Genomic DNA, 57671 nt, shown 5'->3' on the forward strand with positions numbered 1-57671 from the left:
CCATGAACGCCTAATGGATTGCAAGTACTTTTTTAAAGTTTTTTTGCTAAAACATGATTATTCTCTTTTACATCTCATATTTAAGCTGAAAATCCTTATTAATCAACTGTTGTATACAATAGATTTTCTATCTAATAAACAAATAAAGATCTCGCCTGATTCCAAGGCAAGATCTTTATTGTTAACCCATAACTTCTTTTATATGCAGATGTCTTTCGATTGTCAGGTTGATTATCGTACCGCCAACAGAGACCCATGGTCTTGTCGGATGCACGGAATCGCTAAACACAATCTCTCCAACGCGATCATCGCTAAGCTTCACGATATTGCCGTTATGGAATTGCGTTACCTTCTCTACGAATATCCTGACGTAAGAAGGCTCCAGCTTTCCGAAGGAATCGCTCTGGATCTGTTCCAGAACGAAATACGGGGAAGCTGCCTTGCGGTAGAATCGATTTAAAGTCATCGCATGATAAATATCCGCAATGGCAACGATTTTGGCGTACGGATGGATCTTGGACGAATCAATGGCAAGCGGATAGCCGCTACCGTCAATGCGCTCATGATGCTGTAGCGCGGCCAGCTTCACTCCCTCGTTTAAAGAGGCAATGTTCTTGAGCAGCTGATACCCAAATACCGTGTGACGCTTCATCTCTTCGTTTTCTTCGGCCGTTAAGGCTGTCGGCTTGGCTAATATAGCCGGGTCAATCTTAACGTTCCCGATATCGTGCAGCAGACCGGCGAGAGCGACCGGCATCCAATCCTTACGAGGCAGTCCGCACCATTGGGCAATACGATAGGAGGTTAAGCTCACCAGTATGCTGTTGTGCAGCAAATAGTCACGCTCCGAAAAATGTCTCGGCATAAACGTAAGCACCTGGTAGCTGTCCTCATACTGCATCATCTTCTCCAACTGATTCCGGATATCCATTACCGGTATCGGCTGACCGGACCGGATCTCGTTGATAACCCGCTTCAGTACAACGATCATCTGGTCGTATTCATCATGCAGCGGAGTAGCAGAGACAACAGGAGCTGCTGTCTGCGGCTCCTGCTTTGCGTTGTCCTGCGTTTTATCTGTCTGATTAGCCGGCTGTTCAATCTGAACTTTGGGAACCAGAAAGGCCTGCATGATATCTAATTCTCTAGGTGTGACGATGCGCCCCTTCTGAAATAGCACTCCGCCAAGCGGGGTGAGGACATCTTCGCTGATTTTGTCGCCTAACTTCACCTGTGATAAAGCCACTGTTGCCACAACGGTCCCCTCCCGATGTATGCCAATCCTCTATTGTCTGTTTTTACTCTTCTGCCGGCTCGGTGCCTGCATCCGGAGCTGTATTTTCGAATTCTTCGCCCTCTTCGAGCGATTCGTCAGCATCTTCGCTGCGCGCGACACGGGTTACGGTTGATACCGTATCATCCTCACGCGTATTGATCAGCTTCACGCCTTGCGTATTACGTCCCATCGTCGAGATACCTTCCATGCTCGTACGGATAAGCGTACCAAGAGCGGTCATAATCATCAGGTCCTCGTCATTCAGAACGACCTTCAGGCTGACAATCGGTCCATTCTTGTCCGTAACGTTAAGAGTCTTGATCCCTTTACCGCCACGGTTCTGGATCCGGTACTCGCTCATTGGCGTACGTTTGCCGTAGCCTTTGGCCGTTACAATAAGCACATCATTCTCCGGATTAACTACATCCATGTCAATGACGGTATCGTCATCATCCAGTTGAATGCCTTTTACGCCTGTGGCGGAACGTCCCATTGAACGAACATCCTGCTCGGAGAAGCGGATCGACATGCCTTGCGCTGTACCCATTACGATCTCCTGGTTGCCGTCTGTCAGCTTCACGCCAATCAATTCGTCATCCTCGCGGATCGAAATCGCAATCAGACCAACCTTGCGGATATTCATATAATCGTCAAGAGGTGTCTTCTTAACAATACCTTGACGGGTAGCAAAGAACAGATAGCTGTCCGAATCGAAGCTTTCTACCGGAATAACCGCATTGATCGTCTCGCCCTGTTCAATTTGGATCAGGTTGATGATCGGCGTTCCCCGGGCTGTCCGGCTGAGATCTGGAATCTCGTAAGCCTTCAGGCGGTATACCTTGCCTTTGTTCGTAAAGAACAGCAAGTAATGGTGCGTGTTGGATACGAACAAATGCTCGACGAAATCATGCTCTTTCGTATCCATGCCAACGACGCCTTTGCCGCCCCGCTTCTGGCTGCGGTAAGTGGTTACCGGCAGACGCTTGATATAACCGGTATGCGTGATGGAGATGATAACATCCTCGCGAGGGATCAGGTCCTCGTCCAGAATTTCTTCATCGCTGACGGTAATTTCGGTACGGCGTTCGTCGCCGAAGCGCTCCTTGATCTCGTTAAGCTCTTCGCTGATGATGTTGAGCACAAGCTGCTCATCGGCCAAGATCGCCTTATACTCGGCAATCTTCTTCATCAGTTCCGCATACTCAGCTTCGATCTTGTCGCGTTCCAGACCGGTGAGCCTTTGGAGACGCATATCGAGAATCGCTTGCGCCTGCTCATAGCTAAGCGCAAAACGCTCGATCAAGCCTTCGCGGGCAATATCCGCCGTTTGCGAAGCACGGATCAAAGCGATAACTTCGTCCAAATGATCAAGAGCGATACGCAAGCCTTCGAGAATATGGGCTCTCGCTTCCGCTTTTTTCAGATCGTATTCGGTACGACGGCGAATAACTTCGATCTGATGCTGCAAATAGTAATACAGCATTTCGCGAATATTCAGCGTCTTAGGTTCACCGTTAACTAGCGCGAGCATGTTAATACCGAAGTTGGATTGCATTTGCGTCTGCTTATACAGATTGTTCAGCACCACGCTTGGCGTTACATCGCGGCGAAGCTCAATAACGACCCGCATTCCGTTACGGTCGGACTCATCGCGGAGGTCGGTAATTCCCTCTATTTTTTTCTCGCGGACGAGCTCTGCGATTTTTTCTACCAGTCGTGCTTTGTTAACCTGGTATGGCAGCTCGTAGACGATAATCCGGGCTTTGTTGCCGTTCTCTTCAATCGTCGCACGTGCTCGCATCGTTACCGTGCCGCGTCCCGTCAGATAAGCCTGACGGATGCCGCTAAGTCCCATAACGATACCCGCAGTAGGGAAATCGGGGCCTTTTACATAATCAATCAGCTCAACAGGCGTAATTTCCGGATTACGGATCAGCGCCTGAATACCGTCAATAACCTCGGTCAGGTTATGCGGCGGAATATTCGTAGCCATACCTACCGCGATACCTGTAACCCCGTTTACGAGCAGGTTCGGGAAGCGCGATGGCAGAACGGCCGGCTCTTTCTCCTCGCCGTCATAGTTCGGAACGAAATCAACGGTCTCTTTATTTAAATCGCGGAGCATCTCCATGGCGATTTTCGACAGACGCGCCTCGGTATACCGCATCGCCGCCGCCATATCTCCGTCAATCGAGCCGAAGTTGCCATGTCCGTCCACAAGCATGTACCGCATGGAGAAATCCTGCGCCATCCGTACCATTGCTTCATAAACCGACGAATCGCCGTGCGGATGGTACTTACCGATTACTTCCCCTACGATCCTCGCAGACTTCTTATATGGCTTGTCCGAAGACATGCCCAGCTCCGACATTGCGTACAAAATACGACGATGCACCGGCTTAAGACCGTCCCTTACATCCGGCAATGCGCGGCTTACGATAATACTCATCGCATAGTCCATGAATGAATCGCGCATTTCCGTACCAATGTCGCGGTCTTTAATTTGCGAATGCTGTTGTTCTTCCGCCATGTTTTACCTCCCTGACGTCATCAATCTGCAAACCTTGTCAAACATGATAACCATTATATTACTTTCACAAAAAAGGCACGGCTAAACGCCCTGCATCCGTTTCATCTATGAAACCGGCAAATTGCCTAAAAAATAATGAAAAATAGGCAAATAACTCGTATCTTTTCGTGCCCGATCCGCCATAAAATAAACAGACCCAAATTACATTATACCACTCATTCCAAAGTCTGTCTTCTGCTTGATACGCAATCTTCATCGCTTAATACCTGTTCCCAAGGGAAAGGAGCAACAAAATTGTCTATTCAATTGGTATACAGCAAATGGGAGAAAACCAACGTACTTCTACACTCGCCAGCTCTCCGTGAATATATACCTCTAACAAAGCTTTTCAACAAGGAAAACCTGCAGTTGATGCTTGACGAATACGGGATGGTCTACGTCAAACCCGTAAACGGCACCTTTGGCAAAGGCGTTATGCGCGTAGAACAGCTCAAGCCGGCTGCCAAAGGCTATAAGTATCAACTGAACACCTCAATCCGGACCTTTCCTACCCTCGAACTGCTGCACCAGAGCCTCGTGAAAAAAATTAAAAGCAGGCGCTATCTGGTTCAACGAGGCATCCATCTGCTCCGCCATAATAAACGGCGCTTCGATATTAGGGTAATGGTGCAGCGCAATGAAAACAACCACTGGGAGGCTACCGGCATTATCGGACGCCTTGCCCATCCCGGGAAAGTGGTTACCAATTACCACAACGGCGGCACTCCGATGTCCTTCGAACGCTTGATGTCTAACCATCAATCCCCGACCCAGAAGATGATATACGCGATGCGCCTCAAGCAAATCAGCCTGGATATCGCAAAAGAGCTGGAGAAGCATTATCCGGGCATCAAGGAGCTTGGGATCGACATCGCTATTGACCAACAGCAGAGACCTTGGATTCTTGAGGTAAACACGAAGCCTGATGCCTTTATCTTCCGGAAGCTCGAAGATAAAACGATATTCCGCAAAATCTATAAGTACGCCGTTTCTTACGGTCGCTACAAAAAGAAATAGCCGTCCGAAAGGACGGCTATTTTTTTGTTAAATATCCAAGTTCTTAACGTCTTTCGCAAACTGTTGAATGAAATCGCGACGCGGTTCAACGTTATCGCCCATAAGCGTGTCGAATATAACGTCTGCTTCAATCGCATCTTCGATCGATACCTGAAGCATGGTCCGGCTCTCCGGATCCATCGTTGTTTCCCACAGCTGCGTGGCGTTCATCTCGCCGAGACCTTTATAACGCTGTACGTTTACTTTGGCGCCTTCACCGAATTCCGCGATAATCTCATCGCGTTCCTTCTCGGACTGCGCATAACGGATAACCTTGTTACGCTCGATCTTGAACAGCGGCGGCTGTGCGATATAAATATAGCCTGCTTCGATAATCTTCCGCATGTAACGGAAGAAGAAGGTCAGCATCAAAGTCCGGATATGCGCGCCGTCGACGTCGGCATCGGTCATAATGATGACCTTATGGTAACGTGCTTTCGCCAGATCGAAATCATCGCCAATGCCCGTTCCAAGCGCCGTGATAATCGCGCGGATCTCGGCATTTCCGAGAATGCGGTCCAGTCTGGCACGCTCAACGTTCAGGATTTTACCGCGCAGCGGCAAAATCGCCTGGAAATGACGGTCGCGGCCTTGCTTCGCCGAACCACCGGCGGAGTCGCCTTCGACGATATACAGCTCGCTGATCGAGGCGTCCTTGGAGGAGCAGTCAGCCAGTTTACCTGGCAGGGAGCTCACTTCAAGCGCGCTCTTGCGGCGTGTTAACTCGCGTGCCTTGCGTGCCGCTTCGCGGGCTCTTGCCGCTTGCAGGCCTTTTTCAACGATTTTGCGGGAAACCGAAGGATTCTCATCCAGGAACTCCTGCAGCTTCTCGGCAAAGAACGATTCGACAATACCGCGCACTTCGCTGTTGCCAAGCTTCGTCTTTGTTTGTCCTTCGAACTGCGGCTCGGGAATTTTCACCGAAATAATCGCCGTCAAGCCCTCGCGGACGTCATCGCCGGAGAAGTTGGAATCATTGTCTTTGATTAATCCCGTCTTACGGGCATAGTCGTTAATAATACGCGTTAACGCGCTCTTGAAGCCGGATTCGTGCGTACCGCCCTCATGCGTATTGATGTTATTGGCGAACGAATGGATATTCTCGCTGTAACCGTCATTGTACTGCAGCGATACCTCAACTTGGATATGGTCCTTCGAGCCCTCTACATAGATTGGCTCATCGTGCATAACTTCCTTGTTGCGGTTCAAATGTTTGACGAACTCGATAATGCCGCCTTCATACTTGAACGAATTCGATGTGCCCGTACGCTCATCAACCAGTTCAATCTCGAGGCCTTTATTGAGGAACGCCAGCTCGCGAATCCGCGATTGGAGCGTCTCATATTCGTAAACGGTGGTGTCGGTAAAAATCTCCGGATCCGGCTTGAACTTAACCGTCGTACCGGTTTCATTGGACTCCCCGACAATCTTGACGTCATATTGCGGCACGCCGCGGCGGTATTCTTGTTGATAGATATGTCCGTGAAGCTTAACCGTAACCGTTACATGTTCCGACAACGCATTAACGACGGATACACCAACACCGTGCAACCCGCCCGATACTTTATAGCCTTCGCCGCCAAACTTGCCGCCTGCGTGAAGAACAGTCATTACGACTTCGAGAGTCGACTTCTTCAGCTTTGCGTTCTCACCTACCGGAATACCGCGGCCATTATCGATAACCGTAATACTGTTGTCCTCGTGGACGCGAACCTGGATCTTCGTACAATACCCGGCCAGCGCTTCGTCGATACTGTTATCGACAACCTCCCATACGAGATGGTGGAGGCCCTTGCCGCTGGTAGAGCCGATGTACATCCCCGGACGCTTCCGTACCGCTTCTAAGCCTTCGAGGACCTGTATCTGACTTTCATCATACGTATTCTGCTGACTCAACTGCTCACTACTCCTCTCATACCTGTTCGCCTAGGCTGCTTCTAGCCATTCGCCGCAAAATGATGGGCCCGTTTCTTCAAAGTAGAGGATGAAATCGGCGAATAATAGATTTTCTGCTTCGTCACGACAATGGATTTGGGCTCTTCCTCACCAATGGTCTCGACATCTTTGCGTTTACGGGCTCCTGCTACAAATTGCTTGGAAAGCTTGGAGGATTGCTCTATCGATATATCAAAAATGGCTACCAGCTCGGCAGCCCGGATAATTTTCTCGCCGCCCAAATGGATATACATGTCCTCCGCCTCCCGTGTAAATGTCCGTTATCAGCGCGTCACTCGGCCTTCCCGCACATCGTAGATCCCGGCATCGCGGAGCTTGCTCACATTTACGCTCTCGAGTCCGGTCGTTGTAATAAACGTCTGAACCTTGCTCTGAAACGTCTCGATGAGCTGCGTCTGCCGGTTCTGATCCAGCTCAGACAAGACATCATCAAGCAATAGCAGCGGGTATTCCCCAATTTCCTCGCAGATCAGCTCTATTTCGGCGAGCTTGAGAGACAGGGCAGTCGTACGCTGCTGTCCCTGCGACCCGTATACAGCCGCTTCCTTGCCGTTGATAAAGAAAGCCATGTCGTCGCGATGAGGCCCTACGAGCGACATTCCTCTGCGAATCTCCTGATCTTTCACCTGTGATAACTTTAACATAAATTGCTCAAATAAAACAGTTTCATCTTCGGAGGCGCCGCCGTCAAAGGACGGGCGGTACTCAATGGTGAGGCGCTCGCCGCCCGCCGTGATGCCGGAGTGAATGTGCTCCGCCCACCGTTGTAATTTATGAATAAAGTGTTTCCTTTTTTTCATGATTTTAACACCGTGCTCGGCAAGCTGCATATTCCAGATGTCCAGCATGGCGAGCTGGGAGCTCCCCGGAGATGCCGTTTTCAGAAAATTGTTCCGCTGTGCAAGCACCTTGGTGTACTGCGTCAGCGTATGCAAATAACCGGGCTGTACTTGGCCGATTTCCATATCGAGAAACCGTCTTCGTATGCCCGGCGTTCCTTTTACAATCTCCAGATCTTCAGGAGCAAACATGACGACGTTCAGCGATCCGATGAAATCGCTGAGCTTCCGCTGCTCAAGTCCGTTGATCTTCGCTTTCTTGCCCTGCGTCGAATACATCAAATCTAGCTTTAACGTGCCGTAGCGCTTCTCCACCTCGCCGTGGATCCGGGCTGTATCGGCTTCCCAGCCGATCAGCTCCTTATCCTTCGACGTGCGGTGCGATTTAGTGAGGGCGAGCGCAAAGATCGCCTCAAGCAAGTTCGTTTTCCCCTGCGCATTGGGCCCGACAAACAAATTGACCTTATTATCCGTCACGAGCTCAAGCTCTTTGTAGTTCCGATAGTTTTGCAATTGAATGCTTTTTAAAAACACGTTCGTTTGTCCTCCCGGCCTGGCTGCTTCTTAAGCACTTATGCCCCGGTCACCGTAAAGACGCCGCAGCCTTCCACTTCAACGCGGTCACCGACGTACAGCTTTCTGCCGCGACGGTTATCCACAACCCCGTTTATGTGAACTTCGTTTTCCTGCAAGAAAAATTTCGCGTGTCCACCTGTGGATATACAATCAGCCAGTTTTAAAAACTGTCCAAGCGTAATGTATTCGTCGCGAATCGAGATCTCTTTCATCCCTTGCTCACCTGCCTTTCACCGTTATTGCCCAAGCTTGCATAACCCTAGTTTGTCGTCCGATAAGGCAAGATAACATACGTGTTGTAGGAATGATCGGTTGGGCGAATAACGATTGGACTCATTGCTCCCGTAAAACCGATAAAGATCTGCTCGCTGTCGATGACTTTAAGCACGTCCAGCATATATTTGGAGTTGAACGCAATCTTAAGCGGCTCGCCGTCGAACTGCTTCGGTTCCAGCTGCTCGGTAACGCGGCCAAGCTCTGTCGAGCTCGAGGAAATTTCGATCGAACCGTCATCCATCGTTGTCAGGCGAACGATGTTGGTCTTCTCTTCTCTCGACATCAGATACGCGCGGTCGATGGCATCCGTCAATTTTTTTGTATCAAGAACGAGTTCTGTTTTGAACGCGCTCGGAATAATTTTAGAAGTATCCGGGTAAGTTCCGTCCAGCACGCGGGTGTAGAACAATACGTTGCCGATTTTGAACAGCACCTGGTTATCGGCTACGACAATATCAACGAGACCGTGTTGATCCGGAACCAGCTTAGACAGCTCGACCAACGTTTTTGCCGCGATTACGACATTGTTAAACCGGTAGTCGGCAGCGGTCTCCGCTTGCGCGATACGGCTGGCCAGACGGTGGCGGTCAGTCGCCACGAATTTCAGCTGCTTATCCTGCAGGCTCCAGAGCACGCCGGTCAGAATAGGCGTCTGCTCATTAACGGAGGCGGCCAGAACAGTCTGGCGAATCATCGCCTTCAGAAGATCGCCGGGCATTTGGAACAGCTCGTTTTGCTCGATGGAAGGAAGTACGGGGAACTCCTCCGGATCCAGGCCAACCATCTGAATATCCGTCGAACCGGAACGAATCAGGGTTTGGAAATGGGCGCCTACTTCAATTTCAACATTGTCAGACGGAAGCTTCTTAACGATTTCGACAAAAAATTTAGCGGGCAGCACCACATTGCCCGGTTTATCCACATTCGCAATAACGAGATCATCCCGTTCTACAGGAATAAAGCTTTGAATAGATATATCGGTATCACTTGCCGTTAAGGTAACCCCTTGGTGGGTAACTTCAATCTTGATGCCGCCGAGAATAGGAATTGTCGGACGGGAAGAAGCCGCTTTTGCAACCTGTTGGATGGCTTCGTTCAGTTCATGTTTGGAAATTGAAAGTTTCATGGTTTCACTCCTAAGTCCGTTTCGGATCGATGGTTTCTTGGGCTTTTAAAATCGGCGAAGCCGTAATGGGCGTTTTCGCCCTATTTTGATGATGTTTTTTTTAAAAAAAATAGTAGTCGTAGTAGTAGGCGGCGTTAATATGTGGATAACCGTCTAAAACACGGATAAAGCAAGCCTATCCACATGTGTATAGCTTGTGCATAGGCTTGCTTGGTTGTTCATATAGAAGTGAATAACTTTTACGTGTGATTTTTGATCTTCTCGGTCAGGTTCTGCAAAATCTTGTACAAGTCCTGGTCTTGCTTCAGCTGCTGCGAAATTTTCTCATGCGCATGGATGACTGTCGTATGATCACGCCCGCCGAATGCCTCGCCGATCTTCGGAAGCGAGTAATCGGTCAGCTCACGCGAGAGATACATGGCGATTTGCCGCGGGTAGGCGACGGCTTTGGTCCGTTTCCGCGCTTTGAACTCCTCGAGACGCAGTCCGTAGAATTCGCCAACCTTTTGCTGAATATCGTTTATCGTGATCATCTTCGGACGGCTGGACGGAATAATGTCCTTTAACGCTTCGGCAGCCAGATGGGATGAGATATCCTGATTAATAAGCGAGGAGTATGCGACTACGCGGATGAGGGCGCCTTCCAGCTCACGAATATTCGTGTCGATCTGGTTCGCAATGTAGACCATCGCTTCATTCGGAATATCAAGGTTTTCCGCTTTCGCCTTTTTGCGCAAAATCGCGATCCTTGTCTCCAAATCCGGTGCCTGAATATCCGTGATTAATCCCCACTCGAACCGCGAACGCAGCCTTTCCTCCAAAGTCGGAATTTCCTTCGGCGTACGGTCACTGGAGATGACGATTTGCTTCCGCTCTTCATGCAAGGCATTAAAGGTATGGAAGAACTCCTCCTGCGTACCGTCTTTACCGGCCAGGAACTGAATATCGTCAATTAGCAGCACGTCAATATTGCGATATTTGTTGCGGAAGCTCTCGCCCCTGTTATCCCGGATCGCATTAATGAACTCGTTCGTGAATTTCTCGGACGAGATGTACATGATCTTCGTGCTTGGATTGTGATCCATGATGTAGTGGCCGATAGCATGCATCAAGTGGGTCTTGCCGAGTCCTACGCCGCCGTATAAAAACAGCGGATTATAAGCTTTCGCCGGCGCTTCCGCCACGGCAAGCGATGCCGCATGCGCAAAGCGGTTGTTGGCCCCGATGACAAACGTATCAAACGTATATTTCGGGTTAAGCATATGATTGAAGGTCTCTTCTTGAATGATCGGCGCTTCCGCAGCCTTAATCACAGCGGGAGGCGCGGGTTCCGCCGGCTTCGCCTCTTCGATCGAAAAGCGTACGTCTACCTGTCTGCCGAGAAACTCAAACAAGGTGTTGCGAATTAATTTGGTATACCGGCCTTCCAGCCATTCAGCCGCAAATGTTGTCGGCGCCGTCACTTCCAGAAGCGAATCGTTCACGAAGGAAGCTTTGGTCGCTTTAAACCAGGTATCGAAACTGGGTTTGCTTAGTTTCGTCTGAATGATTGACAACACTTGCTGCCATAAATCATAGGTATGGCTGTCCACAGACGTCACTCCTTATCAAAAATCGCCGAATAGGCGCAATTAAGCCAAATCATGTCGAATGAATGGTGATTATTACGAAATACCCACAATATGAAGAATAATAGGAACATGAGTTATGAATAGGGGATGAGTTTGTTCACATTGTTATCCACAGGCTGTTGATAAAAGATGCTAAATCGATGAGGTATTCACACCGAAAACATATTAATCATAGCAAAAGATCCCTTGTATTTCAACGAGTTGTGAGATTTTATCCACAAATTCAATAGCTTGTGCATAAAAGTTATCTACACCACTACATATTGTTAATATCTTGTTACCATTTCGACAAAGTTCGTCTAAAGTCCCGAAATTTTATGCACATGTTATTAGTTTTCCGACAAAGGTGCTCATTCCATACATTTATCCACAATATTTGGATGGCAGCCTTTTTAATTGACTTTTGCAGCCCGGCGTGGTTTAATAAAAAAAGCGTGTTTCAAAAATTAGCTGTTTACAGAGAACAAGCAGATCGGTGTTAAGCCGTACTGTTTTGAGTACTTGATATACGGGAGGTGCAGTTCAGATGAGACCTACATTTAAACCGAATGTAAGCAAACGCAGCAAAGTACATGGCTTCCGCAAACGGATGAGCTCGAAAAACGGACGTAAAGTTTTGGCAGCGCGTCGTCAAAAAGGCAGAAAAGTTCTTAGCGCATAAGCAAAAGACCACGTCGGGTGGTCTTTTTTTTTGCCCTGCGGGCGATACTGATAGGTAGGATCCGCAGGGCAAGCATACATAAAGGGTTATTAATATGAAGAAAGAACGGTGAGCCTGGTCGTGCAAAGAAAATTGCGTCTGCGTAACCGCGCCGACTTCAATCGGATCTATCGTTACGGCAAGTCGTTTGCCAATGGACAGTTTGTCGTGTATTGGTCGAGGCAGCCGGTAGCGGAGCCATTCCGGTTAGGCGTCTCCGCCAGCAAGAAAATCGGCAACGCGGTTGTGCGCAACCGGATGAGGAGAGTTATTAAGGAAATCGTCCGTTTGAACGGAGACAAAATCGTGCCGAATACCGATTTTATATTAATAGTAAGAAAACCTGCGGTGGAGATGGAGACGAAGCAGCTGGAGAAGAGCATTTTTCATGTGCTGAAGAAGGCCGGTTTGCTGAAGAAGGACGCGCGTTATTAGCAATAGTGGCCAGCATTTCCAAGTTGTTTCTTTGTCCTATTATTTATGGTATAGTTTAGTCAATAAAATAATGCTTAGTATGGAGTGTTCAGAGAGGAGATTTGGTGTTGGTTTTAAAAGGAAACCGCAAGTGGCTGCTCGTACTGGGCATGGTGCTGATGGTTGTGCTGCTGTCGGGTTGCGCACCGCATAATGCAACGACGAGTACATCGGATTTACAGCACGGCAACTTCTGGGAGAAGAATGTTGTTTATTACTTTGCCCTTACGCTTGATAAGTTCGCAGACTGGTTCAACGGTTCGTATGGACTAGCTATTCTGCTCATTACGATTATTGTAAGAACGGCGATTTTGCCATTAACGCTCAAGCAGTACCGGAGCTCGAAGGCGATGCAGGCGATTCAGCCGCAAATGGCCGAGATTAAGAAGAAACATAAAGATAATCCGCAGAAACAGCAGGAAGAGACGATGAAGCTGTTCCAGGCGAACAAGGTCAATCCTATGGCAGGCTGTTTGCCGCTACTCGTTCAGATGCCTGTGTTTATGGCGCTTTATAATTCGATCTACTGGAATCCCGAGGTTCGTACGCATGAATTCCTGGGCTTGCAGCTTGGCGAGCCGGGACCTTGGTATTTCCTCCCGATCATCGCGGCAGCTACGACATTCGTTCAGTCGAAGATGATGCAGAAGCAGCAAACGCAAACGATGCCGGGCATGGGAGCTATGCTTATGATCTTCCCTGTCCTGATCTTCGTGATGGCCCTTAACTTCCCGTCGGCGCTTCCGCTGTACTGGATTTTCAGTAACCTTTACACCATTATTCAAAACTACTTCCTGTACGTTCGTTCATCAAACAAGGGTAAGGAGGCCCTCGCGAAATGAAGAAAATCGTAGCATCAGGAAAAACGATTGATGATGCTGTACGGAGCGGTTTAACACAATTAAATGTAGCCAAGGATCGCGTCAAAGTGCTCGTTATGGAGCAGCCTTCAAAAGGTCTGTTCGGACTCATTGGCGTAAAGGAAGCGAAGGTTGAACTGGAGCTTATACCCGATCCAACGATTGAAGCAGAGCAATTTCTTCGTGATGTGTCAGAGGCGATGGGACTTACAATCGCTATTGATCGGAAACAAACGAAAGAAGCGACTTATCTGTCCGTCTCGGGCGGAGGGGATATTGGCATGCTGATTGGCCGGCGCGGTCAAACGCTTGACGCGCTGCAGTACTTGGTTAACATTGTGGCAAATCGATACTCGGACAGCCATCTTCGGATCGTGCTTGATGCGGAGGATTTTCGCGAGCGTCGCCGCAAGACGCTGGAGGAATTATCGGAACGCCTTGCCGGCAGAGTTGTCCGCACGAAGAAAGAGGTCGTGCTGGAGCCGATGTCGTCGCATGAACGCAAAGTAATTCATTCCCAGCTTCAGAATCACCCTAGGGTAAAAACTTACAGCAAAGGCGATGAGCCAAATCGGCGAGTTGTTATTGCTTTAAAGGAAAAGCAGATGTAAAGTTAGATCCATACGTTATTCAATTCGCAGCAATGGCTCTCGTGGTCATTGCTGTTTTTCCATTTGAGAGGTGCATAAAAGCTGATGGTACATGATACTATTGCGGCAATTTCGACAGCAGTCGGAGAGGGCGGCATCGCCATTATTCGCGTCAGCGGTCCTGATGCGATTGAGGGAACCGCGAGGATTTTTCGATCAAGAACCGATTTGAGGGATGCGGCAACGCATACCCTGCATTACGGTCATATTATAGATCCGAAGAACGGGGAAGAAGTTGAAGAGGTTATTGTAACCGTCATGCGCGGTCCCCGTTCGTTCACGGCAGAGGATGTCGTCGAAATTAACGCCCATGGCGGCGTTGTGGCGGTAAAGAAGGTGCTCGACCAGGTGCTTCTGCAGGATGGTATGCGGCTTGCGGAGCCGGGCGAGTTTACGAAGAGAGCTTTTCTGAACGGCCGGATTGATCTGATGCAGGCGGAGGCCGTTATTGACCTGATCCGTTCGAAGTCGGACCGGGCATTCTCGGTTGCGCGCAAGCAGGCAGAGGGAACCTTGTCCAAGCGGATCAAAGCTCTTCGGCAGACAGTAATTGAGCTGCTTGCTCATATTGAAGTGAATATCGATTATCCCGAGCATGATGTCGAGGATCTGACCAGCAATTATATCCGCGAACAAAGCGGATCCGCGCTGGAGGAAATCGGCAAGCTGTTAAAAACGGCGAACGAAGGTAAAATATTGCGAGAGGGCATTATGACCGCTATTGTGGGACGCCCGAATGTAGGCAAGTCTTCTCTGCTTAATATGCTGGCACAGGAGAATAAAGCGATTGTAACGGATATTCCCGGTACAACGCGGGATGTTATCGAGGAGTATGTGACGCTTAATCATATTCCGCTTCGACTGCTCGACACGGCAGGCATTCGCGAAACAAGCGATGTCGTGGAACGGATTGGCGTAGAACGCTCCCACAATGCGCTGGAAGAAGCCGATTTGATCTTGTTTGTGCTTAACAATAACGAGCCTATACATGAGGATGACCGTGCGCTCCTGGAGAAGGTGAAGGACCGCCAGCTTATTCTTATTATTAATAAATCGGACTTGGAATCAAAGCTCGAGATGGCCGAGATTGAGGCATTGATTGATGAAGAGCGGATTGTCCGCATGTCGGTGCGCGAAGAGGAAGGACTGGATCGGCTGGAGAAAGCAATCAGCAAGCTGTTCTTTGAAGGTCAGCTTGATTCCGGAGATTTGACATATGTCAGCAACGTTCGGCATATTTCTTTGCTGAAGCGGGCGCAGCAGTCGCTTATTGATGCGATCGATGCGTCGAATACCGGCATTCCGATTGACTTAATCCAGATCGATGTGCGTTCCGCATGGGAATCGCTTGGTGAAATATTAGGCGATGAGGTTGGAGATTCGTTGATCGACCAGATCTTCTCGCAGTTCTGCTTAGGCAAATAAAGAAAAAAGATGACGACCGGCAGGGTCCGTATCCCGTGCGCGGCGTGATGAATTGGAGGGATAAAGAAAAATGACCTATGAAGCTGGGCAATATGAAGTAATCGTAATTGGAGCGGGTCATGCCGGAGCGGAAGCAGCGCTTGCTGCCGCTCGAATGGGCTGTGAGACGCTTTTGCTTACAATCAACCTGGACATGGTGGCTTTTATGCCATGCAACCCGTCAATCGGGGGACCTGCAAAAGGACATGTCGTCCGCGAGATTGATGCGTTAGGCGGAGAAATGGGGCGCAATATCGATAAAACGTTTATCCAAATGCGGATGCTGAACACAGGGAAAGGACCGGCTGTTCACGCGTTGCGCGCGCAGGCGGATAAATTCTCTTACCAGCATACGATGAAGAAAACAATCGAAGAGACGGATCATCTGACGCTTCGTCAAGGCATGGCGGAGGATCTGATTGTCGAAGACGGTAAAATTACCGGTATCGTAACCAAAACAGGCGCTATCTACCGGGCCAAAGCGGTTGTTATTACGACGGGGACCTACTTGCGCGGCAAAATTATTATGGGCGAACTGATGTACGAGAGCGGCCCGAATAACCAGCAGCCATCGGTGAAGCTGTCTGCAAGCCTGAAGGAGCTTGGCTTTAAGCTCGCTCGCTTCAAGACAGGTACGCCGCCGCGCGTGCATAAGGATACAATTGATTTCTCAAAAACGGAAATTCAACCGGGCGATGATAATCCGAAGTTTTTCTCGTATGAAACGAAATCCTCCGACAATGAACAGCTGCCTTGTTGGCTGACGTATACATCGGAAGCAACGCATAAAATTATAAACGACAATTTGCACCGTGCCCCTATGTTCTCCGGAGCGATTGAAGGTACGGGTCCGCGTTATTGTCCTTCTATTGAAGATAAAATTGTCCGCTTCGCGGATAAACCGAAGCATCAAATCTTCCTGGAGCCGGAAGGCAAGCACACGTCGGAGTATTATGTGCAAGGACTTTCGACAAGCATGCCTGAGGATGTGCAGCTTGGCATCTTGAGATCTATTCCAGGTTTGGAAAATGTTGAGATGATGCGTAACGGCTATGCGATTGAATACGATGCGGTTGTTCCCACGCAGCTGTGGCCATCGCTGGAGACAAAGCTGGTTGACGGATTATTCACAGCCGGACAAATCAACGGCACTTCCGGTTATGAAGAAGCTGCGGGTCAAGGCATTATCGCGGGTATTAACGCAGCGCGCAAAGTGCAAGGGAAAGAACCGGTTATTATCGACCGCTCGCAAGGATACATCGGCGTTATGATTGATGATCTGGTGACGAAAGGGACAAACGATCCTTATCGTCTTCTAACTTCCCGTGCCGAATACCGCTTGCTGCTTCGTCATGATAATGCGGATCTTCGCCTGACTCCAACTGGGTATGAGATTGGACTTATTTCGGAAGAACGTTATCAGGATTTCCTTCGCAAGAAAGAGCTTGTGGCTCAAGAAATCGAACGGCTTGGCACGGTGAAAATTAAGCCTGAGGTTGCTCAGCCGGTACTCGATGCCGCGAATTCGGCTCCTATTGCTTTTACAATGGATGCCTTGTCGCTGCTGCGCCGTCCAGAATTGTCTTATGCGTTGGTTGATCAGCTATCGCCTTCGGAGCTTCCGTTGACGGAAGAAATGAAGGAGCAGGTTGAAATTCAGATCAAGTATGCCGGCTATATCGAGAAGCAGCTGCATCAGGTTGAGCGCTTGAGCAAGATGGAGAAAAAGAAAATTCCCGATGATATCGTGTACAGCGAAGTGCATGGCTTGGCGTCGGAAGCAAAACAAAAACTGGCGGACATCCGCCCGTTGTCGATCGGTCAGGCGTCGAGGATTGCAGGCGTTACTCCGGCAGACATTTCCATTTTACTTGTTTATTTGGAACACTATAACCGGGTGACGGCAGCGAGAGGGCAATGATGACAGAAACGCATGTATGGTTTGAAAAGCTGCTGGGGGAGAATGGTATCGCGTTATCCCCGAAGCAGCTCGAACAATTTGATTCCTATCACCGCTTGCTAGTGGAGTGGAATGAGAAAATGAATTTAACCGGCATTACCGAACGGGATGCCGTATTCGAGAAACATTTTTACGATTCGATTTCGTTATCGTTCTTCGTTGATATGAAAGAGATAAGCAGTATTGCCGATATCGGATCCGGAGCAGGCTTTCCGAGTATCCCGCTTAAAATTTGCTTCCCGCATTTGAAGGTTGTTATTGTGGATTCGCTTAACAAACGAATTCAATTCCTGAATCATTTGGTTCAAGAGCTTGGGCTCGACAATGTGAATTGCGTTCATGGGCGGGCTGAGGATATTTCGAGAATGCCAGCGTATAGAGACTCCTTTGATCTCGTAACGGCAAGAGCAGTTGCACGTTTGAATGTTTTGAATGAATTTTGCCTGCCATTCACCCGCAAGAACGGAACCTTTGCCGCAATGAAAGGCTCGCAAAGCGTGGAAGAGGTGAAGGAGGCTGCTGTAAGTTTACGTGAGCTGAAAGCGAAGGTCCGTGCAGAGCATGCCTTCAAATTGCCTTTCGAACAGTCGGAACGCTACATCGTGCTTATCAATAAGACGGATGCTACGCCAAAAAAATATCCGCGCAAAGCAGGCACTCCGCTTAAACAGCCTCTTGTGTAATGACAAAACGAAACCTCCGTATGTTCCACGTGAAACATACGGAGGTTTTATTTGTGTCTATCCGAAATATTACGAAGATCAAGCAGGAAAAAACCAAATTGAAGTCGAAATAAAAGGGTAGAGAAAGAATCCCGTTCTTAAAAGGTTTTACATAGGGTTTCTAACGCAACAGCGAGTCTATTAAACGAGGTTGTCTGAGAGAAGTAATATAGATAAAATGGTAGTAACGGGAATTTTACCGTTAATGCATAGCAGCACATCTTGGAAACCAACCACTATAACGGTAATGGTTTCTTGGTCGGGTGGTAGAGTAGATAATATGAAAGAATCATTTTCCCGTTTGTTCGGTCTAAGTGATCAGCGAAGCGGTCAAGAAGAGGTTCGGCAGATTCCTATTCAAGATATTGATACGAGTCCATTCCAGCCTCGGACAATCTTCGATGATGAACGTATCGATGAGTTGTGCCAAACGATCAAAACGCATGGCGTTATTCAACCCATCGTTGTTCGCGCTCGAAATGGCAGATATGAGATTATTGCAGGCGAACGTCGTTGGCGGGCGGTAACAAAGCTTGGATATGATACAATTCCGGCTATTATCCGCGAATTTAACGATTCACAGACGGCCTCTATCGCATTGATCGAAAATTTGCAACGCGAGAATTTGACGGCGATTGAGGAAGCGGTTGCCTACCAAAAGCTGATCGAGCTTCATGAGCTGACACAGGAGAGCCTTGCGCAGCGTTTAGGCAAGAGTCAGTCTACAATTGCAAACAAGCTGCGGTTGCTGGGATTAAATGACACTGTCAAAGAAGCCCTTGCTAGTCGTAAAATATCAGAGAGACATGCGAGAGCGTTGCTTTCTCTCGATACGGAAGAGCTTCAGAATCAGGTGCTCGAAGAGATCATTACGAAGGAATTAAACGTCAAACAGACGGAGAATCGTATTGCATCTCTGAAGGAAGAACCGAAGTCGAAGCAAACGAAGCGGTTTGCGATGCCGAAGAACACGCGTCTTGCTTTTAATACGATCCGTCAAGCTGTTCAGATGGTGTCCAGCACAGGGATGGAAATCAAAGCAGACGAAAAAGACCTTGGCGATTTTTATGAAATTACTATTCATATACCGAAAAATTAGCTTTGCGTAAGTCATCCATGATGAACGTAATAGTACTAATCCGGGCCGTCCTCTTCGAGGACGGCGAAACCGTTTATACCGATACGTTTCACCGTTAGATCATCAGGGGATTAAAAGTTTGGACACAGAGGTGAACAAGTTTGTCTAAAATCATTGCAATAGCCAATCAAAAGGGCGGTGTTGGTAAAACGACAACGTCTGTTAACTTAGGGGCTTGCCTGGCAACACTCGGTAGACGGGTGCTGCTTGTTGACATTGACCCTCAAGGGAACACGACAAGCGGAATTGGCATTAACAAAGCAGATGTAAATAATTGTATTTATGATGTATTGATTAATGATGTGCATCCGAAGGATGCCATGTTTGAAACAAAGATTGATGGTCTGAAGATCATTCCCGCGACGATTCAGCTCGCAGGTGCCGAGATTGAAATGGTACCAACGATTTCGCGTGAGCTTCGTCTGAAAAAGGCTTTGTCCCTCGTTAAGGATCAATTCGATTATATTCTAATTGATTGCCCGCCGTCTCTTGGCCTGCTGACGATTAACTCGTTAACGGCGGCTGATTCGGTTATCATTCCAATTCAATGCGAATATTACGCGCTGGAAGGACTAAGCCAGCTCTTAAATACAGTAAGACTTGTTCAGAAGCATCTGAATACGGCGCTTCAAATTGAGGGCGTATTACTGACCATGCTGGACGCTCGGACTAACTTGGGTATTCAGGTTATCGAAGAAGTGAAAAAGTATTTCCAGCAGAAAGTGTATCAAACCATCATTCCTCGTAATGTTCGCTTAAGTGAAGCGCCTTCTCACGGCGAAGCTATTATTACGTATGACCCAAGATCCAAAGGTGCTGAAGTATATCTTGAACTTGCTAAGGAAGTGATTATGTATGAGCAAGCGGCTAGGTAGAGGACTTGATGCGCTTATTCCATCGCTTTCGGTAAGCGAAGACGATAAAGTCATTGAAATTCAATTAACGCAATTGCGTCCAAACCCATACCAACCACGCAAAACGTTTGATGATGAATCCATAAAGGAATTGGCAGAGTCGATCAAACAGCACGGTGTCATTCAGCCGATCATTGTGCGGACGGTATTGAAGGGTTATGAGATCATTGCAGGGGAAAGACGGTTCCGTGCATCGCAGCTTTGCGGCAATGCAACGATCCCTGCAGTGGTGCGAGCATTTTCCGATCAACAGGTAATGGAAATTGCTTTGATTGAAAACCTGCAACGTGAAGATCTGAATGCGATTGAAACAGCCATGGCTTATCAAGGGTTAATGGATAAGTTCAAGCTAACTCAGGAAGAGTTATCGATGAAGGTGGGGAAGTCCCGTTCCCATATCGCGAACTTCCTTCGCCTTCTTGCACTGCCTGTTGAGATCAAAAACAATGTTTCACGTGGAACAATCTCGATGGGGCATGCTAGAGCATTAGTGGGAATCAAGGATGCTGCCGTCCAGAAGGACATGGCTGACCGGACTGTCAATCTTGGCTGGAGCGTGCGCGATCTAGAAGAAGCGATTCAGAAACTTGAAGTGAAGGAAACGGTAGAAGCGGCAAAAGCGAAAGCAAAGTCGAAGAAACGGGATCCGTATATCGAGAGCTTGGAAGAGTCGCTAAGAGACCGTTTTAAAACAACGGTTAAGATTAAGCAGCAAAAGGATAAAGGGAAAATCGAGCTGCAATACTACAATAAGCAGGATCTCGAGCGGCTGCTCGAACTGCTCCAGAATATGGCATGATTTAGGTTAATTTCTAGCATACCAAAGTTGTAATCTTTGTACCGAAAGATTAAACTAAGGTATGCTATTCTTATGTTCTGTTATGGTATTTAAAAGAGAAATTTGAGAGGAAAGAAAGAGAGAGGAGGATGGAACAAGGTGGAAGGGATTATCTATTTGGACCATGCTGCAACTTCGTGGCCAAAGCCGCCGGCTGTACTGGAGGCGATGCAGCATGCCATGCTGCATGAAGCGGCAAATCCGGGACGAGGCAGTCATCGGATGGCTGTAAAGGCTAGCCGTGTCTTGTTTGATACGAGGAAGCAATTAGCGAAGCTGTTTCGGATTAAAAATCCGAATGATATAGCATTTGCCGCCAATACGACAGCCGCATTAAATATGGCAATCAAGGGCTGGGTGAAAAGCGGGGACCATGTGATTGCTACTTCGGTTGAGCATAATTCGGTAAGAAGGCCACTGGAGTATTTAAAGCACGCTCTAGGTATTCATGTTACGTATGTAGAGTCAGATGAGGCAGGCAGAATTCAGGTGGAACGGATTGCTTCGGCCATAACTGCGCAAACTTCATTAATTATAGTTAACCATAGCTCTAATCTGCTCGGCACCATTGCGCCAATCGCTCAAATTGGCGAGCTGGCCCGAAAAAAGGGCATAAAGCTCCTTGTTGATGCAGCTCAAAGCGCCGGCATTCTTGAGATTGATGTAGAGGCGATGGGAATCGATATGATGGCCTTTCCTGGCCATAAAGGATTGCTTGGCCCACAAGGCACAGGAGGCCTGTACATCCATCCTAGCGTTGATCTCGTTCCTCAGCTGCATGGCGGAACAGGGAGTCAATCTGAGGCTCCTGAGCAGCCTAGCGTGCGTCCTGACCGGTATGAGGCAGGAACGCAAAATACACCCGGCCTCGCAGGTCTCAAGGCGGGTGTCGAATATGTTCTGCATGAGACGGTTCATAACATCCATACTAAGGAATGGGCATTAACCCAGCGGATAATGGACGGACTATTAGAGGTGGATGGGATTAAGGTTCTTGGGCCAAAGGTTGGCGAGCAAAGAACGGGGATAGTCGCATTCGTAGCCGACGGAATCGATCCGTCTGAAATGTCCTTTATACTTGATCAGCATTATCAAATTGCGGTTAGAGCGGGCTTTCATTGCACACCGCTGGCCCATGCCTGTGCAGGTACAACAGGAACAGGCGCAGTACGAGCAAGCGTAGGTTGTTTTACAACAGAGCAAGAAGCGGATGCCCTTGTTGCAGCAGTGAAAGAAATACGGAAGCAATATTCTTAGCATAATTTTCTGGGGGCGGAAGTTCGAAATGGATGAGTGGACGAATAACCCGATGAATGGGGTTACGGTTGTACTGGCATTGTTGGTCGTCGTGTTATTGATTAGAATTTCAATTGTTGGCAGAAGGCTGAAAAAGCTTAGAAAGCAGTATGTGGAAGTGATGGGCAACACGGGCATTACGAATCTGGAAGAAGTCATTATCGATTTGAAGCAGTCCATTACGGCGCAAGAGCTGCAAAGCGAGAAGCTCCTGAAGCAAATGGAACAGATGAAGGAAGTGCAGCAGCAGGAAAAAGGCCGCGTTGGTGTACTGCGCTACAATGCATTCGCCGATCAGGGTAGTGATCTCAGCTTCTCGATTGCTGTGGTAAATGCGGCGCAGGATGGGGTAGTGATCTCAGGGCTACACAGCCGGGAGAATACTTACGTGTATGCCAAGCCGGTAAGCAAAGGCGAATCGAATTATACCCTTACTCCGGAAGAGCGCAAGGCAATAGCTGAAGCGAAGTAATTAATTAGTGCCCGGATGTTCCAGGGCGGCTGCCTGTTCTCTGGAGCGTGCAGAGACATGGATGCTGTTCATGATGGAGGAGAATACGCTGGAAGCGATGATGTCGGCCATTTTCATGACCAGATGTAAACGCGTGTTCTGCAGGACAAAATACTCCATGAATCCGCCCACGTTAACGATACCTGTAATATGGATGTCGCCAACAGGAGGGAGCTCCTTGTTTACGCCGGCGCCAGGTCTTACGGGGCCTGTGCCTACTTGAATCGAGCCGATGCTGGATACTTGCCCAAGGCAGGCGTCAATGCCGATAACAAACGGTTTTTGATAAGTGCGATTGATCTGATGGAGTGTCTCTTCGAGGTTCATGGCATGTACGGGCTCTTCTAAAGTGCCGTATAGGGAGAAGTAGGGGCTCTGATACTTGGAAAGGGTCGTGCCGATCAGTGGGCCAAGAGAATCGCCGGTAGAACGGTCTGTTCCAACGCACACGATTACGATAGGCCGCCCGGCCGACATCTCGTCGATCATAAGAGATAGCCGGTTGACGATTTGACCAACAGCATTCGCTTCCGTGTAAGGAACCTTTAACGGTATATCCTTCATAAAAGATAGTTTCATAGAATCCCCTCCATAAATGCCAATATGATACTAGTATATGGATAGGACAACCATTTTATACGTCGCGAAGCCAATAGTTTCGTTCTATGAGGTGAGGGAGAGGAGAAATCGCGATGTTAATCGCCTTTGATTCGACACAGCAAGCGCTGCGCGCGGAGATGCTGCTGGAATACGCGGAGGTTGAAATCGATATATGCCCAACTCCGAAAGAGATTACGGCCGGCTGCGCGTTATCGATTCATTTTCCGGGAGAAGAGCTGGAAACGGTCAAGCATGTTATCGAAACGGAGAATGTAGAAATAAGAGGAGTTTTCAAACCGATTCAGGACGGGTATGAACAAGTTGACCTGTAGGATGTGCAAGGATGGTGGTGCGGTAAAATGGATATTCAAGCCTACTATAAAGATGTTGCGGCATGGATGACAAGCGAGACAACATGGGAAGGTTTTGGACAATCGGTCTTGCGTATTGCGCTTATTATCATCATTGGACAGGTTATTATCTGGACTGCAAACAAAACGATTGACCGGGTCGTATTAAATCGCTCGGAGAGCCGAATGGTCCTTCAAACCAGAAGAATGACGACCGTAGGCAAGCTGGTCAAAAACATGATCTCCTATGCGGGATATTTCATTATCGGCATGCTTGTGCTTGACGAGTTTGGCGTACAGCTGGCGCCGCTGCTCGCGGGGGCAGGTGTCATTGGACTGGCTATCGGATTTGGTGCCCAAAGTCTAGTGAAAGATATTATTACGGGTTTCTTTATTATATTTGAAGATCAGTTCGCGGTTGGCGATGTCATTCAGACGGGCAATTTCAAAGGAACGGTCGAGGTTATTGGACTTCGGGCAACACGGATTCTTAGCTGGACGGGAGAAGTTCATATTATTCCGAACGGCATGATCAATGAGGTTACGAATTTCTCGATGCATAATTCAATTGCGTTTATTGATGTATCGATTGGTTATGAGGAGGACGCGGAGAAAGCGATTGTGATAATCCGCAGAGAACTCGAACGGTTTGAGAATGACAATCTCGTTAAGCCTCCGGAGGTGCTGGGTATCCAGACCATGCTTTCAACCGAAGTTAAGGTACGCATAACGGCAGAATGTCTTCCTAATACGCAAGCTGTTGTAGCAAGGGCATTAAATGCTTATATCAAGAAAGTGCTGGACGGCCACGGAATTGACATTCCGTATCCGCGAATGGTAACGTATCATCGCAATGAAAGGGGCGGCGATCCGAATGGAGCGTAAACAATTCGAGCTGGGCGATATCGTTCAAATGAAGAAGCAGCATCCCTGCGGATCCAATGAAATGGAAATTATCCGCATGGGGATGGATATCCGTATCAAATGCGTTGGCTGCAAGCATAGCGTTCTGATTCCGAGAGCAAAGTTCGAGAAAAATATGAAGAAAGTGCTGCGTTCCGCAGCGGATTCCGGGTAAAACGAACAGGCTTAATATTTTTTAAAAAAACAGTTGCATTGGGACAAGGCCTGTGATAATATAGTTTTTGCTTGACACAAACGGAGAGGTACCCAAGAGGCCCAAGGGGGCTGACTCGAAATCAGCTAGGCGTGTCAAAGCGTGCGTGGGTTCGAATCCCACCCTCTCCGCCATATTCGTCCATAACGCTTAGGCGGTTACATAAAGAAGAAAGCTCCTACGAGATCACGTAGGAGCTTTTTTTATCTTCGGGAGAAGCAGGTGAGTGGAATGAGTTTGTATGATATTACAATTGTCGGAGCAGGTGTCAGCGGCATATTCGCCGCCCATGAATTAGCGGCAAGCGGGCTTAAGGTGCTTATGCTGGACAAAGGCAAGAAGCTTGGCGAACGAAGCGATAGTTATATCGGTTTTGGCGGACTTGGCTTGTCGGAGGGGAAATATAACTATACGAATGATTTCGGCGGAGAGCTGGAGCGGAAGACCGGGTACGAAGCTGCGCTGCGGTTGATGGATGACGTGGATACGATCCTGTGCAAGTACGGAGCAGGTGCATCGGAGCTGTACAGCACCTATGATCCGGAACTGTCTGAGCGGGCACTGAAAGCTGGCTTTGGCGTGCTGACGACCAAAACCCGGCATCTGGGAACAAAATTGTCTAGGTCAGTTCTAGAGCGCATGTACGAATACTTGGAATCACGAATCGCGATGAGATTTGAGGCAGAGCCTATTCGAATCCATCCGAAGGAAGGACGCTTTGCCATAGAACTGGCTGATGGAACAGTTATTGATTCCGGGCAAGTAATTGTGGCAACCGGCAGGAGCGGGAACGAATGGTTTACCAATCAATGCGAGAGTCTTGGAATTGGCAGGGGAGAAGCAAGGGTTGATCTGGGGCTTCGAATCGAGATGAAGGGCAACCAGCTGGCTTCGATTCTTCAGCGTTCCTTCGAGACCAAGCTTAGCTTCCAAAGAGAGGGCTGCACAGCTACGACTTATTGCATGAATCCGCAGGGAAGGGTTGTGCTCAAGCTTCAGGAAGGACTGGCAATGCCGGACGGACAAAACTTCCGCGAGAAGGAGGAGGGCAGCTCCAACCTGAACTTTACCCTGTTTGTGCCGAACCGATTTGCTACGCTTGAAGAAGCAGATGCTTATTTGAAAAATATCGTCGGCGGGATTAACCGGGGACGGAATCGGATTGCAGCTCAAAGGCTTGGTTCGCTCCGTAGAGGGCCGCAGTACCAATCCTCCGAAGGCCAAGCTGCCGTCAGAAGCGTTATGCCGACGCTGGAGGCGGAGTTTACGGAGCTGAGAGAAGAGCTGCCGGAACGGTATATAGAGGCTACTCTGGCGTTTCTGGACGCGTTGGAGAAGCTCTTGGGGGTACCCATTGATGAAGATACCATTTTGTACGCCATTGACGGGAAGCTGTATTCACCGGCAATCGAGACAAACGATAAGTTCGAGACGAATATTAAAGGCTTTTATGTTATCGGAGACTGTTCGGGGACAACGCATTCCTTATCCCAGGCAGCGGCAAGCGGCATTTATGTGGGCCGGCTGCTGGCCGGTCGGAATGTTTGAGAGAATTCATGCTTGTCATTGCCGAAACGGAAAAAAGGGACTCTCGCGAGTCCCTTTTTCGACGGTGTTGTAAGTTTCGATGAATTATCGCCTTCATACAACGGAAAACCAGGTGCAATCTTCACAGATCGGTACACAATTCCATTAGGTATCGCTTTTCCGATCGCGATTGCTCGTGTGTTACAGCAACGTGTATTTAGCACAACGCCTCGCTTCTCAAGTGATGAGTAGTCAAATTCTCTAGTAGTCCTTGCCCCTATTCAGGTCCAATGGAACCACACCTCTCTTCACCGTCGATAATTATGATGTCCGTGACTTTGTGATCTTATACGGAGATGTTTGAAAATTAATTGTGAGCCATACGTTTCCACTTGCGTTCATGGTTAGACGTATCCGGGAACCTCTGACCGCGCTTCAGCTCGACCTTCTTCGGATTGTTAACCCCCATATGGTAGGAATTAACGCCCGTTTCAATATAAATGCCGTCGTTTGGAGCATGGTCGCCCGGGGAAAACAATGTCCATTCGCCCATACTTGCTCACCTCCTTGTCCGATTTGTAGTATTCACCGGAGAAGGCGCGGACATGAAAGGCAGAAATCGGGAACGGCGGATGACTTGTCAATGAGTAGGCGATTTGCTATACTGTGTAGATGCGAGTAATAATCTCGCTCCTTGCCCTTTCGGGGGCCGCTTAGTCCAAAAGGAGGTGAAACACAATGCGCAAATATGAAGTGATGTACATCATTCGTCCGGACGTTGAGCAAGAAAACGTTCAAGCCATCGTCGACAAATTCAGTGGCATCATTAACAATGGCGGGGAAGTCACGAAGCAAGATGTGATCGGTAAACGCCGTCTTGCGTATGAGATCAATAAGATTCGTGATGGTTACTACGTTCTGGTTCATTTCAACGCGAACAACGAAGTTGTTAATGAGCTTGACCGCATCATGAAAATTACGGATGAAGTTATCCGTTTCTTGATCGTCAGAGACGTTGCTTAATCCACGCTAGATGTTCGATTGGGAGGTCCAGAGGCGATGTTGAATCGTGTAATACTAATTGGCAGATTAACAAGAGACCCCGAATTGCGTTATACGCCTGCGGGTGTAGCAGTTACGCAATTTACGATAGCAGTAGACCGGCCGTTTACGAGCGGTCAGGGCGAGCGCGAAGCGGATTTCATTCCGGTCGTAACTTGGCGGCAGTTGGCTGAGACATGCGCTAATTACTTGCGTAAAGGTCGCTTAACCGCGGTAGAAGGACGCATTCAGGTGCGTAACTACGAGAACAACGAAGGTAAACGCGTCTATGTGACGGAAGTTATTGCCGATAACGTTCGCTTCTTGGAATCTAACCGTGAAGGCGGAGCTCCGCAAGAGAGTGGCGGTTATGCCGGAGGCAATAACAACAGCGGCGGAGGATCTTTTGGCGGCGGCGGCGGTAACGCTCCTTATGGTGGCGGTAACGGCGGCGGCGGAAAGCCTAGTACTCCACGCAACAACAACAGCCGTGATCCGTTCTCGGATGACGGTCGACCGATCGATATATCAGAAGATGACTTGCCATTTTAATCGAAAGGATGGGTTCGAATGAGCTTCAAGCAAAGAGAAGGCGGAGACGGAGAGCGTCCAGAACGCAAATTCGGCGGCCGCAAAGGCGGACGCAACAAACGCCGTAAAGTATGTTTCTTCACTGTGAACAAAATCACTCACATTGACTATAAAGATACTGATCTGCTCAAAAAGTTCATCAGCGAGCGCGGCAAAATCTTGCCACGTCGTGTAACTGGAACTAGCGCGAAATACCAACGTCTGCTGACGGTTGCTATCAAGCGTGCTCGTACTGTGGCTTTGCTGCCGTACACTACTGAGTAGTTCTTTTGGAAGAAAGCCTATTGGGAAACCAATGGGCTTTTTTTCTTTTATTTTATAAAATAGGAATTGATCATTTGGCGGAAGAGGAATACAATAAGATATAGTTCGTGCATATAAGTCGGCGATGATGTTGGGTCTTCATTGTGAATAATTTCACTTTAAATGACAGATGTGGAATAACGGCTTATGCAAGTAAATCAATTGATCGATTACAGATGGAAAGAGGGATGCATTCGTATGTCTGAAACCGTAACGAAATTACCTGAAGAATCCGGTTCCGTACGTGAACTGGACGTGCTTGAGCAACTGTTGAAGCCAGAAATTCAGCAATCGCTGACTCAATTGGTGGAAAACCTGCCAAAACTGGCAGAACTGGTGACCCTGCTTACTAAAGCTTATGATGTGGCTACTACCGTAGCTAACGACAAAGTTCTTGTGAACGATATGGTTCATGGCTTTGGCGAATTCGTTAAACCAATCGTAGACACGACTAAAGGCATCGCTAACGCAGCAGTTGAAGCTGGCGACCGCGCGCAAGCCGACAACTCTACAATTGGTCTCTTTGGCATTCTGAAAATGCTGAAGGATCCGCAAGTACAAGCAACGCTTCGTTTCGCCCAATCGTTCCTGAACGTATTGGCTGAGCGTAAAAACGGTTAATCATACAAGAGCGGAGGGTAAACATGGCTAAGCAAATTTTAATTCTTGGCGGCGGTTACGGCGGTCTTCTTAGCGCACTGACAGCTCGCAAATATATTTCGGCTGAAGAAGCTGAAATTACATTGATCAACAAAACTCCTTACCACCAAATCATTACCGAGCTTCACCGTCTGGCTGTTAGCGGCGTAAACGAAGGAAACGTAGCTCTTCCTTTGGATAAACTGCTGAAAGGCAAATCGATCAACCTGGTTATCGACACTGTAGATAACATTGATCCGGAGAAAAAACAAGTGAAGCTGGCTGGCAACGGCACAGTTAGATACGACCAGCTGGTTGTCGCTCTCGGCGGCGAAACAGCATTCTTCGGCATTCCTGGTCTTGAAGAAAACAGCCTGACGCTGAAATCGGTTGAAGAAGCAAAAGCTGTTAGCGCGCATATCCAAAACCGCATCGCAGCTTACGCGCAATCGAAAAACAAAGCAGACGCAACAATCGTTGTTGGCGGCGGCGGCCTGACAGGCATCGAGCTGATCGGCGAGATCGTTGATATGCTTCCAAAATGGTGTGAACAGTACGGCGTTGACAAGAGCGAAATCTCCCTGTACAACATCGAAGCTGGTCCAACTATTCTGATGGGCTTCCCGGCTGATCTTCTTGAGCGCGCGAAATCCAGCCTGACTAACCGTGGCGTTAACCTGATCATGGGCGTAGCGGTAACCGAGGTTCAAGGCAACAAAGTTATGCTGAAAGACGGCAGCTCCATCGAAACGAATACTTTCGTATGGACAGGCGGCGTTACAGGCAACCCTGTAGTAGCTAACTGTGGCATCGAAGTAAACCGTGGCCGTGCTTCGGTAACAGAATTCCTGCAATCGACATCCCACTCGGATATCTTCCTGGCCGGCGACAACGCGTTCGTTATGGGTCCAGAAGGCCGTCCGTACCCGCCAAGCGCGCAAATCGCATGGCAAATGGGCGAGTGCATCGGTTACAACCTGTTCGCGCAAGCGAAAGGTATCCCGATGAAATCGTTCCAATTCGTTAACTCCGGCGTACTTGCGAGCCTTGGCCGCAAAGATGCTATCGGTACAATCGGTGCAAGCCAGCTGAAGCTGAGAGGTACAGCGGCTACATTGATGAAAGAGGCAAGTAACGTTCGTTACCTGACTCACGTTAACGGTCTGTTCTCGTTCTTGAAATAGTTTTACTGAGAAGTGGAACCGTTCCGTGGTTCTCACGTAGTAGTAATAAAATAAGCATGACCTTGGAGGAGCCTGCCACTGCGGGCTCCTTCTGTCTATTTCCGGGAGTCTGCATAGGAGCAGGCTCCTTTTGTTATGCTGAAAAGAAGGAGGAAGGAGCGGAAATGGAGTTCATTCTATATTTGGCTATTATTATCGTATCAACCAAGCTGGCTGGCGCGTTATCGGTCAGGCTCGGACAGCCGGCCGTGTTAGGAAAGCTAATTGCAGGCATTCTCATAGGACCGGCTGTACTGGGATGGGTGAAGCCGGATGATTTTATCGGACATTTCTCGGAAATCGGCGTGCTGCTGCTTATGTTCATTGCGGGTCTCGAAACGGATCTTGATCAGCTGAGAAGGAATTGGAAGCCCTCCTTTGCTGTAGCGGTTGGAGGCATCCTATTGCCCTTTGTTGGAGGATACGGGATTGCGGCAGCGTTTGGACTATCAAGCAACGAGGCGCTGTTTCTGGGGCTGCTCTTATGCGCGACCTCGGTAAGCATATCGGTACAGACGTTGAAGGAGATGGATAAGCTGCAGTCGAGGGAAGGGACGACCATTCTGGGTGCTGCAGTGGTGGATGATGTGCTTGTTGTCATTTTGCTGGCGGTCATGATGAGCTTCCTAATACCGGCTAATGATGTATCGCTGGGGCTCTTGATTGGCAAGAAGGTACTATTCTTTGTCGTTATCGGGCTAGTGGGCTGGCTGCTTGTGCCGCGATTCCTGAAATGGTTTGCGCCGCTGAAGGTAACGGAGACGGCCATGAGCGCCGCATTGATCATCTGCTTTGCCTTCTCCTACTTCGCGGAAGAGATGGGGATTGCAGGCATTATCGGGGCATTTGCCGCCGGTATTGCCGTATCGCAAACGCCATTCAAGCATCAGGTGGAGTCCAAGGTAGAGCCGATTGCCTATACGTTATTCGTGCCGGTCTTTTTCGTAAGCATCGGGCTGCACATAACCTTTGATGGGGTAGGGGAGCAGTTGCTCTTCATCGTGCTTGTAACGATTGTTGCGGCCGTTACAAAGCTGCTCGGAGGCGGTTTAGGCGCCAGGCTTACGGGCTTTAATAACCGGTCTTCCATTGCGATTGGAGCGGGAATGGTATCGCGGGGCGAGGTAGCGTTAATTATAGCCGCATCGGGGCTGGAATCGGGATTATTGCCGGAGAAATATTTTACATCGGTTATCCTGGTCGTTATTTTGACGACGCTTATTACGCCGCCGCTCCTCAAGCAGGTATTTAAAGAAAGGCAGACGGCATAACGGATAAAAAGAAAAGGGCAGTTTCGCGGGCTGCCCTTTGTTCATCGTATAATTTACGCCGTTTCCACTTCGGCTTCATGAGTGCTCTCGTCAGCTTCTTCTTCGATAATAAGCTCGACTTTCTTAATACGGTGCTTGCCAACCTCACGGATGATAAAACGAAGATTCTCGTAGTGCATTTCCTTGCCCGGCTTCGGATCGGTAAACTCCGTGAACAGCCAGCCGCCGACCGTGTCGACATCTTCCTGATCGATGGCAACGCCGGTTATTTCGGATACATGGTCAAGCGAGACTTTACCGTCCAGCAGGTAGCAGTTATCCGCAAGCTTCTCGATTTCTTTCCGTTCATCGGTATCGAATTCATCCCGAATCTCGCCGACGATTTCTTCCAGAATATCTTCGATGGTAATCATGCCGGAAGTACCGCCGTATTCGTCCATCAGAATCGCGATATGAACGCGTTCCTGCTGCATGCGCTTCAGGAGCGTCTTAACCGGCAAAACCTCGGAAACGGCCAGGACCGGATGAACCAGCTTCTGAAAATTGAATTCTTTGTTTTCCTGGAATTCAAGGAACAGCTGCTTCGTGTTGATCATGCCAACGATGTTGTCTTTGCTGCCCGTTGCAACCGGGAAGCGGGTGTACTGTTCTTTGCGGATGATGTCCATATTCTCCATCATCGAATTATTCGTATATAAGCAAATCATATCGGTACGCGGAACCATGATTTCTTTGGCGAGCATTTCGTCAAAGGCGAAGATCCGGCTCACGTAACCGTATTCGGTGTTATTGATTTTACCGCTTTGGAAGCTGTCGTTCAGAATGATCTGAATTTCTTCTTCGCTATGCGCTTCTTCATGCTCTTTTACAGCCTTCAGTCCGAACATGCGGATCAGGCCTGTTGCGGAACCATTCAGCACCCAGATGAACGGGTACATGATCTTGTGGAAGTAGATAATCGGTTTGGCTACGGCAAAGCTGATAAATTCGGCTTTTTGGATGGCCCATGTCTTCGGTGCAAGTTCACCCATGACCACATGCAGGAATGTAACGGCAACGAATGCTATAACAAAGGAAATAATATGATTCAAATCGCTGTTTACGCCCAATTTCTCGAATAACGGATGGATAATTCGTTCAACGGTCGGTTCGCCTAACCAACCAAGTCCGAGGGCGGTAATCGTAATACCGAGCTGACAAGCCGAAAGATAAGCATCAAGGTTGCTTGTCACGCGTTGTACGGCAAGCGCGTTTTTCTTGCCTTCGAGCACCAGCTGATCCACTCGGCTTGCGCGAAGGCGGATAATTGCGAACTCCGTAGCAACGAAGAAGGCGGTCAATACAATTAATACAGCAATCATAAACAAATTAAATCCTATACTACTGTCCATTTGGGTTCTTCACAATCCTTTATCAAATATTATAAGTTCCTATGATCTACTATAACGAACTTCAGCTAGCAGATGCAAACTTGCTATTTTACTTTACGGGCGCAATACCATCCATTATGACGAAAAATTCGGAGCTAACATTACAATTTTGGCAAATACCTCGTCTTTACAAGGCTCTGTACAGGGGCGTATGATAAGTTCAGATGAGCTTGTAATCATCAAGCCAATCCCTTTATGTCATAAGGAGGTAAGCGATATGGAAGCTTTTACGCTTACCCGCAAAGAGATGGCGGATTTGCTGCTTGCGATGCAAGGCCAAAATTGCTGTGGTCCCCTACAGGTTCTGCAGCAGGCTTGGAAACAATCGCACCGTGATGCTTATGAATCCGGATCGTCGCTGCCGGCTTTCCTATCGACGGCGCTTCCGCCTGTCCTGGTGAAGCTGATTAAAGGACGCGAGGTAAAAGGATTCTCTTTGCAGGAGATATCCGCGTTAGGCGGATTGATAAATTTTTCGCAAATGTCGATTACATCGATGCAAAACTGGGTAAAGAGAGATTTCAAGGCTTATTTCGACTGTCCGAAAATCGGCAAGAAATATTCTCTGAATCAGACAGCGCTCTTGTTTATTATCGAAGATCTGAAATCCAGTCTCGATTTTGGTTCCATACGGAAGCTGTTCGACCGGCTGTTCAATAAACCGGAAGACGAAACAGACGACTTGATTGGTCCGCTCGAGCTGTATGCGGCGTATACTTCCATGTATGAAGAGCTTGCCTCGAGCGGCTACCGGCTGTTCGATATGGCTCGTCCATATACGGATGCGAAGGATAGAGAGGCAATTATGGAGCAGATGCTTCACAGCGCTTCGGAGCCGTTCCTGCAAATATTGCCGCGGCTAAGCGAGGAGCAGACGGAGGCATTGCGCCATATTTTGTTCATCGCCGTCATCTCGATCCGTACTTCTTATTTTCATTCGCTCGCCAAACGGTACTGTCATGCCACCTTGTTCCTGAATTCTTAAACGGTTCATACACATAGGCAGGTGATTTAAAAAGGCAGTAACGAAAGCCTTGCGCTCCCGTACTGCCTCAGCTAATCAGAATTTATGTGATTGCTGTTCCGCCCAGTCGCCGATGTACGGCAGCTTGAAGCGCTTGCCCTGCAGGGCAAGCAGCATCAGGGCTATCCATAGAATAAAGCCAAGAGGTGTCAGAACCAGACCAAGAAGCCAGCCGATAACGGGAATGAAACCAAGCACGATATTGAGTACAATGAATACAACGGAAATCGCGATAGACTGAAGGGCATGAAATTTTACGAACCGGCTCTGTTTCTCCACGACCAGGAATATAATACCGGTGATAAAGCCCAGGAAATAAGCAAGCAGTCCTGCCACTTTGGGGTCTATACCTGTTGAGGAACGATCAGGCTCGAAGGAAGCGCTGGACATGAACGGATCTCATCCTTTCTATAATCGACTCTCTCGAGAAGATTGTATTCATGTCCGAAAAGTTATATGTCATTACGTATGTTATAGTGAAGCCACTAGGAAAGATTGGAGTTGAATGACGGATGAATATTGCGTTTTTCCTGCTGCCCAAGCAGGAGGTTATTACGGTAACGCAAGATGCAACGCTCAGGCAAACCCTCGAGAAGATGGAGCATCACCGCTACTCTGCGGTCCCGATTATTAATGAGGAAGGCGGCTATGCGGGGACGGTAACGGAAGGCGACCTTCTCTGGTACATGAAGAACACGCCGGGCATAAGCTTTGAGAACGCCAATAAGGTGAAGCTGCAGGATGTGCCGCTCCGCATGATGAACCGCTCGGTTCGGATTGATGCGGATATGAAGGATTTGATTGCCCTTGCGAAGGTTCAGAACTTTGTCCCCGTAGTGGACGACCGCGGCCATTTCATTGGCATCGTCCGCAGAAGCGAAATCATCGATTACTGCCAGTCCTTTATTCCGGGTTCGCCGTCGGTTGCGATGGAGGCCTGACCGGTTTCAATTGGCCATTATGAACGAAGAGCATTCAGCATCTCCAAAAAGCATGGCTTGCGCAGCTATATTTTCAGATAGGGTAGGAGAAAATAGGCCAAGCGAGCATGACTTCAGGAGGGGCTTCATGAATAGGAATGAGCACCAAAAAGACGGAGGCCGCAAACGGTACCGTCTTTTTGTTTTATTATTTGCGTTGGTTATCGGGGTAACGGGAATGTTGAGCAGCGGCAGGGCATCCGGAGCGGCAGCATCGGAGACGGTCTACGATACGGTTATTGCCGGCGGCAGAGTTATGAATCCCGAAACCGGGCTGGATAAGAAGGGCTGGAATGTCGGCGTAAACGGCAGCCGTATTGCGATTGTTACATCTAAGCCTTTAAAGGGTAAGCATGTCATAAATGCAGCCGGTCTTATCGTGGCGCCGGGATTTATCGACAACCTGTCCTACAATCCGAACCCGCTGGGGGTCTGGAACAAGATCGCCGACGGGGTCACGACCAATATTGCCATGCACGGTGGAACTTCCACGCCTAAAGAGTGGTATAACTATTATGCAAAAAGCACGACGCCGGTTCATTTCGGAGCCTCGTTCTTCTACACGGAAGCCCGCAACCGATACGGGCTCAGCCGTTATGACAGCGCCCGGCCGGAACAGATCGCGGAGATGGTCAAGCAGGCGGAGCAGGCACTCAATAACGGAGCGCTTGGCATTTCATTCAGCCTTGAATACGTGCCGGGTATAACGGCAGCCGAGATTGTGCCGATGATGCAGCTTGCCTATGATTACAACGTGCCTGTCTACTTTCATGCCCGTTATTCCGATATGGAGGAGCCGGGCACCAATATGGATGCCCTTAACGAGCTGATCGGTTATGCCCGGAGAACGGGGGCAGCCGTCCATATTGATCATATCAACAGCACGGGGGGCACTTTCTCGATGAAAAGGTCGCTCTCCCTTCTGGAGGCTGTCCGCAAACAAGGGCTCGATATTACCGCCTGCGTCTATCCCTACGATTATTGGGGGACCTTCCTGAACTCGACAAGGTTCGATGAGGGCTGGCAATCGAGATTCCGGATTACGTTCCGTGACTTGCAGATTGCGGGAACCAATCACCGCCTGACCGAGGAGACGTTCAGCCGGTACCGCGCGGAAGGCAAGCTGGCGGTAGCGTACGCTATCCCCGAACAGGATGTCGTAAAGGCGCTCAAGGCGCCTTACGTGATGATTGGGAGCGACGCGATCCTGGAGCCCGGCCACAATAATCATCCGCGTGCTTCCGGAACATTCGCCAGAACGATCGGAAGGTATGTCCGGGAGAAGCATACCCTTTCTTTAATGGATGCTCTCGCGAAGATGAGTCTTATGCCGGCTCAGAGGCTGGAAAAGCAAGCCCCTGCGCTGCGCAAGAAAGGCAGGCTCGCCAAAGGAATGGATGCGGATATCGTCATCTTCGATTACAAGACGATTAAAGACCGCTCGACGGTTGAGCATCCGGAGCAGCTATCCGCTGGAATCCGTTATGTGCTTGTTGGAGGCCGTCTGGTTCTCGATAACGGCAAGCTGAATAAGGATATCCAGGCCGGTCAGCCTGTTCGCAGCGAGTTCGTCAGGGTGAAAAGCAGAGCTGGCTTGCTGAGCTGGGGAGCACTTCAATATGCCGTGGTCGATTATAAAGGCATGCCGTACGTGGATGTCCGTTCGCTTGAGCAGCAGGGCTACAGGCTGGTATGGGATAAAGCGGCCCATAAAGTTATAGCCAAGCGTAGCAATAGTCAGGCGTCTCCCGTGATTAGCGGCGCCGAGCTTGCTCCCTCGGAAGGAATGCTCATGCTCGAGCGGGGATATCGGTTGGAGGCAGGAGACGTAAAGGCGAATTTGATCTCGATCGGAACCCGGACGTTTATGCCATTATCCTTGCTGGACAAGCTGGGGCTTGAAGTAACCGCGGCGGGCGCTGCGTCATGGAAGGCAAGCTGAGCCCGCCGGCGCCTGATCGCAATAGACGGGCGGCAAGCGCTAAAGGATGTGCGTGATCTATTTTGCTTTTATGATATAATGGAGTTTGAATGTTTGTTTACTGATTATGTGCGCAAGAGGTGAACGGCTTGAAAGGTAAGCCCGGTATGAAAGCAGTTCTATGGAGCGGTGCGTCTCTGCTTCTAATTTTGTCATTGGCAGTACCCGTGTTTAATATGCTGACCATTATGCTGCTAATGGTGCCTTACGTCATTTTGTATACGACGCTGTCGACCAGGTCCTTTTTACTGCATCTTGTACCGGTATGGATCATCGCGGCCGTTATTCTTGGGCCGTCGGTTCTTATTATCGCGTTATTCTTCTTGATCCCCGCTATGGTAATGGGGCAGATGTACCGGAAGAAGGCGTCAGCACCGTTTATATTAAGGCGGACGACGCTGACGATTCTATTCTGTCTGCTGGCGGAGCTGCTTATTTTCGAAGGGGTTCTGAAACAATCGTTTATTGATCAGATCGGTGAGTTTGTCCGCAGCTTGGTGGCTGACCTCGACTCGGAGCATGTGCTTCCGAAGGAGTGGAACAGCGACTATACGGAATCCATCATCAAGATTATGATCCAATCGATTCCGCAGGCGATCATTCTGATTTCCTTCGTGTATGCGGTCATAACGCAATATTTCGCACGCAAGGCGCTGGCATCATCCATCGAGGATATTCCTACCATGCCTAAGGCAAAAGACTGGATGCTTCCGCGCATTATGGTATTTTACTACCTGGTCGTCTATATCCTGCAGATGTTTGCGGACAGCACCAGCAGTTCCTTCTATTCCGTAGCGCTTATGAATGTGGTGCCGCTTATGCGGTATGCGTTCACGATTCAAGCGATCGGATTCTTCTTCTACATCGCGCATCAGCGGAGATGGAATAAGGCGGTCCCGGTTATTATCGCAATTCCGCTTCTTATCTTCCCGCCGCTAAGCTTGATTGGCGTACTTGATGCCGCTTTTCCGATCCGTAAGTCGTTTTCGAAATCATCATAAGCAATAGGAGCGAATAGGAAATGCCGAAGTTTCTTGTCACGCGATGGCATGGCATGCATCAGGTCTGGTCTATCGCATTAATGGTTCTTATGACCGTCGTGCTCACCTGGTTTTGGTGGGTGCTTGGGCTTATCGCGCTTCTTCTCACTATAGCCGCGGCTGTTTATACGGTTCTTGCGGAGCGGGCTTTCCGCAAGGATTTGAAGTCTTATCTCGGGACGTTATCCTACCGGGTGAAAAAGGTCGGCAATGACGTCATCGGCGAGCTTCCGTTTGGCGTTATTTTGTATAACGAAGACCGTACGGTAGAATGGCATAATCCATACATTGCGCAAATTGCGGGCGAGGAATCGGTGATCGGGATGCCGCTCACGGAGTTGTTCCCGGCTCTGCAGCAGGTTAAGGACAAGGAAGGAACCGTTGAAGCGACGGTTGACGGGCATGTCTACCAGCTGCTCTTCAAGCAAAAGGAGCGGATTTTGTACGTACAGGACATTACGCTCCTCTGGCAGCTCAGCAAGCGCTACGATGAAGAGAAGCTCGCAATGGGCGTCGTTATGATCGACAGCCTGGAGGAAGTAACGCAAGGGATGGACGACCATCAGCGCAGCTCGCTCCAGTCGAAGGTGACGACCGAAATTACCGAATGGGCGCAGCGGTATCAGCTGTACCTGAAGCGGGTAACCTCGGACAGGTTCCTTCTGATTACCGATCAGAAGACGCTGAGACAGCTGGAGCAGTCGCGGTTTGTCATTCTGGATGAAGTTCGGGAGATGACCGCCGATCAGAAAATCCCGATTACGCTCAGTATCGGCTTCGCAGCCGGAGCGGAAAGCATTGTCGAGCTTGGGCAATGGGCGCAGTCCAGTCTGGACATTGCACTTGGACGCGGCGGCGACCAGGCGTCGGTGAAGGTTGGCGGGCGCCAGTCGTTCTACGGCGGCAAGACCAATGCGGTGGAGAAGCGTACGCGGGTCCGCGCCCGCGTCGTTGCGCACGCGCTTCGCGATTTGATCAAGGAGAGCGGCAACGTCGTCATCATGGGTCATAAAATGCCGGATATGGATGCGATAGGCGCGGCTATCGGTATTTTGAAAGCGGCTCTGATGTTTGGCAAGGAAGCCTATATCGTGCTTGAGGGTATCAACCCGGCCATTCAGAAGATGATGGAAATGCTGCGCGAGGACGAGAAGTTCACGAAGCGGTTCATTACGCCGGAGCAGGCGTTAGGCATAACGGACAGCCGAACGCTGGCCGTTGTGGTTGACACGCATAAAGCGTCGATGGTGAAAGAGCCGAGGATCCTGGCGCAGACGAATAAAATCGTAGTGGTTGACCACCACCGCCGCGGCGAGGAATTTATCTCGAACGCGATTCTGGTCTATATGGAGCCTTACGCCTCCTCAACCTGCGAGCTTGTCACCGAGCTGCTGCAGTATATTCACGACCGGGTACTGCTGGATGTACGCGAGGCAACCGCGCTTCTGGCAGGCATTACGGTCGATACGAAGAACTTCTCGCTCCGGACGGGCGCCCGCACGTTTGACGCGGCATCGTTCCTGCGCCGCAACGGTGCGGACTCAACGATGATTCAGCGGATGCTGAAGGAGGATCTCGAGGAGTATGTTCGCAAGGCCGAGATTATCAAGCATGCCGAGGTATACTACGACCATGTGGCGATTGCGGTAACGGAGCCGGGCCGAAAGGTGGCTCAGCTGCTCATTGCGCAATCGGCGGATACGCTGCTTAACATGACGGATATCTATGCCTCGTTTGTTATTGGGGAAAGGCCGGATGGACTTATCGGCATAAGTGCCCGCTCGCTCGGGCATATGAATGTACAAGTCGTGATGGAACGGATGGGCGGCGGTGGCCACCTGACGAACGCGGCGGCTCAACTAGAGGGCACCGTGCAGGAAGTGGCGGCCAAGCTCAAGACCGTACTCGCACAAATTGAAGCGGAAGAGGGGTTATTCGAATGAAAGTAATTTTCTTGAAAGACGTTAAAGGTCAAGGTAAAAAAGGCGATGTGAAGGAGCTCTCCGAAGGCTACGTACGCAACTTCCTGCTGCCGCAAGGACTGGCGAAGCTGGCGTCCGACGGCAACCTGAAGACGCTGGAAGTGCAGAATGCTTCGGAAGAGAAACGCAAAGCGAAGGAAAAAGCGGATGCGGTTGAGCTCGGCAAGAAGCTGGAAGAGCTGAAGGTTGTTATCAAGGCCAAAGCGGGCGAAGGCGGCCGGTTGTTCGGTGCCATTACAAGCAAGCAAATTGCCGAGGCACTGGCTGCTCAGGCGGGCGTTAAAATCGACAAACGCAAAATTGAGCTGGAAGACGCGATCCGCACCCTCGGCGTTACCCAAGTACCGGTGAAGCTGCATGTGGACGTTAAATCGAAGCTTAACGTTCAAGTTACCGAAGAATAAGAGCCCTTATTAAGCGTAATAGAAGCAAGACGACAATGGCGATGTGAGAGCATCGCCATTGTTGTCCAATCGGACAGGCCGATGCTGGAACTTTCCATAGCTTTCGGCGGCCTGCAACTGCTACACTGTTCGTTGTAGCATGAACGGAATCGGAAGCCATTCAGCATTCATTGGAAGGGAGCCTAAAGCATGAGCATGAGTAGTACGGAGCTGATGTTTGATCGGGTGCCGCCGCAAAACCTGGAGGCGGAGCAAGCCGTAATCGGCGCGATCCTGCTTCAGTCGGAGGCGCTGATCACCGCGATGGAGCGGCTGCGCAGCGAAGACTTTTATAGCGTTCCCCATCAACATATATACGAAGCGATGGTTGAGCTTGGGGAGAGCGGACAGCCGGTCGATCTGATCACGCTGACCGCTTATTTGCAGGACAGGCAGCTGATCGAAGAGATTGGCGGCGTCTCGTATTTGGCCAAGCTGGCAAGCGCCGTGCCAACGGCGGCAAACGTCGATTACTACGCGCAGATCGTGGAAGAGAAGTCGATGCTTCGCCGGTTAATTCGGACAGCCACCAATATCGTGTCGGACGGTTACGCAAGCACGGATGAAGTCGGTATTCTTCTAAGCGATGCGGAGCGTAAGATTCTGGAAATCTCGAACCGCCGTTCAAGCAGCGGCTTTATCTCCATCCGCGACGTTCTGATGGAAGTATTCGAGAAGGTCGAGACGCTCTACAATCAGAAGGGTGCCGGAACAACCGGTATCCCTTCCGGATTCGTCGACTTGGATAAAATGACGGCCGGCTTCCAGCGGAGTGACTTGATCATTATCGCGGCCCGTCCTTCCGTAGGTAAAACGGCGTTCGCGCTGAACATTGCCCAGAACGTTGGCGTCCGCGCCCGCGAGACCGTCGCGATCTTCTCGCTCGAGATGTCCGCGGCGCAGCTGGTTCAGCGTATGGTCTGCGCCGAGTCGAACGTAGACGCGACGCGGATGCGTACCGGTCAGCTCGAGGGCGACGATTGGGAGAAGCTGACGATGGCGATTGGCGCCTTGTCGGAAGCGAATGTATTTATAGATGATACGCCAGGCATTACGGTTGCCGATATCCGCGCGAAATGCCGTCGCCTGAAGAAGGAAAAAGGTCTCGGCATGATTCTTATCGATTACTTGCAGCTCATTCAAGGCCGCGGTAAAGCGGGCGAGAACCGTCAGCAGGAAGTATCCGAGATTTCGCGTACTCTGAAACAGATCGCCCGTGAGCTGGAAGTGCCGGTTATCGCCCTGTCGCAGCTCAGCCGCGGCGTCGAGCAGCGTCAGGACAAGCGTCCGATGATGTCCGACCTTCGGGAATCGGGTTCGATCGAGCAGGACGCCGACATCGTAGGGTTCTTGTACCGCGACGATTACTACGACAAGGAATCCGAGAAGAAGAACATCATCGAGATCATTCTTGCCAAACAGCGTAACGGCCCGGTCGGTACGGTCGAGCTGGTCTTCCTTAAGCAATTCAATAAATTCGTAAGCTTAGACAGGACTCACGAGGACCCGTCGCAGGCATCATAAGGTTATGTATAATATCCGAACAATTGTATGGGCGACTGTACAATTGTTCGTTTTTTGTTTGACTTCTCTATACGGGACTGCTACACTGTTATTGCTGTCTTTTACGCGGTCGGACCATTTTTGAGTAAGAAGCACCGATCCGGTTAATGCTAAGACGGTAATTTTCGGTGTGCAAAATCACCGGACGGGGGTATGTTTATGTCTACGGTTGTTGTTGTCGGTACGCAGTGGGGAGACGAAGGGAAAGGCAAAATTACCGATTACTTGGCGGACGGAGCCGACGTCGTCGCTCGCTATCAAGGTGGTAACAATGCCGGACACACTATTCTCATTGACAACAAAAAGTATAAATTGACGATGATTCCATCGGGTATTTTCAATCAAAATAAAATTTGCGTTATCGGCAACGGGATGGTTATCAACCCGCAAGCGCTGATTGACGAAATTAACTATATTCATGACAACGGCTTCTCCACGGACAACCTGAAAATCAGTGACCGCGCCCATGTCATTATGCCTTATCATCTCGTGCTTGACGGCCTCGAAGAGGACCGCAAGGGCGATAACAAAATCGGTACGACACGCAAAGGCATCGGCCCATGCTACATGGACAAAGCCGCGCGTAACGGTATCCGTATCGCCGACCTTATGGACGCGGAAGAATTCACGGAAAAAACACGCCGCCTCGTAGCCGAGAAAAACCAAGTCATTCAGCAAGTATACGGTGGAGAGCCGCTTGATGCCGAAGCCATTATTGCGGAATACTTAGGCTACGCGGAGACGCTTCGTCCATACGTAACGGATACTTCGGTTGTTCTGAACGACGCGATCGACGCAAACCGTAAAGTACTGTTCGAAGGCGCTCAAGGCGTTATGCTTGATATCGACCAAGGTACTTATCCATTCGTTACTTCTTCCAACCCGTCGGCCGGCGGCGTATGCATCGGCTCCGGCGTAGGTCCTTCGAAGATCCAACAGGTTATCGGCGTAGCGAAAGCTTACACAACGCGTGTTGGCGACGGTCCGTTCCCGACGGAGCAAATTAACGAAATCGGCGATCTGATCCGCGACAAAGGACATGAGTACGGTACGGTTACAGGCCGTCCGCGCCGCGTGGGCTGGTTCGACAGCGTTGTTGTCCGCCATGCGCGCCGTGTCAGCGGCATTACGGGTCTGTCCCTTAACTCGCTTGACGTACTGAGCGGCCTTGAGACCGTGAAGATCTGTACGGCTTACAAATACCGCGGCGAAGTTATCGAGCACTATCCGGCAAGCCTCAAGATGCTGGCGGAATGCGAAGCGGTATACGAAGAGATGCCAGGCTGGAGCGAAGATATTACGGGTGCGAAAACACTGGAAGATCTTCCGGTTAACACGCTGAACTACCTGAACCGCGTATCCGAGCTGACAGGTATCCCGATTGCGATCTTCTCGGTTGGACGCAACCGCGAACAAACGAACATCGTTCGTCCAATCTACGAATAGAACGTATATAAGAAAGGATAGTCCAAGGCGGAATGGCCGGGACTATCCTTTTTTGTCGTTTTCATAGTTTGCTCCCCCTATTCTTTGACCATAATGATAGATAACAGAAGGAAAGGGATGAGCGCAAATGTGGGTAAAAGCAGCCGTATGGATTGCGAAAATCGTAGCGGCGGGTCTCATTGTCAGCTTTCTCTCCATATGGACAACCGGCTATATCGTTAATAGTTATGTGCAGACGCTGCTGAAGCAGTATAATCTGCCGCTGGAGGTACAGCCGATGGCTTTGTCCGGGGTATGGGGCAAGCTGTGGGGCGCCGAGGAGCCAGTCCAGACGGAGGATACCGAGAAGACGGGCACGGATGGGGCAGACGGGGATAAGGTTGCGGTAGATGCGTTTGCCGACCAGCCATCCACTGCGCCGCTTACGGATATCGGCATTGGCGGAGGCTCGAAGGCGGAGAGCGGTACAGCCGGTCAATCGGAGGAAGCGGGTACAAGCACGGGTCAGACGGAGGGCAGCAGCCAGACGGACGATGATGAAGCACCGTCGATCGACGGAACGGAAACGGCGATTACAACCGAGGATATGAACAATATGAAGGGCCAGATGAGCGAAGCCGATAAGGATCAATTATTCGGTTTGCTCATGAGCAAGCTGCCGCAGGAAGCGATGCAGACGATCTCCGGCTACATGGAAAACGGGCTTACGGATGAGGAGCTTACGCAGATCCAGCAGCTGATGGCACAGTATCTGGACCGAGACCAGTATGAACAAATGATGGCAATTCTGAAAAAATATTAATTTCGACTCTTGACAAGAATGGTTGCCGCGTTTATTAACCATATGTTAAAGTATTAGGCGAGTGATCCGACAGGACATTCGTCTTTTTTTATGTCGGATTCCGTATTTTATTGCAGGAAAAGTGCGAAAAGGAGACCATCATGACCGTTTTCAGCCCCAAGGATCGTTTCCGGAAGACTTGGAATCTTGTAAACCAGTACTTTCGGCCTAGTGATCTGCAAGACTCGAAAGGCAAGAAGCAGCCTCCTTCGGCAGGAGAGAGACCACATACTCCAATGTGGAAGAGAAAACCTGTCATGCTTACAGCAGGAGTGCTGGTAGTCCTAGCAGCAGCCGGTATCGGTGGTACCGGATACGTACAAGCGAACACAGTCGATTATTACAACGTATATAAAGACGGCAATATTGTGGGCTCCATCAACGATCCCGCAGAGGTTGAACAGTTAATTCAGCAGCAGACCGAAGAAGTAAAGAAAGCGAATCCGGAGCTCAGCATGGTGCTCGACACCGGGGAGATTACGTACAGCGGGGAAAGCGGCTTTAAAGCGGACCCTGAGACCGAAGAAACGTTAAGCAAGCTGAAAGGTCTGCTAACCTCGCATGCGGAAGGCGTGGAACTGGTTATCGACGGCAAGGTAGCCGGTGTGGTGAAGGATCAGGAAACCGCGGATGCCATTCTGAACCGCGTGCAGAGCAAATACGCTCCGCAACTTGCGGCAGCGAAGAAGCAGAACGAAGTGAAGACTTTGTCTTACTCCAAGACGGAAGCTGAGAAGAAAAAGACGGAATCGTCCAGCGGCAAAAAGCTGACGGGCGTTAAATTCGTTGAAGAGGTTAAGACGGACGAAGTAGAAGTGGATCCAAACAAGATTATGGACGCTAACGAGCTGTACCTGAAGCTTGTGAAGGGCAGCGTCAAACCAACGAAGTATACGGTACAAAAAGGCGATTGCATCGGATGCATTGCCGATAAGTTCAATATTTCCGAACAAGTGATTTATGATAACAACGGCTGGATTGAGCAGGATATGATCAAGGAAGGCGATGTCCTGGATCTGACCGTGCTGCAGCCGGAGTTGACGGTAAAGACGGAAGAACGCCAATCCGAAACGATTACTTACGATGCTCCCGTCGAGATCCGCAAGAGCGACTCCATGAAGCTTGGCGAGTCGAAGGTGCTGACGGAAGGCAAGAGCGGCAAGAAGACTCTTACATACCGGGTTGTGAAGCAGAACGGTAAGGTTATGACGGAAGAGCTCGTAGATAGTCAGGTTGTCGTGAAGCCGGTAGCCGAGGTTATCATCCGGGGAACTAAGGTTATTCTTGGCGAAGGTACAGGCCATTTTGCATCTCCTGTATCCGGCTGGTCGCTGTCGAGCAAGTATGGTCAGCGCTGGGGACGGATGCATAAAGGCATCGACATGACGGGCGGCAAGACCATCATGGCACCGGATAACGGTGTTGTTGAGTTTGTTGGCCAGAAGACCGGCTATGGCAATTGCATTATCATTAATCATAAGAATGGTTACAAAACGTTGTACGGACATCTGAAGTCCATCGGCGTGAAGAAAGGCCAGATTGTCGAAAAAGGCGACAGTATCGGCATTATGGGCAGTACCGGCGAATCGACCGGCGTGCATCTGCATTTCGAAATTACGAAAAACGGCGTACTGCAAAATCCGTTAAAGTACTTATAATCTATTTTCTTTCACAAGAAGGCTGTCCTTATGAGGGCAGTCTTCTTTTTACCTTTTTTTACCCTGAAGCTGTCGGAACGAAACACGTCTCTGAGTACGAATTATGAGTTTTATTGGAAAAGGGCTGAACGAACTTTAATTGGGAACTTGACGACGCACTATGTTAAAATAAAAGAGTAAAAATAGGACGAGCGACAGGCGGGTGTAACGATGCACGGGAAAATTTTAGTGGTCGACGACGAACAGCCCATTGCAGATATATTGAAATTCAACTTGGAGAAAGAAGGGCATCAGGTCATTTGCGCATTTGACGGCGGCGAGGCGGTACGCCTCGCGTTCGAAGAGCAGCCGGACCTGATTCTACTTGATTTGATGCTGCCGGTGAAGGATGGCATGGACGTCTGCCGCGAGGTGCGCACGCGTCTGCATATGCCAATCATCATGCTGACAGCAAAGGATACGGAAATAGATAAGGTGCTGGGCCTTGAGCTTGGCGCCGATGATTACGTAACGAAGCCGTTCAGCACGCGGGAGCTGCTGGCCCGTGTCAAAGCCCATTTGCGCAGGCAGCAGAAAACCTCGGAAGCCGCGGCTTCTTCGACCGACAACGCAAACGCCGGCGACAACGGTCAAGGTGCAGCGGACGAGAAGCAGGGTCTTAAACTGTTTAACCTGTTTATTGATACCGATATGTATGTCGTCTATAAGGACGGCGAGCCGCTTGATCTGACCCACCGCGAATATGAGCTAGTCTATTACATGGCGCGCAACAGCGGCAAAGTAATGACGCGCGAGCATTTGCTGCAGGCGGTCTGGGGCTTTGAGTATTTCGGCGATGTGCGTACCGTGGATGTCACGATCCGCCGTCTTCGCGAGAAGATTGAAGATGATCCAAGCCGTCCGGAATATATTATGACCCGCCGCGGCCTTGGTTACATGATGCGCAATCCGAAGTCCGGAGGGCTCGGCTACGCATGAGCGGGCGGAGGTTTTTTCGCACCATTCAAGTTAAGCTGGTCATTATTTATCTCCTGCTCATCCTTGTCGCGATGCAGCTCATTGGCGTGTACTTTATCAGTACGGTCAAGGCGTCATTGACCGACAACTTCACGACGAATCTGAAGGAGCAGGCCGATATTCTCTCGAAGCTGGCGGCAAAGGAATTGTCCGAAAAGCCGAATAGCGATAGCGAGACCGATACGAGCAGCACGGAGGATTTGAGCCTTGTGGTCCGCAATCTGTTCAGCATAAGCGGGACGGAGGTGCAAGTGCTCGACGGCAGCGGGCGGGTTGTTGCGACCTCCCTGCAGGTGCCGGAATCGTACATCGGGAAGAAAAATACGTCTCTCGCGGTAAGCCGCGCGTTAACGGGCATCTCCGATAACGAAGAAGAGATTATCGACGAAAACGGCATTCGCAAAAAAATTATCGCCCTTCCCGTTACGTACAACGATAACGACAAGGTTGTTGGCGCGGTCTATATGCTGGCGTCCATGGACAGCCTGTACGATACGGTGAACCGGGTGAACCAGATCTTTTTCTCCGGCACGCTTATCGCGCTTGGTCTTACCGGGATTCTGGGCATCCTGCTGGCCCATACGATTACGAGCCCGATTCAGGGACTGACGCGTCAGGCGGCAGCCGTGGCGGACGGAAAGTTTGATCTGCAGGTGCCGGTGCTTGGGGACGATGAAATCGGGCGGCTAAGCTTGGCCTTTAACGACATGACCATTCGGCTGAAGGAGGCGCTCTCGGTCAACGAAGAGGAGAACGAGAAGCTCGCCTCCATTCTGTCGAATATGAGTGACGGAGTAATCGCGGCCGACGAGAACGGCAAAGTGATCGTCTGGAACCGCCGCTCGCAGGAGATGCTTGACGTGCGCACCTGCGAAGGCTGCAGTCTGCCACAGCTGCTTGGCATGCCGGAGCAGAAATACCAAGAGCTGCAGAACGGCCGGGAGCAGACGGTCATATTGCCGCGCGGCGAAGAAGAAGCCGAGATGGATGACGAAGAGGGGGTTCTCCGCGTCACCTTTACGCCGATTCACCGCCGGGACAAAGGGATTACGGGTACGATTGCCGTCCTGCAGGATGTGACGGAGCAGGAAAAGCTCGAGCAGTCGCGGCGCCAATTCGTCGCGAACGTCTCGCATGAGCTGCGCACGCCGCTCACCACGATCAAGAGCTACGCGGAGGCGCTGAATGACGGGGCGCTGGATGAGCGCGAGCTGTCCGAGCGGTTCGTTGGCGTTATCCGCAACGAGACGGAGCGGATGATCCGCCTGGTTACGGACCTTCTGCACTTATCGCGCCTTGATTCCAATCAGGCGCCGCTGCGGCGGCGGAAGACTAACATTCACGAGATGCTGGACGAAGTGACGGATCGTTTTTCCTTCCAGCTTCGCCAGAAGTCGATCCTGGCAACGATTATCGTAGACCGCGATCTCAAATCGGCATGGCTTGACCGCGACCAGATTGACCAGGTTCTCGATAATTTAATATCGAACGCCATCAAATATACGCTTGAGGGCGGAGCAATTGAACTTAGCGCCCATAAGCAGGACGCCGCTACGATTGCGATTAGCGTAAAGGATACGGGTATCGGTATTCCGAAGAAGGATTTATCGCGTATTTTCGACCGTTTTTACCGGGTGGACAAGGCCCGCTCGCGTAACATGGGCGGCACAGGGCTTGGTTTATCCATTGCCCGGGAAATCGTTAAAGCGCATGGCGGCACGATCTCACTTAAGTCCGAGCTGAACGACGGCACGACGGTTACCTTTACGCTGCCGGCGCTGCAAGAGGAAGGTGAGACAGCATGATGGAGAAAGCGAAGACGCTCCTGCTCGTTATGCTTGTCGCCCTCAGCTTGATTCAATCGTACTTCCTCGCGTACAGCATGCCGGGTCTTGGCGCAACGGTGAAGACGGGACAGGATTACATCAATGCCGATCCGCTTGGCAAAAAATCAAATGCGGAAAACGTCATTTTTCCGGAGGAGATTGTCCTCCACTTCGGCGGTAATGAGCATACCGTGCTGTACCCGGGGTCTACGTTCTACAATATGATTCTGAAAGACCGGATTCAGGGCCGCGAGTTCAAGGGCTTCCAGCGCAATCCGGCCAACGTGCTTAATTGGGATGAAGTAAGGAAGAACGATATCGGCGTTGAGCTGCGCTTCCAGAACGGCATTCCGGTAGAGCTCTTGAAGAAGCTGCTTAAGGTGCAGGGGGATTTGCTGTTCCTTGGCGAGACGATCGACCGGATCTGGATCTTCAAGGCGACCGATTCCGAGGAAGTCCGGACATTCTTCTTCAGCGCCGACGGGCAAAAGGTATACGAGTCTACCCAGGCTGACCTTACCGTCCGCGACGTACAGGACTATGTCGGCTTCGGCGAGTATCAGCCGAAGTACCAGATGACGTCGGATGGCATCTATTTGCCGAAGCAGCCGATTCAATCGGTTGAGATGGTCTTCTCTTATGAGGCCTACTCTTCCGAGCTCATGCAGCAGAATCTGTTCTTCGATACGGCCACGACGAAGGCACTCTACGACCGAAGCGGTTCGCAGATTTTCACGGACGGCAAGAGGGGACTGCAGATCGAGCAGAAGGGTAAATGGATGATTTATACCAACCCCGCCGCCTCGCAGAGCGAGGAAAATCCGCTTAGCGAGAATGTTTTTGCTTCAATTGAATTTATTAACGATCATGGCGGATGGGACGGAGTTCACCGTTTCGTTAACCCGGGAATAAATCTAGAGGGCAAGACGGGTAAATACGTAGAGTTCCAGCAGTATGTCGATAACTACCCGGTGATCGAGACCAAAGACTTCGAGTACGGCAGCATGCGGCTTACGCTGCAGCAGGGAGTCGTAACGGAGTACAGCCGTTCTCTCATTACGCTTGCCAGCCGGTCGAAGACGAGGGAAGCCAGATGGCTGCCGGGCGGCGCCCAGCTGCGCAGCGCGCTGGACCATTATGACCGCCGTTCGGAGGTTGTCCGGCTGTTCCCGGCTCTTAAAGCCGAACCGCTTGAAAACAATGAATTAAAGTTTATTCCGATATGGGCGGTCCAGCTCGAGGACGGTGCGCAGGAGGCACTCACCGAGGCGTATCCGGCAGGCTTTGTTCCTCAGGAAATAAAGGACAGCCCGAGCTCCACCCATGATTCGGATGAAGGAACCGGCAAGGATAAAGGCGGAAAGGAAGCTTCGGGACATGAGACCGCAGAGAGGGACGGCAACAGCCTGTTCGGAGGCTCCGATCCGCTGCAAAATTCAATCGAGCCGGGTAAAGAAAGCAAGCAATAAGCCGTAACGAACGGAGGCGGAAGATCAGGTGGATTGGGGCAGGGCCAAAAGCGTGCTTATTATTTCGTTTCTGCTGCTCAATATTTTGCTCGGCTATCAGGTATGGTCGAACGTCGGCGAGCAGCTGAACGCCAACAAGAATACAGCAGAGCTTCCGAGCGAGACCTACGCCTTCATGAAACAGAAGGGGATTGAGCTGACCGCCAATCTGCCGGTCGAAACCCCGAAGCTGCGGGATTTAACGTATATGCTGCGCAGCGGCAACCTAGAAGGTCTGCCGGAGACAAAGCTTGCGACGCCTGTCGACAGCCGGATTATTTTTTCCGAGAAGGATCTCGTCAAGACGCTGGGCAGCCAGATTGTCGACCTGGACAAGTATAAGTTCGATCCGGCAATGACAAGGGACGGCGTCTATGTGCTGTACCGTATGGCGGATAACCGTCCTATGTTTGACGTAAAGCTGGAGCTCTATTACAGCAATCAGAAAATAACCGGCTTCCGCCAAGTGCGGGTAGATCTGACGGGCCCGGGCGAAGCCAAGGAACAGACGGTATTACCGGCTTCGAAGGCCATGGCTCCTTTTATAGAACGGAACCTGCCGGACGGCGCGGTTATTACCGACATCCAGCTTGGCTACCATGGTCAGATGTTTGATACGGAGACGCAGGTGGCGGCGCCTTATTACCGGGTGCTGCTGGAGGACGGGAACGAGTATTATATTCATGCGATTAACGGGGAAGTTGCGCAGGTGAAGGAAGAAGTACCGCTGGACCGCGTCCGGTAGCTTGATGGGCGATGCGTTGCGGCGGATGGATAGAATGGTTTTAGTGTTCATGGGAGCAGGGGAAAGGATAGAAGTAAAGCGATGGGACTTACGTTTACAGTACTGGGAAGCGGATCTACGGGCAATGCAACGATAGTAAGCAACGGGGATAAAATGGTGCTGGTGGATGCCGGCCTCAGCATGAAAAAAATAGAGGAGCTTATGCGCGAGCAAGGTGTGTCCGGCCATCAGCTGTCCGCGTTGTTCGTTACGCATGAGCATTCCGACCATATTAAAGGACTGGGCGCATTCGCCCGCAAATACGAGCTGCCGATCTTTGCGAATGAAGGAACCTGGGGCGGAATGGAGCGTCATGTCGGCACCATTGAGCCGGAGAAGCGGGTCATTATGGAGACGGGCGAGTCGCTCAGGTTCGGCACGATGGAGGTCTGCTCCTACCCGATCTCGCATGACGCGGCGGAGCCGGTCGGCTATACGTTTGTCGATAACGGGGAAAAGCTGAGTCTTGCGACCGACCTTGGTTATATGAGCGACAAAGTGAAGCAGGCGATTATCGATTCGGACGTGCTTGTGCTTGAATCCAATCACGATACGGAGATGCTTCGCATGGGCCGTTACCCGTGGAACATTAAGCGCCGCATTCTAAGCGATGTCGGGCACTTATCGAATGTTGCCGCCGGGGAGGCATTATGCGAGCTGCTGACGGACCGGACGAAGCGGGTGTATCTGGCCCATCTCAGTCTGGACCATAATCTGATGGATCTGGCTATGCTGACGGTTCGGAACGTTATGGAGGATAACGGAATCTTCTTCAAGCAGAACGAGAATCCGCTGCGCCCGACGTATCATGACCGGCCTACGGCATGGGATGAAGTGAGGCGGAAATAAAGGACTCCAGCTGGTTGTCCAGGCTGTCCGCTTTAGCGGTCAGCTCTTCGCGGGTGATCAGACCCTTGTCCACAAGCAGCTCAAGCATAGCGCTTAGGGTAAGGACGGTACGGTAATGATCATCCTTCAGATCGGCCAGTTTAGCTGCAATCTCTACTTGCTCCCATGGGGAGAATGGTTTTGTTTTCATAGATACGGTTCGCTCCTTTTTCGTTATGATGGAGGAGTGCGCAAGTGAATCTATTATTATTGTAGTCTAATCTTCCGAAAACATTCTTAGATTGTAAAAATAGTTTTTGTACATTTTCAAAGGCAAGCATAAGCATCGAAAGGAGCGGTAACGATGGGAATATTTGATGACGATTTCTACTCGACCAAAGTATCAAGACGTGCTCGTTCCACTTCTTCGAAGGATGAATTTGCCTTCTCCAATAAAAAGGGAATGCGTAACTGGTCGAATGTCCGAATCGCATTTGTTGCTTCTTTCACCAGCGCGGTGGCAGCGGTATTGTTGTTTGTGCTTGTCTTTGGCGGCGGGGGCATCGGTCCGGGCTCGCATGCGGCAAGTGTATCAGCATCCGGAAGCGCCTCGCTGGAGCAACGAACGATTCAAGCTTCGGCTAAGGTGCGGCCGGCGGTAGTCAGCGTTATTAATGAACAGACGGTTCCTTATGGGCTTGCTCCCGGTGACGGCACCCAGGAACAAGCAGGCAGCGGAGAGGAAGGACAGATTCAGGGTTCGAAGCAGGAGGTAGGCGTTGGCTCCGGCGTTATCTTCAAGCTGAAGGACGGCAAGGCCTACATTATTACGAATCATCATGTCATTGCAGGCGCCGAGTCGGTGAAGGTTATGCTCGTGAACGGCGAGAAGCGTGAAGCGAAGATCGTTGGCAGCGACCAGATTACGGATCTGGCGGTGCTCGAGATGGACGGCAAAGACATTAAGACGGCAGCGGAGATCGGCAATTCGTCGAAGCTGCAGCCAGCTGAATTCGTTCTTGCGATTGGCAATCCGCTTGGACTTGGCGATTCGCTGTCGATGGGGATTGTAAGCAAGACGCACCGGGTCGTGCCGGTATCCTTGAACGAGGATGGGGTGTACGACTGGCAGCAGGAAGTCATTCAGGTTAACGTCTCGATTAACGAAGGCAACAGCGGCGGACCCCTGATTGATATGGACGGCAAGGTTGTTGGCATTAACAGCATGAAGATTGCCGAGGTAGGCGTTGAGGGATTAGGCTTTGCGATTCCGATTGATAACGCGATGCCTATTATCGACAGCTTAATGGAGAAGGGTTATGTATCTCGCCCTTATCTTGGCGTCTACACGGTAGACCTGGAGCAGTATTTCGCGCAAAAGCAGCAGGAGGAGCAGGCGGCTGGCAGCGACGGAAAGACTGACCAGGGTGCCGGCGCAGCTTCGGGAAGCGAGGAATCCGATCTGCCCGAGCTGAATCTCCCAGATGAAGTGTTCAATGGGGTTATCGTGCTTGAAGCGGTAGGACCGGCGAAGGACGCGGGCATGAAGCTGAACGATGTGATCGTGAAGCTGGACGAGAAAAGCATTAGCAGCACCTTGGAGCTGCGCCAATACTTGTACCAGACGAAGCATATCGGCGATGAGATCAAAGTGACCTTCTACCGTGACGGCAAGCTGAAGACGGCATCGTTCAAGCTGGCGGAGAAAACGAAGGATGAATAAGCGTAAGGAAGCTGTGCTGACGGGAAACGGTTGGCACGGCTTTTTTTGTGCGTTGCGCCATTCCCCGACTAAAGTCTAACCCTCGAGCCATCCTCTGGAAGGTTTCTGGCAAATCTCCGCTGGCGTAAACTATATTCAAGAAGCAAGAGCAGAGAGGGAGAGAAATCAACTATGAATAGACGATGGGTTAGAAATACGATAGGAGTGGTCCTTGTGGCGATCGGAATAATGGCGTTGTTGCAATATCAATTCGGCGGAGTGAAGAGCAAGGAATATGCCCATACTTTGCAGCTCGAGGATAAAATGCAGGAGCTTAGCCTTACATCCGACAGCCTTGGACTGGAAGTGGATTTTGTTCCAAGCACGGACGGAAGCAACTCGATTCATGTCGAAGGCAAAGCAAAGTCGGAGGTTATCGATCAGATCAAGAACGCAAGAGTCGAGAACGGAAAGCTTGATCTTCGGTTGAAGGAGAAGTGGCATTTCGGATTGTTCGATTTCTCCGGCTGGAACGATAAGCAGGTCATAACCGTGTCGCTGACCGAAGAAGCCATGTCGTCTCTTGAATCGTTGAAGGTAAAGAGCGATTCGGGTTCCGTGAGAGTAGATGGCGCAAAAGCGGCTGACAGCCAGGTGGAGACCGATTCGGGAAGCATCCGGCTTGGCAGCTTCGAGGGCGGCACGTTGTCGCTGAAGTCCGATTCCGGAAGCATTAAACTAGAGAGCTTTAAAGGCAGCAGCTTGTCGATCAAGTCCGATTCGGGAAGCATTCATGCGGGGACTGTTGGAGCAGAGCTGAAGGCTTCGTCCGACTCCGGCAGCATTACGATCGATCATCTGAACGGAAAGGCTGTTGTACGTTCCGATTCCGGCAGTATCCGCATGGTGAAGGACGATACAACCGGCGTAGACGTGAAGAGCGACTCCGGCAGCGTAAGAATCGAGATCCCTTCTTCGTACGGCGGAATGTATGATCTGGATTCCGATTCGGGATCCATTCATAAACCGGATCAACAAGGAACATCGGGAGAAGTTATCAAGGTTCGCACGGACAGCGGCAGTATTCGAATTAGCCAACCGTAACATAAGAAGCCGCACGGGCAAAGTGGATGCCCGTGCGGCTTTGGTATTTTGCGTGTTAGCTGCCGCGTGGAGCGTAGAGCATGATGGCAACGCCGATGATGCAGACGGCGGCACCGATCCAGTCGTACAGATCGGGAGCTTTTTTATCGATGAGCCATCCCCAAAGAACGGCCAGAATGATAAAGACTCCTCCATAAGCAGCATAGACGCGGCCAAAAGAGGGGAAATTCTGTAGGGTGGGAATAACGCCGTACGCAATCAGGATTATGCCGCCTACGATGCCGTACCAGAGCGGCTTTGCTTCGCGAAGCCATAACCAGACCAGATAACCGCCGCCAATCTCGGCCAGGCCGGCAATTACGAACAGGGCAATAGCAATAAACACGGGATATTCTCCTTCTTCGCATAGACTTGTAATCATTATAGCGTGATGGCCGGGGGAAGGAAATGAAAGGGAGAATTGGCCGGATTACTTCACATCGGCAGGCTTGTTTGCTATGCTAGCTGTATAATAAACAACTTTGAAGAGGAAGCGAAATTCGAATGTATTGTGTGTGCAAGCAGCATGTAGAGCTGGCAATTGATAAATTTGTTGACGAATACGAGGATGCGCCGGATATTGTCGATTTGAAGGAAACGGAATTTGCGGATTGGGATCCGCCTCGCAGCTGCGATCTTTGCAGTGAGGCAGCCGCCGAGTTTTTGGTGGTATAGGAAGAGAAATTCGTTTGAGGCGCTTGCCGCATAGGTGCGGGGGCGCTTTTTTCATAAGGCTGGGATGGCCGTGCAAGGGGGATACCCTATGAAGAAATGGATGCTTGCATGCCTCCTGTTGCTTCAAGGATGCGATAACGGTGCCGGAGGCGACCGTCATATTCAAGAAGAGGAGAGTGTACGCTTAATGGGAACGATTGATGAACAGCTGCTTCAAGCCTCGGAGGATGGAGAAGCCGATAAAGTCCGCCAACTGATTCAAGACGGCGCAAACCTGGATGTTCAGGATGCGAAGGGACGCACCCCTCTTATGATCGCGACCTACAATAAGGATTACGCGGTGGCAGAGGTGCTGACTGAAGCGGGAGCGGATGTGAATTTACGGGATGAGATGCTGAATTCTCCATTCTTGTATGCCGGGGCAGAAGGGTATTTGGACATTCTGAGGCTTACGATTGATGCCGGAGCGGATACGAAGATAACGAACCGTTACGGAGGCATTGCCATTATCCCGGCCTCGGAACATGGTTATGTCGAGGTTGTTCGGGAGCTGCTAGAGCGAACGGATACGAATGTGAATCATGTCAATAATCTCGGTTGGACAGCATTGCTCGAAGCCATTATTCTCAATAACGGTAATGAGCGGCAGGTAGAGACGGTAAAGCTGCTGATCGAGCATGGGGCGGACGTCAATCTGGCCGACAACGATGGCGTTACGCCGCTGCAGCATGCCCGCAAGAGAGGGTTTAAAAAAATCGAGCAGCTGCTGGTTAATGCCGGAGCGAAGTAGCGCAAAGAGTTCCACGTGGAACGTAAGAGCAGCTTAAATGGAGACCATTGGGGTCGTTATTATACATAAAGGATGAACATTCATGCATATACAGATTGCTTCGGTTGGCAAGCTTAAGGAAAAATATTTGGTGCAAGGCATCGCGGAGTATGCCAAGCGGCTCGGGCCGTACGTGAAGCTAACGCTCACGGAAGTGCCTGACGAGAAGGCGCCGGAGACAATGAGTCCGGCGGAGGAAGCGCAAGTACGCGAGCGGGAAGGGGAACGGCTTCTGGCGCAGCTGAAGCCGGACGCCCATGTTGTCGCGCTCGCGATTGGGGGCGAGCTCTGGTCCAGCGAGGATCTCGCGGACCAGCTCGATAAGCTGGCCACGTATGGGCGAAGCCACGTGGCGTTTGTCATTGGCGGGAGCACGGGGCTTGCTCCCGCGGTGCTGCAGCGCGCCCAGCAGAAGCTCAGCTTCGGGCGCATGACGCTGCCGCACCAGCTGATGCGGCTGGTGCTGATCGAGCAGATCTACCGCGCGGTGAAGATTAACCGCGGTGAACCGTATCATAAGTGAAGGTAAGTTTTGATTAAAAAAAGGACTTGAAGGTGACGTTACGTAACCCGATATAATGAGATTCATCGGGAGGGAGGAATACGATGAATCCAAAGATCCGAATCGTAAACGAAGAAATTTTGTCTGATAACTGGTATGTGCTTAAGAAAATTACTTACATGAGCGAAGCAAGGGATGGTTCCTGGAATAGTCAGTCCAGGGAATCATACGACCGTGGAAACGGTGCAACGATCTTGCTCTATAATCGGGATAAGCAGACGGTTATTTTGACGCGGCAGTTCCGGATCCCGACTTACGTGAACGGAAACGAGACGGGGTTATTAATCGAAGCTTGCGCAGGTTTGTTAGATAAGGAAAGCGCGGAAGACAGCATTCGCCGGGAGACCGAAGAGGAGACCGGTTACAGGGTAGCTAACGTGCAAAAAATCGGCGAAGCCTACATGTCGCCAGGGTCCGTAACGGAAATTTTGCATTTTTTCGTCGCGGAATATTCGCCAGTCATGAAAATTGGAGAGGGCGGAGGAGTCAAGGAGGAGCAGGAAAACATTGAAGTGCTGGAATATCCTTTCCAGCAGGCGCTCGATATGATAAAAACAGGAGAGATCAAAGACGGAAAAACGATTATGCTGCTGCAATACGCTCAAATTAATCGGCTGCTTGACCCTGTTTTAAGACAGCAGCATATCCTTATTGCAGGCCCTTATCGTTCGGGAACGGGAGACGATCCGGATTTGATTCGCCGCAACATCGAATTGATGAACGATATCGCGCTACAGGTATATGAGGCGGGCCATTTGCCTGTGCTTGGCGAGTGGTATGCACTTCCATTAATCGAGAAGGCAGGTTCACGGCAGATCGGAGACGATATTTTTAATCGCATATTTCATCCATCCTCCGTTCGGCTCTTGAAACATTGCGATGCGGTTCTTCGAATCGGAGGTCCCTCCCAAGGCG

At 50.2% G+C, this 57671-nt stretch carries 58 protein-coding genes and 1 tRNA gene (1 of these 59 running past the window's edge); 45 read left to right on the forward strand and 14 right to left on the reverse strand.

The window, feature by feature from the left end; all coding sequences use genetic code 11:
- Positions 1–181 precede the first annotated feature (181 nt).
- Together PGL01S_RS22745 and gyrA are read right to left on the reverse strand one after the other, a co-directional pair.
- A complete protein-coding gene (locus tag PGL01S_RS22745) occupies positions 182–1255 on the reverse strand; it encodes an HD-GYP domain-containing protein (RefSeq protein WP_127496861.1) in 1074 nt (357 codons plus the stop codon).
- A gap of 43 nt (positions 1256–1298) precedes the next feature.
- Entirely contained in the window at positions 1299–3806 is a 2508-nt protein-coding gene (gene gyrA, locus PGL01S_RS22750) for a DNA gyrase subunit A (RefSeq protein ID WP_116394484.1), read from the reverse strand.
- 294 nt (positions 3807–4100) lie between these two features.
- Here gyrA and PGL01S_RS22755 point away from each other — a divergent pair, with 294 nt between their 5' ends.
- Positions 4101–4862: a YheC/YheD family protein gene (locus PGL01S_RS22755; RefSeq protein WP_127496862.1), complete on the forward strand. Its 762-nt coding sequence runs from the start codon at positions 4101–4103 to the stop codon at positions 4860–4862.
- A 27-nt stretch (positions 4863–4889) separates the two neighbouring features.
- Here the strand turns inward: PGL01S_RS22755 and gyrB are convergent, their stop codons facing one another.
- The 6 genes from gyrB to dnaA form a co-directional block, all read right to left on the reverse strand.
- Complete coding sequence (gyrB, locus tag PGL01S_RS22760; protein ID WP_116394487.1) at positions 4890–6797, reverse strand: DNA topoisomerase (ATP-hydrolyzing) subunit B; 1908 nt, start codon at positions 6795–6797, stop codon at positions 4890–4892.
- Between the two features lie 41 nt (positions 6798–6838).
- Entirely contained in the window at positions 6839–7090 is a 252-nt protein-coding gene (gene remB / locus PGL01S_RS22765) for an extracellular matrix regulator RemB (RefSeq protein WP_012772007.1), read from the reverse strand.
- A 30-nt stretch (positions 7091–7120) separates the two neighbouring features.
- Complete coding sequence (recF, locus tag PGL01S_RS22770; protein ID WP_127496863.1) at positions 7121–8230, reverse strand: DNA replication/repair protein RecF; 1110 nt, start codon at positions 8228–8230, stop codon at positions 7121–7123.
- 38 nt (positions 8231–8268) lie between these two features.
- On the reverse strand, positions 8269–8484 hold the full coding sequence (gene yaaA / locus PGL01S_RS22775; RefSeq protein WP_116394489.1) for a S4 domain-containing protein YaaA: 216 nt from the start codon (positions 8482–8484) through the stop codon (positions 8269–8271).
- A gap of 47 nt (positions 8485–8531) precedes the next feature.
- Entirely contained in the window at positions 8532–9674 is a 1143-nt protein-coding gene (gene dnaN, locus PGL01S_RS22780; RefSeq protein WP_116394490.1) for a DNA polymerase III subunit beta, read from the reverse strand.
- A gap of 239 nt (positions 9675–9913) precedes the next feature.
- Complete coding sequence (gene dnaA, locus PGL01S_RS22785; RefSeq protein WP_116394491.1) at positions 9914–11266, reverse strand: chromosomal replication initiator protein DnaA; 1353 nt, start codon at positions 11264–11266, stop codon at positions 9914–9916.
- Positions 11267–11831: 565 nt separating this feature from the next.
- On the opposite strand from dnaA, the gene rpmH reads away from it, so the two are divergent.
- From rpmH to PGL01S_RS22845, 12 genes are all read left to right on the forward strand, one after another.
- A complete protein-coding gene (gene rpmH, locus PGL01S_RS22790) occupies positions 11832–11966 on the forward strand; it encodes a 50S ribosomal protein L34 (protein WP_015847830.1) in 135 nt (44 codons plus the stop codon).
- Positions 11967–12086: 120 nt separating this feature from the next.
- Positions 12087–12440, forward strand: a complete 354-nt coding sequence (gene rnpA, locus PGL01S_RS22795) for a ribonuclease P protein component (protein ID WP_116394598.1) — start codon at positions 12087–12089, stop codon at positions 12438–12440.
- A gap of 104 nt (positions 12441–12544) precedes the next feature.
- Positions 12545–13321, forward strand: a complete 777-nt coding sequence (locus PGL01S_RS22800; protein WP_015847828.1) for a YidC/Oxa1 family membrane protein insertase — start codon at positions 12545–12547, stop codon at positions 13319–13321.
- Positions 13318–13950, forward strand: a complete 633-nt coding sequence (gene jag, locus PGL01S_RS22805; protein ID WP_116394492.1) for an RNA-binding cell elongation regulator Jag/EloR — start codon at positions 13318–13320, stop codon at positions 13948–13950. The genes PGL01S_RS22800 and jag overlap by 4 nt, the downstream gene beginning before the upstream one ends.
- A gap of 84 nt (positions 13951–14034) precedes the next feature.
- Positions 14035–15414 carry a tRNA uridine-5-carboxymethylaminomethyl(34) synthesis GTPase MnmE gene (mnmE, locus tag PGL01S_RS22810; protein ID WP_127496864.1) on the forward strand — a complete coding sequence of 460 codons (1380 nt, stop codon included), beginning with the start codon at positions 14035–14037 and terminating at the stop codon, positions 15412–15414.
- Positions 15415–15484: 70 nt separating this feature from the next.
- Positions 15485–17374, forward strand: a complete 1890-nt coding sequence (gene mnmG, locus PGL01S_RS22815) for a tRNA uridine-5-carboxymethylaminomethyl(34) synthesis enzyme MnmG (RefSeq protein ID WP_127496865.1) — start codon at positions 15485–15487, stop codon at positions 17372–17374.
- The gene (rsmG, locus tag PGL01S_RS22820; protein WP_127496900.1) at positions 17374–18096 is read left to right on the forward strand and encodes a 16S rRNA (guanine(527)-N(7))-methyltransferase RsmG; all 723 of its coding nucleotides are present in this window, start codon (positions 17374–17376) and stop codon (positions 18094–18096) included. The genes mnmG and rsmG overlap by 1 nt, the downstream gene beginning before the upstream one ends.
- Before the next feature lie 319 nt (positions 18097–18415).
- The gene (noc, locus tag PGL01S_RS22825) at positions 18416–19234 is read left to right on the forward strand and encodes a nucleoid occlusion protein (protein ID WP_116394496.1); all 819 of its coding nucleotides are present in this window, start codon (positions 18416–18418) and stop codon (positions 19232–19234) included.
- A gap of 140 nt (positions 19235–19374) precedes the next feature.
- Complete coding sequence (locus tag PGL01S_RS22830; RefSeq protein ID WP_015847822.1) at positions 19375–20148, forward strand: ParA family protein; 774 nt, start codon at positions 19375–19377, stop codon at positions 20146–20148.
- Positions 20129–20986, forward strand: a complete 858-nt coding sequence (locus PGL01S_RS22835; protein WP_127496866.1) for a ParB/RepB/Spo0J family partition protein — start codon at positions 20129–20131, stop codon at positions 20984–20986. Before PGL01S_RS22830 ends, PGL01S_RS22835 begins: the two co-directional genes overlap by 20 nt.
- Positions 20987–21124: 138 nt before the next feature.
- The gene (locus PGL01S_RS22840; protein ID WP_127496867.1) at positions 21125–22282 is read left to right on the forward strand and encodes an aminotransferase class V-fold PLP-dependent enzyme; all 1158 of its coding nucleotides are present in this window, start codon (positions 21125–21127) and stop codon (positions 22280–22282) included.
- A 28-nt stretch (positions 22283–22310) separates the two neighbouring features.
- Entirely contained in the window at positions 22311–22793 is a 483-nt protein-coding gene (locus tag PGL01S_RS22845; protein WP_127496868.1) for a DUF4446 family protein, read from the forward strand.
- Here PGL01S_RS22845 and yyaC read toward each other — a convergent pair whose 3' ends face one another.
- A complete protein-coding gene (yyaC, locus tag PGL01S_RS22850; protein WP_116394500.1) occupies positions 22794–23411 on the reverse strand; it encodes a spore protease YyaC in 618 nt (205 codons plus the stop codon).
- A gap of 113 nt (positions 23412–23524) precedes the next feature.
- Here yyaC and PGL01S_RS22855 point away from each other — a divergent pair, with 113 nt between their 5' ends.
- The 5 genes from PGL01S_RS22855 to PGL01S_RS22875 all read left to right on the forward strand — a co-directional run bounded on the left by PGL01S_RS22855 (position 23525) and on the right by PGL01S_RS22875 (position 26447).
- Positions 23525–23764 carry a putative Se/S carrier protein gene (locus PGL01S_RS22855; RefSeq protein WP_116394501.1) on the forward strand — a complete coding sequence of 80 codons (240 nt, stop codon included), beginning with the start codon at positions 23525–23527 and terminating at the stop codon, positions 23762–23764.
- 27 nt (positions 23765–23791) lie between these two features.
- Positions 23792–24667, forward strand: a complete 876-nt coding sequence (locus PGL01S_RS22860) for a mechanosensitive ion channel family protein (RefSeq protein WP_236013261.1) — start codon at positions 23792–23794, stop codon at positions 24665–24667.
- Entirely contained in the window at positions 24657–24860 is a 204-nt protein-coding gene (locus PGL01S_RS22865; protein WP_127496869.1) for a DUF951 domain-containing protein, read from the forward strand. Before PGL01S_RS22860 ends, PGL01S_RS22865 begins: the two co-directional genes overlap by 11 nt.
- A gap of 82 nt (positions 24861–24942) precedes the next feature.
- Positions 24943–25033 (forward strand) — tRNA-Ser (locus PGL01S_RS22870).
- A gap of 103 nt (positions 25034–25136) precedes the next feature.
- Positions 25137–26447 (forward strand): NAD(P)/FAD-dependent oxidoreductase, encoded by a 1311-nt coding sequence (locus PGL01S_RS22875; RefSeq protein ID WP_127496902.1) that lies wholly within the window; start codon positions 25137–25139, stop codon positions 26445–26447.
- A gap of 346 nt (positions 26448–26793) precedes the next feature.
- On the opposite strand, the gene PGL01S_RS22880 is transcribed toward PGL01S_RS22875, so the two are convergent.
- Entirely contained in the window at positions 26794–26979 is a 186-nt protein-coding gene (locus PGL01S_RS22880; RefSeq protein ID WP_127496870.1) for a YjzC family protein, read from the reverse strand.
- Between the two features lie 185 nt (positions 26980–27164).
- Between PGL01S_RS22880 and rpsF the strand changes: the two genes are divergently transcribed.
- The 6 genes from rpsF to PGL01S_RS22910 all read left to right on the forward strand — a co-directional run bounded on the left by rpsF (position 27165) and on the right by PGL01S_RS22910 (position 31494).
- Positions 27165–27449: a 30S ribosomal protein S6 gene (gene rpsF, locus PGL01S_RS22885; protein ID WP_091189332.1), complete on the forward strand. Its 285-nt coding sequence runs from the start codon at positions 27165–27167 to the stop codon at positions 27447–27449.
- Between the two features lie 36 nt (positions 27450–27485).
- Positions 27486–28019, forward strand: coding sequence for a single-stranded DNA-binding protein (gene ssb, locus PGL01S_RS22890; protein ID WP_116394505.1), 534 nt, complete (start codon positions 27486–27488; stop codon positions 28017–28019).
- An 18-nt stretch (positions 28020–28037) separates the two neighbouring features.
- Entirely contained in the window at positions 28038–28322 is a 285-nt protein-coding gene (rpsR, locus tag PGL01S_RS22895; protein ID WP_015847810.1) for a 30S ribosomal protein S18, read from the forward strand.
- 237 nt (positions 28323–28559) lie between these two features.
- Positions 28560–28982 (forward strand): DUF1641 domain-containing protein, encoded by a 423-nt coding sequence (locus PGL01S_RS22900; RefSeq protein WP_116394506.1) that lies wholly within the window; start codon positions 28560–28562, stop codon positions 28980–28982.
- A 23-nt stretch (positions 28983–29005) separates the two neighbouring features.
- Positions 29006–30184 (forward strand): NAD(P)/FAD-dependent oxidoreductase, encoded by a 1179-nt coding sequence (locus PGL01S_RS22905; RefSeq protein ID WP_116394507.1) that lies wholly within the window; start codon positions 29006–29008, stop codon positions 30182–30184.
- Positions 30185–30348: 164 nt separating this feature from the next.
- Positions 30349–31494, forward strand: coding sequence for a cation:proton antiporter (locus tag PGL01S_RS22910; RefSeq protein ID WP_127496871.1), 1146 nt, complete (start codon positions 30349–30351; stop codon positions 31492–31494).
- 53 nt (positions 31495–31547) lie between these two features.
- On the opposite strand, the gene PGL01S_RS22915 is transcribed toward PGL01S_RS22910, so the two are convergent.
- On the reverse strand, positions 31548–32855 hold the full coding sequence (locus PGL01S_RS22915; RefSeq protein ID WP_236013260.1) for a hemolysin family protein: 1308 nt from the start codon (positions 32853–32855) through the stop codon (positions 31548–31550).
- Positions 32856–33141: 286 nt separating this feature from the next.
- Between PGL01S_RS22915 and PGL01S_RS22920 the strand changes: the two genes are divergently transcribed.
- Positions 33142–33909 carry a DUF1836 domain-containing protein gene (locus PGL01S_RS22920; RefSeq protein WP_127496872.1) on the forward strand — a complete coding sequence of 256 codons (768 nt, stop codon included), beginning with the start codon at positions 33142–33144 and terminating at the stop codon, positions 33907–33909.
- A gap of 75 nt (positions 33910–33984) precedes the next feature.
- Here PGL01S_RS22920 and PGL01S_RS22925 read toward each other — a convergent pair whose 3' ends face one another.
- Positions 33985–34338: a DUF4870 domain-containing protein gene (locus tag PGL01S_RS22925; RefSeq protein WP_116394511.1), complete on the reverse strand. Its 354-nt coding sequence runs from the start codon at positions 34336–34338 to the stop codon at positions 33985–33987.
- A 122-nt stretch (positions 34339–34460) separates the two neighbouring features.
- Between PGL01S_RS22925 and PGL01S_RS22930 the strand changes: the two genes are divergently transcribed.
- The 14 genes from PGL01S_RS22930 (at position 34461) to PGL01S_RS22995 (ending at position 51866) form a co-directional block, all read left to right on the forward strand.
- Complete coding sequence (locus tag PGL01S_RS22930) at positions 34461–34889, forward strand: CBS domain-containing protein (RefSeq protein WP_116394512.1); 429 nt, start codon at positions 34461–34463, stop codon at positions 34887–34889.
- Between the two features lie 127 nt (positions 34890–35016).
- Positions 35017–36870, forward strand: coding sequence for an amidohydrolase family protein (locus PGL01S_RS22935; protein WP_127496873.1), 1854 nt, complete (start codon positions 35017–35019; stop codon positions 36868–36870).
- Positions 36871–37016: 146 nt separating this feature from the next.
- Positions 37017–37910, forward strand: coding sequence for a DUF2232 domain-containing protein (locus PGL01S_RS22940; protein WP_236013259.1), 894 nt, complete (start codon positions 37017–37019; stop codon positions 37908–37910).
- Positions 37911–37930: 20 nt separating this feature from the next.
- On the forward strand, positions 37931–39892 hold the full coding sequence (locus PGL01S_RS22945) for a DHH family phosphoesterase (RefSeq protein ID WP_127496874.1): 1962 nt from the start codon (positions 37931–37933) through the stop codon (positions 39890–39892).
- Positions 39889–40335 (forward strand): 50S ribosomal protein L9, encoded by a 447-nt coding sequence (gene rplI, locus PGL01S_RS22950; protein ID WP_116394516.1) that lies wholly within the window; start codon positions 39889–39891, stop codon positions 40333–40335. The genes PGL01S_RS22945 and rplI overlap by 4 nt, the downstream gene beginning before the upstream one ends.
- Before the next feature lie 189 nt (positions 40336–40524).
- Positions 40525–41898 carry a replicative DNA helicase gene (gene dnaB / locus PGL01S_RS22955; RefSeq protein ID WP_116394517.1) on the forward strand — a complete coding sequence of 458 codons (1374 nt, stop codon included), beginning with the start codon at positions 40525–40527 and terminating at the stop codon, positions 41896–41898.
- A gap of 198 nt (positions 41899–42096) precedes the next feature.
- Positions 42097–43383 (forward strand): adenylosuccinate synthase, encoded by a 1287-nt coding sequence (locus PGL01S_RS22960; RefSeq protein WP_127496875.1) that lies wholly within the window; start codon positions 42097–42099, stop codon positions 43381–43383.
- A gap of 127 nt (positions 43384–43510) precedes the next feature.
- Positions 43511–44185, forward strand: a complete 675-nt coding sequence (locus PGL01S_RS22965) for a hypothetical protein (RefSeq protein WP_127496876.1) — start codon at positions 43511–43513, stop codon at positions 44183–44185.
- Between the two features lie 296 nt (positions 44186–44481).
- On the forward strand, positions 44482–45882 hold the full coding sequence (locus tag PGL01S_RS22970) for a M23 family metallopeptidase (RefSeq protein WP_244935712.1): 1401 nt from the start codon (positions 44482–44484) through the stop codon (positions 45880–45882).
- Between the two features lie 210 nt (positions 45883–46092).
- On the forward strand, positions 46093–46860 hold the full coding sequence (gene yycF / locus PGL01S_RS22975) for a response regulator YycF (RefSeq protein ID WP_116394521.1): 768 nt from the start codon (positions 46093–46095) through the stop codon (positions 46858–46860).
- Positions 46857–48704: a cell wall metabolism sensor histidine kinase WalK gene (gene walK / locus PGL01S_RS22980; RefSeq protein ID WP_116394522.1), complete on the forward strand. Its 1848-nt coding sequence runs from the start codon at positions 46857–46859 to the stop codon at positions 48702–48704. The genes yycF and walK overlap by 4 nt, the downstream gene beginning before the upstream one ends.
- Entirely contained in the window at positions 48701–50194 is a 1494-nt protein-coding gene (locus tag PGL01S_RS22985) for a YycH family regulatory protein (RefSeq protein WP_127496878.1), read from the forward strand. Before walK ends, PGL01S_RS22985 begins: the two co-directional genes overlap by 4 nt.
- 28 nt (positions 50195–50222) lie before the next feature.
- On the forward strand, positions 50223–50978 hold the full coding sequence (gene yycI, locus PGL01S_RS22990) for a two-component system regulatory protein YycI (protein ID WP_116394524.1): 756 nt from the start codon (positions 50223–50225) through the stop codon (positions 50976–50978).
- Between the two features lie 81 nt (positions 50979–51059).
- Positions 51060–51866: an MBL fold metallo-hydrolase gene (locus PGL01S_RS22995; protein ID WP_116394525.1), complete on the forward strand. Its 807-nt coding sequence runs from the start codon at positions 51060–51062 to the stop codon at positions 51864–51866.
- Here the strand turns inward: PGL01S_RS22995 and PGL01S_RS23000 are convergent.
- Positions 51835–52056 (reverse strand): hypothetical protein, encoded by a 222-nt coding sequence (locus tag PGL01S_RS23000; RefSeq protein WP_116394526.1) that lies wholly within the window; start codon positions 52054–52056, stop codon positions 51835–51837. The genes PGL01S_RS22995 and PGL01S_RS23000 overlap by 32 nt on opposite strands.
- A gap of 153 nt (positions 52057–52209) precedes the next feature.
- Here PGL01S_RS23000 and PGL01S_RS23005 point away from each other — a divergent pair, with 153 nt between their 5' ends.
- Positions 52210–53568, forward strand: coding sequence for a S1C family serine protease (locus PGL01S_RS23005; protein ID WP_127496879.1), 1359 nt, complete (start codon positions 52210–52212; stop codon positions 53566–53568).
- A 171-nt stretch (positions 53569–53739) separates the two neighbouring features.
- Entirely contained in the window at positions 53740–54651 is a 912-nt protein-coding gene (locus tag PGL01S_RS23010; RefSeq protein WP_244935714.1) for a DUF4097 family beta strand repeat-containing protein, read from the forward strand.
- A gap of 55 nt (positions 54652–54706) precedes the next feature.
- Here PGL01S_RS23010 and PGL01S_RS23015 read toward each other — a convergent pair whose 3' ends face one another.
- Positions 54707–55036, reverse strand: coding sequence for a YnfA family protein (locus tag PGL01S_RS23015; RefSeq protein ID WP_127496880.1), 330 nt, complete (start codon positions 55034–55036; stop codon positions 54707–54709).
- A gap of 158 nt (positions 55037–55194) precedes the next feature.
- On the opposite strand from PGL01S_RS23015, the gene PGL01S_RS23020 reads away from it, so the two are divergent.
- From PGL01S_RS23020 to nudK, 4 genes are all read left to right on the forward strand, one after another.
- Complete coding sequence (locus PGL01S_RS23020; protein ID WP_116394530.1) at positions 55195–55365, forward strand: CxxH/CxxC protein; 171 nt, start codon at positions 55195–55197, stop codon at positions 55363–55365.
- Between the two features lie 88 nt (positions 55366–55453).
- On the forward strand, positions 55454–56155 hold the full coding sequence (locus PGL01S_RS23025) for an ankyrin repeat domain-containing protein (protein WP_127496881.1): 702 nt from the start codon (positions 55454–55456) through the stop codon (positions 56153–56155).
- An 82-nt stretch (positions 56156–56237) separates the two neighbouring features.
- On the forward strand, positions 56238–56717 hold the full coding sequence (gene rlmH, locus PGL01S_RS23030) for a 23S rRNA (pseudouridine(1915)-N(3))-methyltransferase RlmH (RefSeq protein WP_127496882.1): 480 nt from the start codon (positions 56238–56240) through the stop codon (positions 56715–56717).
- Positions 56718–56800: 83 nt separating this feature from the next.
- On the forward strand, positions 56801–57671 hold the 5' portion of the coding sequence (nudK, locus tag PGL01S_RS23035) for a GDP-mannose pyrophosphatase NudK (protein ID WP_127496883.1). 80 nt of this gene lie beyond the right edge of the window; the window shows 871 of its 951 coding nt (coding positions 1–871); its start codon is at positions 56801–56803; its stop codon lies off the right edge, out of view.

Origin of the sequence: Paenibacillus glycanilyticus NBRC 16618 (assembly GCF_004000805.1) — a bacterium.
In the GTDB taxonomy this organism is placed as follows: Bacteria; Bacillota; Bacilli; order Paenibacillales; family Paenibacillaceae; genus Pristimantibacillus; species Pristimantibacillus glycanilyticus.

What these genes read in the sequence shown, in the direction of transcription:
- yyaC (WP_116394500.1), bottom strand. Translation starts at nt 23,411, where the DNA reads ATGAAACTATCTTTTATGAAGGATATACCGTTAAAGGTTCCTTACACG.
- gyrA (WP_116394484.1), bottom strand. Translation starts at nt 3,806, where the DNA reads ATGGCGGAAGAACAACAGCATTCGCAAATTAAAGACCGCGACATTGGT.
- PGL01S_RS23005 (WP_127496879.1), top strand. Translation starts at nt 52,210, where the DNA reads ATGGGAATATTTGATGACGATTTCTACTCGACCAAAGTATCAAGACGT.
- PGL01S_RS23020 (WP_116394530.1), top strand. Translation starts at nt 55,195, where the DNA reads ATGTATTGTGTGTGCAAGCAGCATGTAGAGCTGGCAATTGATAAATTT.
- PGL01S_RS22865 (WP_127496869.1), top strand. Translation starts at nt 24,657, where the DNA reads ATGGAGCGTAAACAATTCGAGCTGGGCGATATCGTTCAAATGAAGAAG.
- noc (WP_116394496.1), top strand. Translation starts at nt 18,416, where the DNA reads ATGAAAGAATCATTTTCCCGTTTGTTCGGTCTAAGTGATCAGCGAAGC.
- dnaN (WP_116394490.1), bottom strand. Translation starts at nt 9,674, where the DNA reads ATGAAACTTTCAATTTCCAAACATGAACTGAACGAAGCCATCCAACAG.
- dnaB (WP_116394517.1), top strand. Translation starts at nt 40,525, where the DNA reads ATGAGCATGAGTAGTACGGAGCTGATGTTTGATCGGGTGCCGCCGCAA.
- PGL01S_RS22935 (WP_127496873.1), top strand. Translation starts at nt 35,017, where the DNA reads ATGAATAGGAATGAGCACCAAAAAGACGGAGGCCGCAAACGGTACCGT.
- PGL01S_RS22960 (WP_127496875.1), top strand. Translation starts at nt 42,097, where the DNA reads ATGTCTACGGTTGTTGTTGTCGGTACGCAGTGGGGAGACGAAGGGAAA.
- PGL01S_RS22970 (WP_244935712.1), top strand. Translation starts at nt 44,482, where the DNA reads ATGCTTACAGCAGGAGTGCTGGTAGTCCTAGCAGCAGCCGGTATCGGT.
- PGL01S_RS22915 (WP_236013260.1), bottom strand. Translation starts at nt 32,855, where the DNA reads ATGATTGCTGTATTAATTGTATTGACCGCCTTCTTCGTTGCTACGGAG.
- PGL01S_RS22930 (WP_116394512.1), top strand. Translation starts at nt 34,461, where the DNA reads ATGAATATTGCGTTTTTCCTGCTGCCCAAGCAGGAGGTTATTACGGTA.
- PGL01S_RS22940 (WP_236013259.1), top strand. Translation starts at nt 37,017, where the DNA reads ATGAAAGCAGTTCTATGGAGCGGTGCGTCTCTGCTTCTAATTTTGTCA.
- PGL01S_RS22965 (WP_127496876.1), top strand. Translation starts at nt 43,511, where the DNA reads ATGTGGGTAAAAGCAGCCGTATGGATTGCGAAAATCGTAGCGGCGGGT.
- PGL01S_RS22880 (WP_127496870.1), bottom strand. Translation starts at nt 26,979, where the DNA reads ATGGGCGAATGGACATTGTTTTCCCCGGGCGACCATGCTCCAAACGAC.
- PGL01S_RS22900 (WP_116394506.1), top strand. Translation starts at nt 28,560, where the DNA reads ATGTCTGAAACCGTAACGAAATTACCTGAAGAATCCGGTTCCGTACGT.
- PGL01S_RS22905 (WP_116394507.1), top strand. Translation starts at nt 29,006, where the DNA reads ATGGCTAAGCAAATTTTAATTCTTGGCGGCGGTTACGGCGGTCTTCTT.
- ssb (WP_116394505.1), top strand. Translation starts at nt 27,486, where the DNA reads ATGTTGAATCGTGTAATACTAATTGGCAGATTAACAAGAGACCCCGAA.
- walK (WP_116394522.1), top strand. Translation starts at nt 46,857, where the DNA reads ATGAGCGGGCGGAGGTTTTTTCGCACCATTCAAGTTAAGCTGGTCATT.
- PGL01S_RS22925 (WP_116394511.1), bottom strand. Translation starts at nt 34,338, where the DNA reads ATGTCCAGCGCTTCCTTCGAGCCTGATCGTTCCTCAACAGGTATAGAC.
- PGL01S_RS22845 (WP_127496868.1), top strand. Translation starts at nt 22,311, where the DNA reads ATGGATGAGTGGACGAATAACCCGATGAATGGGGTTACGGTTGTACTG.
- PGL01S_RS23000 (WP_116394526.1), bottom strand. Translation starts at nt 52,056, where the DNA reads ATGAAAACAAAACCATTCTCCCCATGGGAGCAAGTAGAGATTGCAGCT.
- PGL01S_RS22860 (WP_236013261.1), top strand. Translation starts at nt 23,792, where the DNA reads ATGGATATTCAAGCCTACTATAAAGATGTTGCGGCATGGATGACAAGC.
- yycF (WP_116394521.1), top strand. Translation starts at nt 46,093, where the DNA reads ATGCACGGGAAAATTTTAGTGGTCGACGACGAACAGCCCATTGCAGAT.
- PGL01S_RS22910 (WP_127496871.1), top strand. Translation starts at nt 30,349, where the DNA reads ATGGAGTTCATTCTATATTTGGCTATTATTATCGTATCAACCAAGCTG.
- rlmH (WP_127496882.1), top strand. Translation starts at nt 56,238, where the DNA reads ATGCATATACAGATTGCTTCGGTTGGCAAGCTTAAGGAAAAATATTTG.
- PGL01S_RS22855 (WP_116394501.1), top strand. Translation starts at nt 23,525, where the DNA reads ATGTTAATCGCCTTTGATTCGACACAGCAAGCGCTGCGCGCGGAGATG.
- PGL01S_RS22920 (WP_127496872.1), top strand. Translation starts at nt 33,142, where the DNA reads ATGGAAGCTTTTACGCTTACCCGCAAAGAGATGGCGGATTTGCTGCTT.
- remB (WP_012772007.1), bottom strand. Translation starts at nt 7,090, where the DNA reads ATGTATATCCATTTGGGCGGCGAGAAAATTATCCGGGCTGCCGAGCTG.
- mnmE (WP_127496864.1), top strand. Translation starts at nt 14,035, where the DNA reads ATGGTACATGATACTATTGCGGCAATTTCGACAGCAGTCGGAGAGGGC.
- yaaA (WP_116394489.1), bottom strand. Translation starts at nt 8,484, where the DNA reads ATGAAAGAGATCTCGATTCGCGACGAATACATTACGCTTGGACAGTTT.
- rpmH (WP_015847830.1), top strand. Translation starts at nt 11,832, where the DNA reads ATGAGACCTACATTTAAACCGAATGTAAGCAAACGCAGCAAAGTACAT.
- mnmG (WP_127496865.1), top strand. Translation starts at nt 15,485, where the DNA reads ATGACCTATGAAGCTGGGCAATATGAAGTAATCGTAATTGGAGCGGGT.
- PGL01S_RS23025 (WP_127496881.1), top strand. Translation starts at nt 55,454, where the DNA reads ATGAAGAAATGGATGCTTGCATGCCTCCTGTTGCTTCAAGGATGCGAT.
- rsmG (WP_127496900.1), top strand. Translation starts at nt 17,374, where the DNA reads ATGACAGAAACGCATGTATGGTTTGAAAAGCTGCTGGGGGAGAATGGT.
- PGL01S_RS23010 (WP_244935714.1), top strand. Translation starts at nt 53,740, where the DNA reads ATGAATAGACGATGGGTTAGAAATACGATAGGAGTGGTCCTTGTGGCG.
- PGL01S_RS22995 (WP_116394525.1), top strand. Translation starts at nt 51,060, where the DNA reads ATGGGACTTACGTTTACAGTACTGGGAAGCGGATCTACGGGCAATGCA.
- rpsF (WP_091189332.1), top strand. Translation starts at nt 27,165, where the DNA reads ATGCGCAAATATGAAGTGATGTACATCATTCGTCCGGACGTTGAGCAA.
- jag (WP_116394492.1), top strand. Translation starts at nt 13,318, where the DNA reads ATGAAGAAAATCGTAGCATCAGGAAAAACGATTGATGATGCTGTACGG.
- PGL01S_RS22835 (WP_127496866.1), top strand. Translation starts at nt 20,129, where the DNA reads ATGAGCAAGCGGCTAGGTAGAGGACTTGATGCGCTTATTCCATCGCTT.
- PGL01S_RS22985 (WP_127496878.1), top strand. Translation starts at nt 48,701, where the DNA reads ATGATGGAGAAAGCGAAGACGCTCCTGCTCGTTATGCTTGTCGCCCTC.
- rplI (WP_116394516.1), top strand. Translation starts at nt 39,889, where the DNA reads ATGAAAGTAATTTTCTTGAAAGACGTTAAAGGTCAAGGTAAAAAAGGC.
- PGL01S_RS22945 (WP_127496874.1), top strand. Translation starts at nt 37,931, where the DNA reads ATGCCGAAGTTTCTTGTCACGCGATGGCATGGCATGCATCAGGTCTGG.
- rpsR (WP_015847810.1), top strand. Translation starts at nt 28,038, where the DNA reads ATGAGCTTCAAGCAAAGAGAAGGCGGAGACGGAGAGCGTCCAGAACGC.